A 56,916-nucleotide genomic window follows, 5' to 3' on the forward strand; every position below is an offset into this window, starting at 1 on the left:
CCGCTTTCTTTTGCCTACTTTTCTTTGCGGCGGCAAAGAAAAGTAGGTGCCGCCCCGCACAGGGGCAACGCTAATAGACCACTAACAAATCAAGGAAAGGCCAAAGCCCCAGGAACATGGCCAAAAAAGCGCCGCAAAGGCAAAAAAACCAAAATCACTTCCGTAAGGAATCCAGATCAACAACAAACCGATACTTAACATCACTCTTAAGCATCCGTTCAAAAGCGTCATTGATCCCATGCATAGGAATCACCTCAATATCCGAAGTAATCCCATGCTCGCCGCAAAAATCCAGCATTTCCTGCGTCTCAGCAATCCCACCAATCAACGACCCAGCCAGCCGGCGGCGCTTAAAGATCAGATTGAACACCTGCGGCGACGGATGGTCATGCTCCGGCGCTCCAACCAGCGTCATCGTCCCATCGCGCTTGAGCAGATTCAAAAACGGATTCAAATCATGCTGCGCAGCCACCGTATTCAGAATGAAATCGAAGCTATTGGCATGTGCGCCCATCTCCTCAGCATTCTTTGAAATGACAACCTCATGCGCACCAAGCCGCTTGGCATCTTCAATCTTCGACGGCGACGTCGTAAACAACACGACATGCGCACCCATCGCACGGGCCAACTTCACGCCCATGTGACCCAGGCCGCCAAGGCCGACAATCCCGACCTTCTTGCCAGGGCCGGCGCCCCACGTGCGCAGCGGCGAATACGTCGTGATACCCGCGCACAGCAACGGCGCCACACCCGCCGGGTCGAGGTTCTCCGGCACGCGCAGCGTAAATGCCTCATCCACCACCAGCTGCGTCGAATAACCGCCGTAAGTGATTTGACCGTCAACCCGGTCCACGCCGTTGTACGTGCCGACAAAACCGTTTTCGCAATACTGCTCGAGACCTTCCTCGCAACTCGCACACGTGCGGCACGAATCGACCAGGCATCCCACGCCCACCAGATCGCCTGCCTTGTACTTCGTCACGTCCGGACCAACTGCCGTTACACGGCCGACAATTTCGTGGCCCGGCACCACCGGGAAAACCGTGTTCTTCCATTCGTTGCGTGCCTGATGCAAGTCGGAATGGCACACACCGCAAAACAGGACTTCCATCTGCACGTCATGGGCGCGCAGTTCGCGGCGCTGGATTTCGAACGGAGCGAGCGGCGCGGTCGCGTCGGTCGCTGCATAGGCGTAAGTCGTGCTCATGGGTAACTCCAGCAAAGAGGATGACGTCGCAAGGCGCCGGCGATGGGCGACGCGCGTCGCCGATGCGGCCAAACCTTGTCATGGACCGGGATCAGGGCGCAGGCGGTGGTCGACGCTTTCACCGAAACGGTGAACGGGTAACCGAGCCCGGCGCAGCGTGGAAATAGATGATCCGGTAGGGTTCCCATAGTAGGGGCCGGGAGCAAACCGGGGAATACCTGAATATCTTGAAGATTTGCCTAAAACTCCTGGCGATGAGCGCAGTAGGTCGTTTGGTGCTAAATTTCAAGCATTATTCTCTTGCGCGTCACTATACCGTCATGTCAACCCGTTCCGTTGAACCCGCCTCGGTCACTCATGATCCGGCCGAGCGCGGCCAGTCCGCTGGCGGCCCGGCCGATTCCGCCCAGCAGCGTCTGGTCGACCTGTTCGATTTGCTCGCGCCCAAACCGGGCGTGACGCGTTCGAGCTTCGAAGGCGTCAACCTGTTGCGCGCCAATAGTCCGATGCCGCGTATGCCCGTGATGTACGAGCCGAGCATCGTGATCGTCTGTCAGGGCCGCAAGCGCGGTTTTCTCGGCGATCAGGTGTTCCAGTACGACGCACAGCAATACCTGGTGCTGTCGGTGCCGCTGCCGTTCGAATGCGAAACCGAGGCGAGTCCGGAAGAGCCGTTCCTCGCGATCTCGGTGCGCGTCGATCTGACCATGGTGGCTGAGTTGCTGATGGCGCTGAACGAAACGCAAGGCGCTACGCAGAACGAGCCGCTCGGCATTTATTCGACGCCGCTCGACCCGGCTCTCTCCAATGCCGTGCAGCGTTTGATGGACGCGTTGGCCTCACCGCTCGATGCGCGGATTCTGGCGCCAGGCGTAGTCCGCGAAATCTGTTATCGCGTGTTGACGGGCGAGCAGGGCGATGCGATTCGCGCGGCGCTCACGCATCAGAATCATTTCGGCCGCATCGCCAAGGCGCTAAGGCGTATCCACGCCGACTATCAGGGGCAACTCGACGTCGATACGCTCGCCTCTGAAGCCGGCATGAGCCTCGCCGTTTTTCATGCGCAATTCAAGGCCGTGACGGCGACCTCGCCGATGCAATACGTGAAGACCACGCGTTTGCATCACGCGCGTTTGCTGATGGCGCACGATGGTTTGAATGCAGGTGCGGCCGCGGCACGCGTCGGTTACGAAAGTGCGTCGCAATTCAGCCGCGAGTTCAAGCGTCTGTTCGGCCTGAGCCCGGTTGATGAAGTCAAGCGTATGCGCACCGTGTACGACGCACCGCCGCCGCCGCGCGTAGTCAAGCCGGTCCCGCGTTATGTGACCGCCGTATAAGCGCGCGTCCTCACGAAGCGTTATAGCCCGCTGAACCAGTTGTACCCCTGGTCTTCCCAATAGCCGCCAGGGTTCGTGTTGGTCACGAAAATCGCCGCGATGTGCTTCGGATTCTTGAAGCCCAGTTTGGTCGGTACGCGCAGCTTCAGCGGGTAGCCGTATTTGGCCGGCAGCGGCGCGTCGCGGAAATCGAGCGTGAGTTGGGTTTGCGGATGCAAGGCGGTCGCCATGTCGAGGCTCGAGTAATAACGGTCCGCACATTTGAAGCCGACATAGCGTGCGCTCAGATCGGCGCCGATGCGTTCGAGGAATGTGCGAAACGGTACGCCACGCCATTGCCCGATCGCGCTCCATCCTTCGATGCAGATGTGCCGCGTAATCTGCGAAGCCTGGGGCAAGGCGCGCAGTTGATCGAGATTCCACGTGCGCTTGTCCGACACCAGACCCGACACTTCCAGTTGATACGTCGAACCGTCGATATCCGGCGCGTCGAACTCAGGATAGAACGCGTTGAACGGGAACGGGTCGGTGATCTCTTTCGCCGAGTAGGTCGGCGCGAGCTTGTTGCGATCGAACAGCCACCCCTGCACGCGATCGTTCCAGCGTGACATGGCCCACAGCACCTTGTCGACCGAATCGCCGTCCTGCATGTTGCAACCCGAGAGCATCGCCAGCGCACCGATCGAAAGCGACGAGCGCAGGAACAGGCGCCGTTGCAATCGTTCGATTTGTGGTTTGTGGTCGGCGAGGACAATGCGCGTGCCGCGCGAGTCTTTGCGTTCTGCGTCGCTCATGCTTCGCTCCTTTCGTGCGTGGACAGTCGGGCGCGGCCGGTCAACATCGGCAGCAACGTGCGCGGCACCAATAGCACCAGCGCCAGATGCACGACGACGAAACCCACCACGCCCGCCATCGCGACAAAATGCACGCGACGCGCGAAATCGAAACCACCGAATAGTGCGGTAAGCCACGAGAATTGCACCGGCTTCCAGATCGAAAGCCCCGACGCCACCAGCAGCACGCCAAGGAACAATACGAAGAGATAGAGCGCACGCTGCACCGCGTTATATTTGCCGGTATCGTGCGGCAGCTTGAACTGCATCGCCAATGCGGCATCGTGTACGACGTCGCGCGGATAAACAGGCAATAGCTTGCGACGAAAATGCCCGCGCCCGATGCCATACGCCAGATACAGCAGGCCGTTCGCGCACAGCAGCCACATGGCCGCGAAGTGCCATGCAATCGAGCCGCCCAGCCAGCCGCCTACGGTCGCCCACACCGGAAACTTGAACGGAAAGAAGGGCGACGCGTTATAGATCGCCCAGCCGCTCATCACCATGCAGACCATGGCAAACGCGTTGATCCAGTGCGTAATTCGTACGACGAGTGGGTGAACGATGAAGCGCGCTTGCGGTTCGGGCATGGTCAGAGATGATGAAACAGGGAAAAATATGAAAGCCGCGTCATTGAGGCACGCGGCTGTTCGAATGGCTAAAAAGCGAACGGTCGAAGAAACGCCGTATTACATCGGCGGCGTTACACCGTGCTCGCCCGCGGAGATGAAATTAGCCGCCATCGAGCCATCAGCTTCCTTGTGGGCGAACAGCACGACCTTCGCACCTGGCACCAGCAGCGCGCGATCACCCGGTTCGAGCGCGACGATAGGCACGTCTTGCGGAATCACGATTTTCTTTTCGCCGTCCTTGTACTTGACCGTGATCGTGCGGCCGTTGCTAACCACGAGCGAGCCCACCGTGCCGTTGGTCATCGTGCTGTTCGTGCCGAGGTCCCACGGGCGATGACCTTCGCCGGAGCCACGCATGCTGGCGGGGAATACGTGCACTTCGAGCGCCTTCAACGAGCCGTCGGGCTGCGGGATCGCGGCGGTGCCAACATAGCTGTCCGGCTTGATGTCGTTCACGTCGGCAATCGTCACGCCGCGAATCGGCGTGTCTTTGGCGAGCTTCACGTCGACGTCCTTGCCGTCGCGCGTGTGGACCTTGAGCACATCGCCCGAGAGCGATGTCACGGTGCCACGTACGCCGGTGGGCGCCGCGGTCTGAGCTTGTGCGGCGGATCCTGCTGCGAACAATGAGGCGGCGACGAGCGCGGGGGCAACGAAGGCGCGCATCGCATTAGCGGAGACAATCTTCATGAGTCTGCTCTGGGTGGGTGAAAGATAGCGTCAGGTTAGGCGTGCGATCGGCTCCGCCAAGTGACAGATGGATGACAAAAACGTCATGAACGGCGCGCCGCAGCCACGTAGAATGGCCGCCATATCCACGTCCACATTCATGACCCACGCCCACGGCGGCGCTCGGGGTCGGAAACCAGGCAATGAGCATCCTCGTCATCGAAGACGACCCGAAAACCGGCGACTACCTGAAGAAAGGCCTGCGCGAAAGCGGCTATGCGGTCGACCTTGCGCGCACCGGCACCGATGGGCTGCACATGGCGCTCGAGCACGCGTATGACCTCGTGGTGCTGGACGTGATGCTGCCCGGCATCGACGGTTGGGAAATCATGCGTGCGTTACGGGCGCGGCGCGATCTGCCGGTCATTTTTCTGACCGCGCGCGATCACGTCAGCGACCGCATTCGCGGTCTCGAGCTCGGCGCCGACGATTACCTCGTCAAGCCTTTCTCGTTCACCGAGCTGGTGTTGCGCATCCGCACGCTGTTGCGCCGCGGCGTGATCCGCGAGAGCGATGTGTTCGAGATCGCCGACCTCAAGCTCGACGTGCTGCGCCGCAAGGTGACGCGTGAAGGCGTCGAGATTCCGCTGACCAATAAGGAATTCATGCTGTTGCATCTGCTGGTGCGCCGGCAGGGCGAGGCGTTGTCGCGTACGCAGATCGCCTCGGAAGTGTGGGATATGAACTTCGATAGCGACACCAATGTGGTCGACGTGGCGATCAAACGGTTGCGCGCGAAGATCGATCATCCGTTTGAAAAGAAGCTGATTCATACGGTGCGCAGCATCGGCTACACCTTCGGCGACGGCGCATGAAACTGTGGACCGAACGTTCGTTGACGGCTCGCACCACGGTGCTGTTCGCCTCGATCGCGTGCGTGGTGATCGGCACGTTGGGCATGTATTTCTACCACTCCGCCGAGTTGTCGTTGCAGCGCCGCGCGGACGTGGTGCTCACCGGCCGTGTCGAGCATTTCAGCCGCATCGTGCACGACCTCTATTCGGTCAGCGACTTGAAGAGCCGGCCGTTGCTGTTCGAGAGCATGCTTGGCGCGGAGCAGGACGTGCTGCTGTTTCGCCGTCCGGGCGAAGCGCCGTTTATCGACGTGAACCCCGGCAATGTCGCGGTGCCTGCGCTGCAGGCCGGCACCGCGGAGCACTTGCCGACGCTCTCGGACATTCGACAGACCATGCTGCCGGACGGCGTGCCGGTTCATTGGGCAATCGCTACCGTCAAAGCGCGTGAGGATGGCAGCGAAGTCGAAGTGATCGCCGCGCATCCGATGACCCAGGAAATGCGGATGCTGGCCGCCTACCGCAATCGAATCGTGCTGGCCACGCTGACCGGCATGCTGGCTGCCACGCTGCTTGCCTATTACGTGCTGCGCCGCGCGTTGCGGCCGGTGCGCGAGATCGCCACGCGGGCGGCGCAGATCAGTCCGGCAAGTTTGTCGGTGAGGCTCGACAGCGAGGCCGCGCCAGCCGAATTACGCCAGCTCACGCATGCCTTCAACGCCATGCTCGACCGTCTTGCCGATGGCTACCAGCGCCTCTCGCAGTTCTCCGCCGATCTGGCGCATGAAATTCGTACACCAGTGGGCGCCTTGATCGGCCAGACTCAGGTCACGCTCGCCAAACCGCGCGACGTCGATGAATATCAGCAACTGCTCGAATCGAATCTCGAGGAGCTGAGCCGCTTGAGCCACATCGCGGAGAACATTCTGTTTCTCGCGCACGCGGACCATGCGGCGCTTTCCATCGACCGTGAGCCGGTCGATCTGCGCGATGAACTCGTCAGGATCGCAGACTATTTCGAAGGCCCCGCCGATGAACGCGGCATGCGCTTTACCGTCGAGGCCCAGGGCGTGGTGTCGGCCAATCCGATGCTATGCCGGCGGGCGATCAACAATCTTGTCGTGAATGCGGTGCGATACGGCGCGGACGATACGGTAGTGCGGTTGAGGGGCACACAGGACGAGCAGGGCGCGACCGTGGTGGTGGAAAACGACGGTGCGCCAATTCCCGGTGAGCAACTGGACCGCCTGTTTGACCGTTTCTACCGCGGAGATGCAGCACGCAGCGAGTTCACCGAATCGAGCGGGCTGGGGCTCGCGATCGTCAAGGCAATCATGCATCTGCACGGCGGCACGGCGCGCGTGGTGTGTCCGGTGCCGGGCGTGGTGCGCTTCGAATTGCGCTTTCCGGGCGCTTAGCTTAGCGGGTTGTTTGCGTGGCTGACGTTGGGTCCGGCGCATGGCAGCACACGCAGAGCTTGTTGCCATCGGGATCGCGAAAGTAGGCGCCGTAATAGTCCGCGTGATACTGCGGTCGCAAACCCGGCGGACCTTCGCAGGCGCCGCCGTGAGCAAGCGCCGCAGCATGCGCGCGATCGACCGTGGCGCGGTCCGTGGCCAGCAGGGCCAACATCTGGCCGTTGCCGACGGTGGCAGGACGACCGTCATGGGGCCTGCTGATCACGAACAGCGGCCGCGGCGCGTCTGCTGGCATCCAGCCGGCCCAGCACGCATCCTCATCACGGAACTTGAGCCGCAGTCCTAGTGTTTCCATCAGCACGCCATAGAAGCCGAACGCGCGCTCGAAATCCGTAATGCCGACGAATACGTGGGAAAGCATCAGTGTCGCTCCTCGTTTGTTTTGCAGGCCGACCCAGGCCGGGCCGGATACCGTTACAGCGCAAACCGGTAATGCCGATACCGGGATGATCGCGCAACTGGTTGCGGCAGCGCGCGGCGGATACGATGAAACATCTCATCCTAATCGTCGGGAAAACCGCTATGAAACGCTTCCACATTGCTTTGGCCGTTACCAGCCTCGAGGCTTCCATCGACGATTACAGCGCCCGTCTTGGCCAGCCGCCCACGGCCGTGGTGCCGGGCCGTTACGCGATGTGGCGAACCGAACTGCTCAATTTTTCGATCAACGAGATGCCGGACAAAGGTGGGCAGCTTCGGCACGTCGGCTTCGAGGACGACTCTGTAGACGGTTACTCGAGCAGCAAGGACGTAAACGGCCTCGAATGGGAGCTGTTTTCGGCGGAAGAGCAGGATCGGCGAATCGTCAGCACTTACGGCGAGGCCGTGCGAACCGACAAAGGCTGACATGCTTTTCTGCGTGGATGCAACCTGAATGCCTGTGCCTGATGGTGCCTCGCGCGACCCGATGTGCCCCCATGCTCTTCGGCACAGCTTCACGACCGCCGCCCTATACTTGCTGAGGGGCTTGACGAGCCGATGCCTTTCACAGCGCTTTGCCGGCCCGGCAAAGCGGATCCATTGTCCTCACTTCACCCAGGGAGTCGCGCCATGGTCAAACTCGCTCTGTACGTTCGTCTTGAAGCCAAACCCGGCAAGGAACAGGATGTCGAGGCCTTTCTGCTGAGCGGCTTGCCGCTCGTCGAGGAGGAGCCTGCTACCAGCGCCTGGTTCGGTCTCAAGCTTGGACCGACCACCTATGCCATTTTCGACGCTTTCCCCGACGAAGCTGGCCGCGAGGCGCATCTGAACGGCAAGGTGGCCGCTGCGCTAATGGCGAAGGCCGGCGAGCTATTCGCCACGCCGCCCAGCATCCACAAACTCGATGTGCTGGCATCCAAATTGCCAGGCTGATTGAGCTGCCAATCCGCTGACACGGCGCGGCCTTTTCAACAATCGAATTACACCGTACCAACGTGCGAGGCCGTCGGGCGTTAGTCGCTCGACGCGTCCGCAGACGGACGGTTCGCATAGTGCGCGTGCTTTTCCTCATACATCAGCAGATCGGCGCGTTGCACACCGGCTTCGAGACGGTCGCCGCGCTGACATGTCGCCGCACCCATCGAAAGACTCAGCAGCGAGCCCGGATAAAACTGGTTGTTCAGATCGACCAACTGGCGGATTGCATCGACCATCGCGGCGCCGCCACGCTCGTCGGTGTCCGGCATCAGGATCGCAAACTCGTCGCCGCCGATGCGCGCGGCGTGAAACGGCGCGTCCGTCGCTTTGGCGAGGACTTCGCCGGCTCGCCGTAACAGCGCGTCACCGGCCGCGTGGCCGAGCTGGTCGTTCACGCGTTTGAGGCCATTCAGATCGGCCATGATGATCGTCACCGGCCACGGACCCTTGCGCTCCAGCCGGTTCAGTTCATCCACGTAAAAGGAACGGTTGCGCAGCTTGGTCAGCACGTCATGCTTGCCAAGGAACTCCAGATAAGCTTCGGCCTTCTTGCGCGCCGTGATGTCGGTGAGGGCCACCAGCACCAGGTCCCAATTCTTTTCATGACCCGGTAGTACGGAGAACTGCAGGTGCACATGCACCTCGTTGCCGTCGAGCGAATAGTTGAGCACTTCGCGCTGCTGGAACAGCTTGCCGTCCCATAGATCGATCAGCTGCTCGCGGAAATGCGGCCGCATATCGTCGCGGAAAACGTCCGGCAGGCGCGCCAGCAGCGTTTTCTTGTCTTTTGCCACGAACATGTCGAGCGTGTGCTGGTTCACGTCGAGTACGTGGATTTCCTGCATGCAGCGCTCGACAAACTCGGGATGCACGTCGGTAAACACGCGGAAATCGCTGATGCCGGCGGAGCGCGCGTCGTCGAGCAGACGCTTGACCGCGCTGAAATCTTCCACCCACAACGAGACCGGCGAATATTCGAACAGACCGCGCACATACTGTTCGGCGAGCGTCACGCGATGCCGCGCGCCTTCGAGTTCGGTAATGTCTTCGACCGATACGAGCACGCGGTCCCAGCGGTCTTCATGGCCGGGCAGCACGGCGCCCTTGAGCAGCACGTCGAGGCGGCGTCCGCCGAGCGTGTAGTTGACCGTCTGGCTCGTGAAATGCGCCTGGCCAGCCCACAGTTGACATAGCTCCTCGAGGTGAGTCTTGAGCATGTCGTCGCGGAACACGGAGGCGAGATTGCTGGTGAGCGCGTCGAAATCGGCGGCCTCGAATTGCGTCAGCGTTTTCTGGTTGACCTTGATGACGCCGATGCTATGTGCGCATTCGGCGACAAGGGCTGGATATTGGGCGAAATGGGCACGCAGATCGGTCACGCCTTCTGCCCGCCATTTGTCGAATAGCGCGCGCACGCCGCTGAAGTCTTCGAGCCAGAGCGAGACAGGCGCGAGTTCGAACATTTCGGAATCGTCGTTGGCGGGCGCTGAGCCGCTTCGGAGGGTGTCCTGCATGAGATTCCCGTGGTCGGAGTTCCGGCTATTCTAAAGCGGCTTGGATTCGGCTCAAAAGAAAGACGCATGGCGCATATTTTTCGCGCCGATCCATTCACGAAGATAACGGCGTGGTTCGCAGGGACTTTAAGCTGCGCGGCGGCAAGTTCGCAACCGGGTTTTTTACTTGCGAGCTCAACTGATCGCCCGCCAGCAGGGCCACGGGAGGCTTGTTACACTCACTCGTCGCATCCCCCGTCTCTCGTCGCCTTAAGAAAAAACACCCGTCATGAAGCCATCCCTGCTGGTTCTGATCCCCTTGAAAGACGCAAGCCGCGCCAGTGTCGAGACTGCTTTCGACGTCGTCTATGCCCCCGATGCCGGCCAACGAACCGCCGCGATCGCCGCGCACGGCGAGGCGATCCGCGCCGTGCTGACTAGCGGCACAGCGGGGCTAGCGGCTGCGGAAATCGACCGGATGCCGCAACTCGAGTTTGTCAGCGCACTCGGCGCCGGCTACGAAAACCTCGCCGTCGATCACGCTCGCTCGCGCGGCATCGTACTCGTCAACGGCGCGGGCACCAACGATCACTGCGTGGCCGATCACGCGTTCGCCTTGCTGCTTGCGGTGGTGCGCGACGTGCCGCAACTCGATCAGGCCACCCGCAAGGGCGCCTGGCGCGACACGTTGCCGATGCACCCCAACGTGTCCGGCAAGCGGCTCGGCATAGTCGGGCTCGGCAATATCGGCGAGAAGATCGCGCGGCGTGGCGCCGGGTTCGATATGGAAATCGGTTATCACAACCGCAAACCCCGCGAAGGCTCGCCGCTGCGCTATTTCGACAGCGTGCAGGGTTTGGCGCAATGGTGTGACTTTCTGGTGGTCGCGACGCCCGGTGGCGCCGGTACGCGTCATCTGATTGACAAGGCGGTGCTGGACGCACTCGGGCCGGACGGTTTCGTGGTCAACGTCTCGCGCGGCAGCGTGGTGGATACCGCTGCTTTAGCGGATGCGCTTGCCACCAGCGCGATCGCCGGCGCGGGTCTCGACGTCTATGAGAGCGAGCCGCATCCGCCTGAGGCCTTGCTGACGCTGCGCAACGTAGTTCTGACGCCGCATGTGGGCGGCCGCTCGCCGGAGGCGATCACGGCTTCGGTCGACAATTTCCTCGCCAACGCCAGACGGCACTTTGCCGGCGAGGCGGTATTGACGCCGATCTGACATTTGAAGGCAAACTGAAACCATCAGCCCAGCGGATAGTTTCTCTCACAAATCGCGATTTCCCTTGTAGGCTCGTGGCGAATAGGATGGTCGGTATCAAACCCACCTCGCTTCGACACAGCCGGAGCCGCGACGGAGATCCCGCATGGAACATCACGCCCGCACGCAGGACGAACGGCTCGAGATCAAGACGACTACCTGCTACATGTGCGCCTGCCGCTGCGGCATCCGCGTGCATCTGCGTGAAGGGGAAGTTCGCTATATCGACGGCAACCCCGAGCATCCGCTGAATCAGGGTGTGATCTGTGCGAAGGGCGCCTCGGGCATCATGAAGCAGTACTCGCCCGCGCGCCTGACCCAGCCGTTGATGCGCAAGGCCGGCGCGGAGCGGGGCAGTGCGCAGTTCGAGCCGGTGTCGTGGGAGGTCGCGTTCGACGTGCTCGAAAAGCGCCTCTCCGCGATTCGCGCCACCGATCCGAAGAAATTCGCGCTGTTCACCGGCCGCGACCAGATGCAGGCGCTGACCGGCCTCTTCGCCAAACAGTTCGGCACGCCTAATTACGCGGCGCATGGCGGCTTCTGCTCGGCCAATATGGCGGCCGGGATGATCTATACGATCGGCGGCTCGTTCTGGGAGTTCGGCGGCCCCGATCTCGACAGCGCCAAACTCTTCTTCATGATCGGCACGGCGGAAGATCATCACTCGAATCCGCTCAAGATCGCTATTTCGAAGTTCAAGCGCGCGGGTGGGCGCTTTATCGCAATCAATCCGATCCGTACCGGCTATGCGGCGATTGCCGACGAATGGGTGCCGATCAAACCCGGCACCGACGGTGCGCTGTTCATGGCGTTTCTGCACGAACTGATCGCGGCCGACGCCTGGGATCACGAGTTCGTGCAGCGTTATACGAACGCGGCGGAACTCGTGGATCTCGATGAGGCCAGCGAAAACTTCGGCCTGTTCGTGCGCGATCCGGATAGGCCGGTTGGCAATCCGCTGTTTCCGCAGAACCATCTCTGGTGGGATGCCGCAGCCGCGCGCGCCGTGCCGCACCATGCACCCGGTGTGACGCCCGCGCTCGACGGCCGCTATACGCTCGCGGACGGCACGCCGGTCACGCCGTCGTTCGCCTTGCTGCGCGAACGCGTGGCCGATTGCACGCCCGAGTGGGCCGCGGAGATTACGGGCATTGCCGCGGACACGATCCGGCGCCTCGCTGGCGAAATGATTCAGACGAGCCGCGATCACCGGATCACGCTGCCGATCCAATGGACCGACGCGTGGGGCAAGTCGCACGAGACCGTCACCGGCAATCCGGTCGCTTTTCACGCGATGCGCGGGCTAGCCGCGCATTCCAACGGCTTCCAGTCGATCCGCGCGCTGGCGGTGCTCATGTCACTGCTGGGCACGATCGACCGCCCTGGCGGCTTTCGTCACAAATCGCCGTTTCCTCGTGCGGTGCCGCCATCGGCGAAACCACCGAACAGCCCGGATGCCGTCAAGCCGAACACGCCGCTTGCCACCGGCCCGCTCGGCTGGCCTGCCGCGCCCGAGGATCTGTTCATCGACGAACACGGCGGTCCGGTTCGCATCGACAAGGCCTTCTCCTGGGAATATCCGCTTGCCGTGCACGGCGTGATGCATAGCGTGATCACCAATGCCTGGCGTGGTGACCCCTATCCCATCGACACGCTGCTGATTTTCATGGCCAACATGGCCTGGAATTCGTCGATGAACACGATGAAGGTGCGCGAGATGCTCGCCGACAAGCATGCGAACGGCGAGTACAAGATTCCGTTTCTCGTGGTGTGCGACGCATTCCAGTCAGAGATGACGGCTTTCGCCGATCTGATCCTGCCGGACACGACCTATCTTGAGCGGCACGACGCGATGTCGATGCTCGACCGGCCGATCTCCGAATTCGACGGTCCGGTGGATTCCGTGCGCGTGCCGGTCGTGCCGCCGACGGGTCAATGCAAACCGTTTCAGGAAGTGCTGATCGAACTCGCTTCGCGCCTCAAGTTTCCGGCCTTCACGACAGCCGAGGGCACGCGCCGCTTCCGGGACTATCCCGACTTCATCGTCAATCACACGACGACGCCTGATTCCGGCGTGGGCTTTCTGATCGGCTGGCGCGGCAAAGACGGCGACAAGGCGCTGGTCGGCGAGCCGAATCCGCAGCAGTGGGAACAATATGCAAAGAACAACTGCGTGTTCCATTACCGCTTGCCGGAGACGCTCCAATACATGCGCAACTGCAACGGGCCGTATCTCGACTGGGCAGTAAAAAACGGCTTCCGTAAATTCAACGAGCCGATCCTGATCCAGTTGTACTCCGACGTCATGCAGAAGTTCAGGCTTGCAGCGCAAGGCCGCAGGAGCGGCAGGCAGCCGCCTGAACACCTGCGGGCGCGGGTCGAAAAGTATTTCGATCCGCTGCCGTTCTGGTATGCGCCGCTCGAAAGCGATTCGACCGATCTCACGCGCTTTCCGCTGGCCGCGGTGACGCAGCGGCCCATGGCGATGTATCACTCGTGGGATTCGCAGAATGCGTGGCTGCGGCAGATTCATGGCGAGAACTATCTCTACATGAATCCGTTGATGGCAGCCGAAAACGGCATTGCCGACGGCAGCTGGATCTATGCCGAATCGCAATGGGGCCGCGTGCGCTGCATGGCGCGTTTTAGTGAGACCGTCGAGCCGGGGACGGTGTGGACCTGGAATGCGATCGGCAAGGCGTCGGGCGCATGGAACCTCGGCGCGGGGGCGAACGAATCGCAGCGCGGCTTCCTGCTCAATCACCTCATCACCGACGAGTTGCCCGGTCGCGACGAAGCCGCCGCGCGTCTCTCGAATTCGGACCCGGTGACAGGCCAGGCCGCGTGGTACGACGTGCGCGTGCGCATCTATCCGGCGGAAGCGGACGCGCGTCATACGCTGCCGCAGTTCGGTGCGATGCCCGCGTTGCCGGGATCGAACGGAGTGATATCGCGGGTCGTGCAGACCTATTTCGCGGGGCGCGGCGAATTCGCGGCACGGCTGCGCGGTGCGGTGGGGCGCAAGTGATGCAGGATTCGCACGCGAGCAAGGCGAAACCCGGGCACGGCAGAACGGCGGGCAGCGTGCGAATAACGCAGTAAAGCAGCAAGGAGCCTTTGATGACTCAGATGGCCTTAGTGATCGACCTGAACGTGTGCGTGGGATGCCAGGCTTGCGTGACGAGTTGCAAGGAGTGGAATACGTCGGGCGAGTCGGGCAGTCTCGCCGATCTCAATCCGTACGACGCCGATCCCTCCGGCACCTTCTTCAATCGCGTGCAGAGCTTCGAGGCAGGCAGCTACCCGAACGCCGACACGATCCACTTCCCGAAGTCGTGCCTGCACTGCGAGGACCCGCCGTGCGTGCCGGTGTGTCCGACCGGCGCCAGCTACAAGCGCAAGGAAGACGGTCTCGTGCTGGTTGATTTCGACAAGTGTATCGGCTGTAAATACTGCGCGTGGGCGTGTCCGTACGGTGCGCGCGAACTCGACGAAGCGCGCAAGGAGATGACCAAGTGCACGCTATGCGTCGATCGCATTCACGATGAAAACCTCTCCGAACGCGACCGGCAACCCGCGTGCGTGCTCGCGTGTCCGACTTCAGCGCGACTGTTCGGCGATATTCACGATCCGGAGTCGGTGGTGTCGAAGGCAATTGAGGAACGGGGTGGTTATCAGTTGATGCCTGAGTGGAACACCAAGCCGGCGAACCACTATTTGCCGCGCATTACGACGTCGGCATCGGGTTGCGGCAGCGATGCATGCTCGTGCAAGGGCGCGGGCACGGCGCTTGAGACGCCCGAATCGCTCGAATCACTTGATGCGCAACTCGAACACGGCCAACTGCATCTTGCGTCAATGGCGACGCGCATCTAAAGGACCTCGCGATGAATCCGGCTTTTTCAGTGGTTTTTCTCACTACATTGAGCGGCGCGGCGCAGGGCCTGCTGATCGCGCTCGTCGGCGTGGAGACGGCCGCGCATCTGGGACTCGTCACGGCGCCCGCGGATGTGTTCTATGTCACCGGCGCGGGCGTGTCGGTCGTGTTGGGTGTCCTCGGGCTGATCGCCTCGTTTTTCCATCTCGGGCATCCGGAGCGCGCATGGCGCGCGGTCGCAATGTGGCGGACGTCGTGGTTGTCGCGTGAATGTCTGTGCCTGCCGGCGTTTCTCGCCTGCGCGTTTTTCTACGGTATTGCGCACGGGTTCGGCGCGCCGTGGTCACTCGCGATAGGTTGGCTCGGCGTGCTGGCAAGCGCGGCGCTGTTCGTCTGCTCGGCGATGATCTACGCATGCCTGCGCTTCCTGCAGGAATGGGCCACGCCGCTTACGCTGGTCAACTTCGTGCTGCTCGGCTGCGCGTCCGGCTTCACACTGGCGACGGCGCTGACCGCGTGGTTCGCGTCCGCGCTGACAGTGGGGCTCGCGGTCTGTGCCTGCGTGTTGACGCTCGCGGGCTGCGCGAGCCGCTCGGCATCGCTCGTGCGCAATGCGCGCTTACGGCCGAAGTCCACTGTGCAAAGCGCGACGGGAATCCAGAACCCGAAGCTCGTGCAGATCTCGCGCGGCTTCACCGCCGGCGCGTTCAATCTGCGTGAGTTCTTTCACGGCAAATCGGCGGGGACGCTGCGTGGCGTCAAGTGGGGGTTCCTCGCGGCTGCGTTTGCCGTGCCAGTTGTGCTGACGGCGCTGGGCGCGGGCCTGCATCCGATCGGGGTCTCACTCGGCTTGCTGGCCGCCGCATGCCTGGTGCAATACGCCGGCCTCGTGGCGGAACGCTGGTTCTTCTTCGCCGAAGCGAAGCATCCGCAGAATCTGTATTACGCGCGAGTCGGTTGACGCGTGGGTTGCCGCGGCCGTCCGATATCGGCGGCCGCGTCTGCGTTGCGGCTAGCTGTCACTTACCCGCACGCGCCGACTTCACCACACGCGGTACAGAAGTCGCAGCCATCCTTGCGAATCACCGCATTCGCTCCACACGAGCCGCATTTGCGGCCGAGCATGGTATGCAAGCCTTGCATACCGCCGGGTTGCAGCAAGGCGGCTTCGTTAGCCTCGCCAGGCGGCGGACGGATGCCGAAATCCGCCGGTAACGCAGTCTCGGCCTTCATCTGCCCGCGCGGCAAACGCGCCAGCATCCGCGACGGCACCTGATTGCCTTCGGCATCGAGAAAGCCGCGACGATGCAGAATCTGCTGGATCGCAAAGGCGAGCGCCGCCACTTCGGAGTCATGCCAGCGCGGCGTGCGGTGACCGTCGAGACGTTGCACCTCGCCGAGCCGCACCTGCCCACGATCCCATGACACCTTGCGCATATCCTGCAGGTTGCGCGCGACAAAACCCCCGCGTGCCGCGAGCGACAGCGAACGCATCGTCGCCGTGATCCATTGCTGCGATTCGTCGCGCTGCCCGGTCGGAATGAAGAATTCGATGGGGCGTTCGATCGTGACTTCTTCACCGCCCAGCCGTCCCGTCACTTCGATGAACGACACCGCCACGTAAAGCGACTTCTTGCCGGCTTGTGTCAGGTACTCGACCTTTTCGATGATCGCCGGCAATTCACCCTTGGGCCGGTGATCGATCGCGATCCGCAGCGGATCCTGATCGGTCTCGGCCAGCGTATCGTCTGCCTGCGGCGGAGGGCTGACGCTCAGCACCGCGCCGAGCGTTTCATTCGGGCGGTAGGTGGCGAGGCCTTTGAGGCCGTTTTTCCACGCGTCGAAGTAGAGGCTTTCGAACGCTTCGAACGGATAATCCGCCGGCACGTTCACCGTCTTTGAGATTGACGTGTCCACGTACGGCTGCACCGCGGCCATCATGTCGAGGTGGTCGCGCGCCGACATTTCGAGTGCGCTGACGAAGTAGTCCGGCAGGTTTTTTACATCGCCGCCGAGCTCGCGATAAAGGCGATACGCGTAGTCTTCGACATCGAACGACTCGCGGCCCCCGTCGGCCATCACCTTCATGCGCGTGTAGGTCCACGAGAAGGCCGGCTCGATGCCGTTCGAGGCGTTGTCCGCGAATGCGAGACTGACGGTGCCCGTCGGCGCGATCGATAGCAAATGGCTGTTACGGATGCCGTCCTGGCGTATCGCGTCCTTGATGTCATCGGGTAGGCGCGAGGCGAAGGTGCCTGCTTCCAGATAGCGTGCGGCGTCGAACAACTCGAACGCGCCACGCTCGCGCGCCAGTTCCACCGACGCCCGATAGGCCTCGTCGCGCATCAACTGGGCGATGCGCACCGCGAAGTCGCGGCCTTCCTGCGAGTTGTAACGCAGGCCGAGCATCACCAGCGTATCGCCTAAGCCGGTGAAGCCCACGCCGATGCGCCGCTTGGCACGCGACTCGTCATATTGCTGTTGCAGCGGCCATAGCGTGACGTCGAGCACGTCGTCGAGAAAGCGCACCTGGATGCGGGTGCGCTTGGCGAGCCCGTCCCAGTCGAACGAAGGCTTGCGGCCTTTCATTTGCGCGAACGGATCGACCACGAAACGCGTGAGGTTCAACGGTCCGAGGTTGCAGCAGCCGTAGGCCGGCAGCGGTTGTTCGCCGCACGGATTGGTGGCGCGGATGGTTTCGACGGCCCGTAGATTGTTGTCCTCGTTCATGCGCGAGATGAATACGATGCCGGGCTCGGCGACGTCGTACGTGGAGCGCATGACGCGGTCCCAGATCTCGCGTGCCGGCCGTTCGCTATAGACCCACAGGCCGTCCTCGCGTTGCCGCACATCGCCTGCCGCGCGCAGCGCAGGCGAAGGCTCGGCACGGTGCACGAGGGGCCAGGGCTGATCTTCTTCGACAGCGCGCATGAATTCGTCGGTGACGCCCACCGACACGTTGAAGTTGTTCCAGCGGCCTTTCGAATGCTTCGCCTCGATGAACTCGATCAGATCGGGGTGATTGCAGTCGAGCACGGCCATTTGCGCACCGCGCCGCGAGCCGGCGCTTTCCACGGTCCGGCACGAGGCGTCGAACACGTCCATATAACTGCACGGTCCGGACGCCGACGAACTGGTGGTATGAACGCGGGCGCCCTTGGGCCGGATCGCGGAGAAGTTGTAGCCAACCCCGCCGCCGCGGCGCATCGTCTCGGCGGCTTGCAGCAGCGCCACGTAGATGCCGGGCAGGCCCTGTTCGTCGACCCCCTGAATCGCGTCGCCGACCGGTTGCACGAAGCAGTTGATGAGCGTGGCGGCGATGCCCGTGCCCGCTGCGCTCATGATGCGCCCGGCGCCGAGCGCGCCGTGCCGCAGATTGTCGGCAAAGAGCGCTTCCACCGACTCGCGCAGGGCTTCCGGTTCCGCCTGAGCGACGCCGCGGGCGACGCGTTTGAATACGTCGTCGGCCGACTGCTCGTCGCCTTTGGCGTATTTCTCGAGCAGGACGTCCAGAGAGAATTGTTGCGGTGCAACTAGCGGGGCGGGAGAAACCGCTGCGGCGCGGGGTTCGTGCGTGTCTTCTGCCATGGTGTCGCCTCTCGTTTGCCGCGAGACGGCTGCGGCGCGTTCGAATGGGATGCGGGGCATTCATTTAACGCTGCGCGTCTGACAGGCGTGGTGGCCTGGCGCATCGAGGGTCACCTTAACGCACGTGGCCCGGGGCCGCAATCGGGCTTTTGGGGGCGGGACTGCAGAGTGGCTGCCGGCCAATGCCAGCGGCCTTTCGCAGCAGCCGTTATGACATACAGGCAGTGAGTCGACGAGCGGCGCCGGGCGTGTTGGAGAGCGGCTGAAAAAGCAGATAGCGCGACGGTGAGCCTGCGCCAATAAATTTCGAAGGGGGCCTACGACGGCAGCGGCCGTAAGCTCACGTCAGCCACATGTCGTCGAGGCAAAGGCAGAAAAACTTCAGGCTTCAACCAGTTCGCCCAACACTTCAGCACAAATCATTGCAGAAGCATTCGAAGGCGCCGGCCGTTCAGCCGGTTTGAACACCGCGTCGCCGCGGCGAATCTTGCGGCGTGTCACCGCGCACGTTCCCGACGTATGCGCCGAGCGTCGCCGCCAACGCTGCTCGCCGTAATGACAGCGCCCCGGTTCGACCCAGCGGATCACCAGCGTCGTGTCGGAGCGCTCGAGAATTTCGATGCGTACGCCATTGGTTCCGTCAAGGGGGATGGACTCTAAGGTCATCATCGTCGGCTCCGTATTGTGGTGTGCCGAATGTAGTCCCGCGCGCGGCGGATAGCCATTGTGCCGCGGTTGAAACACTGTTCCCCAAATAGCAACAATGAAACTTGACATTCGCGCTTACCCGAAACGGCGGGGCTTTGCGGGCGATATGCGCGGTGAATTTGCGATAGCGTGGATTTTTGCAACGCAGTGTTGTACGCAGTGCGACGAGCATGCGGCCTGCGAAGGGCGCCGGTGCTTCCTTTAAGATGTGGTTATTGATGAGCAACCGTGCGACGCAAGTGTAGCGGGTTTGGATTTTTCTGGTCGGCACGCGCGCATATCCACAAGAACTCAAGAGCCCACATGATTTCACGCCCCCCCGTAGCGCCACCCGAATCGCCGACACCGCCTGATTGCCTGAAAAAGCAGAAAGCGGCTTCACTCGTCCTGTATATCGCACTCGTGTTGCTGGCGCTGTGGGTCGTGCGCGATTTCATTGCGGTGGCGGCCTGGGCCGGCGTCATTGCGATCGCGCTGTGGCCGCTTTTGCAAAAGGCGGAAGGCTGCCGCTGGCTTGCGGGCCGCACGACGCTGATCGCCGCGGCGCTAACCCTTGCGATCGCATTGCTGGTGGTCCTGCCAGTGGGTATCGGCATTGCCCAGGCGCTGCGCGAAGCCCATGACATGAATGAGTGGTTCAAGGCCGCGCAGGAAAACGGTATTCCGATGCCGGACGTCATCCAACGCTTGCCGTACGGCGTGCAACAGATCTCAGCCTGGTGGCAGGCCAATCTCGCCCAGCCGCTGCGCGATTCGGCGGCAATGAAGGGGCTGCACAGCACCACGGTGATGACGCTAGGCCGCCACTTCGGTGCGCGCGCGGCGCACGGCGTGATGGTGTTCGCGTTCATGCTGGTCACGCTGTTCGTGATCTTTCAGGCGGGGCCGCGTCTGTCCGGCTCGCTGATGAAGGGCGTGCGGCGCGGCTTCGGCGAGGACGGCGCGCAGTTGCTCGCGCGCATGGCCGCGGCAGTACGCGGCACGGTGTCGGGGCTGGTGGTGGTCGGGCTCGGCGAGGGCGTGCTGATGGGCGTCGCCTATTTCGTGACCGGCTTACCGCACGTCGCGCTGCTCGCGCTCGTCACGGCGATTGCCGCGATGCTGCCGTTTTGCGCGCCGCTCACGTTCGGCCTCGCGGCCCTGTGGCTGTTCTCGCAAGGCTCGGTGGCCGGGGCCATCGGGCTTGCGGTGTTCGGCTCGGTTGTAGTGTTCGTCGCCGAACATTTCGTGCGGCCGGTGCTGATCGGCAACTCGACGCGATTGCCTTTCCTGCTCGTGCTATTCGGCATTCTCGGCGGGGCGGAGACGTTCGGTTTGCTCGGCCTTTTCATCGGGCCCGCGCTTATGACCGTTCTGGTGGTGCTGTGGACCGACCTCGTGCAATAGTTGCACGCACTTGTTGCACGCACATTGCCGGCGCAATCAGGATTGCTGATTTGCCGGCTTATTTTTCCTGATTACTTGTCCTGATCGCGCGCCGACTGTTTGACGCAGCCCAGCGTGTATTTCAGCGCGGCAGGCAGTAGTGCGCTCCAGACATCCCAGGTGTGGCCGCCGTCGATGATGCGCAGCGCCGCCGGATTCCCCGCCAGCCGAAGATGCGTGTAAAGCGATGACGCATCGGCCTGGATCGCCAGGTCGTCGTCGCCGGCGGCGATGAACATCGGCAGGCGATACGGTTGGCTCATGTAGCGTTCCCATTGCGCCGGATAGTTGAGCGCATGCCAGACGTGCGGATCGAACTGCCGGTCGCCGAACACGCCAACGCGGCGCGCCGCCGAAGCAAGCGGCGGCTCGTTTGCGTAGATCGCGGGGCTTAGCAGGAGCGCACCGCAAAAGTGCTCGGGTTGGGTCATGGCGTAGCGCAACGCGCCGAAACCGCCCATCGAAACGCCGCCGATCATCCGCCCGCTTCGCTGCGTCGCGACCGCGTAGCGCGTTTCGATCTCAGGCAGCAGATCGCTGAAGAACGCCGTCTCCATCTTCTCCTTGCGATCAACGTACCAGTCCGTGCCGCCCTGCGGCATCACGATCGCGACCGGTGGTATCTCCTTGTGCTCGATCAGTGCGTCGGCCGTGGTTTGCAGGTGGCCTTGCGTGAGCCAGTCGTTGGCGTCGCCATTGTTGCCGTGCAGGAGGTAGAGCACGGGAATGCGTGCGGCGTCGTGACGATAGCCGGTGGGCAGATAGATCGTGTACGCCCAGTCGCGGCCGAGCGCTTCGGAATGGAAGCTTCGGCTGATGACGGTGCTGGCGCTCGCCGGCGCGCCGACAGTGGTGCATAGCGCCAGGAGCGCGGAATGTAGGAATAGACGCATGTCAGAGTAAGAGGCCGCCGCGCAGGTCGCGCGCGGCCGTCATGCTATCAGGATCGGCAGTGAAAAATTGGCAGGCGGCAACACAGCAAAAGCTCGCGCGCGCATGCGCACGCCGCTTACTCAGGGCGACGTTCTGAGACGCAAGCTCCAGAGGTGCGTCGCGAAGCGCTTGAGCGGCTCAGATGCTCTCGCAACGGCGAACAGCGCACCGACTGCACATGCATCCGCTATCAGCCCGAGGGGATAGTTCAGATAGCCGTCAGTCGCCGCATACAGCACCGAATCGACGACCAGCGAAATCACGGCGCCCGCGATAAAGCACAGCAACCCTTTACGCCCGATCATGCCGACCCACGGCATCCATTGAGCGAGCTTCCTTGCCCAGCCGAGCTGGATCAGGTTGGCGACGAGCCAGGCAATCGCCAGAAAATTGATCGCGCGCAGATAGGAGAGATTTTGCTTGAAGCTGGCGTCAAGCGGCTCGCGTTCGATAAAGAGTTTGTAGTAGGCCGCGGCGGCGACCACGGCGAACGCCAGCACGCTGACCAGCCAGCCGAGCCGGTGTGCGCTGATCCGCTGATAAACCGGCTGGCAACGTGCCAACACGCCGAGCACGAACAGAAACTGCCAGGCAAACGGGTTGAAGTCCCAGTGCATGTCCGGCGCGGCGGGCAGGTAGGCGTCGATCGCCGGTGCGCCTGCCCACAGCGCAACGCTGCCGGCCAGCAGCAGCCATGGCTTGCTGCGCGCGAGCGGCAGGATCATCGGCACCAGCAGCGCGAAGAACGCGTACATCGGCAGCACGGAAGCGAGGTACGGCTGACGGCGGAACAGCAGGATGTCGCGCAGGGCGGCCACGGGGGTATCCATCAGATCGTCGAGATCCGTGGTGGCGAGATTTGGGCCGTCGATACTGAACGCGGTCAGCACCGCGCTGACCAGCAGCATCAGGCCGGCCGTGATGAGGAAGGCGCGATAGATTTCGAGCGAGCGCCGCAGGAAGCGGCTGCGCGCCGTCGCCTCGTTACGCCGTTCGGCGAGTGCCGCGTAGGCCGTCGCCGTGGCGAAGCCTCCGAGGAACACAAAGACTTCGGCCGCATCGCACAGCGCATAGGCGTGCAGCGTAACGCGCGACAGAATGCTGCCGCCGATGTGATCGACGACGATGATCAGGAGGACCAGCCCGCGGAAAAAATCGAGCTCGATCAAGCGGGATTGCGACTTTTGCATTGTGTAGTGCCAAAAGCAGCCCCGTGCGACGGCGCGCTAGTTCAGCGCAGCAGGCGTCTCACGAAGCTTTTGAAATTGGATTAGGTGTTGCGGCGGGCGGCGGACTGATGGATGCGCGACCCGCGGGGCGGTCATCCGTGTCGCCGCTTGAACCGGCCATGCCAGGCGCGGCTGCAGAGGCCAGTAAAAATGACCCATTTGAGGGCGCAGAGTTCCGCTGCAGCGCCGCAAAAGCTTTCGATTATATTTCCTTCCATGACAAAACTGCTGCGAAACCCGCAAGGCCGACGCGCCTAATGCGACACCCAGCTTAAGTCCCGACGGCGCGGCGCCGTTTACCTGAATAAGCGTTGCGAAAAAAGGGGCTGCCCCACGCAGTGGAGATTTCGCAACGTTTTGAGATATGCGCGCGACACCTGATGGACGGCGACGTAACGGCGTGTGAGGATTTCTTCAAAGCGCGTCGGGGTCGCTAAACGCCTCGAGAAGCGTCAATAAGAAAGCGGTCGGATCGAGTTGTCCCATTACTCGAGCTCAGGGAGATCTTCATGAACAAGCAAGTGTTCGCGCTGGCTGTCTCCACTGCTTTGTCCGCCACTTCGTTAGCGATTTTCTCCCTGCCTGCTTTTGCCCAGACGAGCGTGACGCTGTACGGCGTGCTCGATGAAGGCATCAACTACACCAACAATGTCGGCCGCGGCCATGTCTATGAACTCGCGAGCGGCTATGCGCAAGGCAGCCGCTGGGGTTTGAAGGGCGCCGAGGAGCTGGGCGGCGGCCTGAAGGCGATCTTCCAGCTTGAAAACGGCTTCGACGTCAGTTCCGGGCGGCTCAACCAGGGCGGCCGGATGTTCGGCCGCCAGGCGTTCGTCGGTCTGAGTTCGGAGCCATACGGCACCTTGACGTTCGGCCGCCAGTACGACTCGGTGGTGGACTATCTGGCACAGACCACGGCCAACGGCAACTGGGCCGGTTCCCTGTTCTCGCACCCGTACGATAACGACAACACCGATAACTCGTTCCGTCTCGACAACAGCGTCAAGTACACCAGCCCGTCGATCTCGGGCTTCCAGTTCGGCGGCGTCTACAGCTTCAGCAACGACACCGGCTTCGCCAACAATCGCGCCTACAGTTTCGGCGGCCAGTACACCTATGGCGGACTGCTGGTTGCCGCGGCCTATCTGCAGGCCGACAATCCCGGCAACGGCTCAAACGGCGCGATCACCGCGAACGACGCCAGTTTCATCGCCGCCCGCATGCGCGTGTTCGGCGGCGGGATCACTTATACCTTCGGCCCGGCCACGGCGGGCTTCGTGTACACCAACTCGAACTATCTGGATCCGACCGGCAACGGCTATCTCGGCGTGACGCCGCTCGTGCAGCCGGGCGTGCTGTTGAACTCGCTGAAGTATCAGAACTTCGAGGTGAACGGCAAGTATCAGATTTCGCCAGTGCTGTTCGTCGGCGCGCAGTACGTCTACACGATGGAAACCTACGACGCCACGAGCGGCGGCGTGAAGCCGAAGATTCATTCGTTCGGCCTGATGGCGGACTACAACCTGTCTAAACGCACCGATGTGTACATTCAGGGCGAATACCAGCAGGTGACCGGCGACCCCACCTATTCGATTCTGGACGACGCCTTCACGCCCGGCACGCAGTCGCCGTCATCGACGTCGAAGCAGGTCGTGGTGCGCGCGGCGATACGGCATAAGTTCTAGGAGATGGCAGGGCTCGCCGGTGGTGGGCTGAATGATGACTGCTGAGCCCTGGCGCGATGGATATCGCTTCCCGTACGACGGGAGATCAATTCATCACGTAGTTCTGAATCAGAATCCCGACTGCCACGCCGGCGGGAATGCCGAACGTTCTACCGCGAATAGTCGCGGTTAGATCTTCATCGAGTACGAAACTGCAGCGGCGTTCACGCCAGACGGTCTTATAAGCCAATGGTTTTGCATCGACGATAACGAGCGAAATGAGCACGGTGAGGATGACCTGTTCCAAAGCATGCAGTTTCGAGATAAACGGCGAAAAATCACCAGCATTGCACAGCAATACCATTACGACTGCAGCGATCAGGGCGCCGAAAAAGAAGCCACCCATGAATCTGTTCGCTGAATTAAGAGAATCCACTTAAACCTCAAATCATTCGCCGGCTTTATGAAGCTGACGAAGTAAAAAATATACTGACGGAAATGGTTTGCCCGTTCAAAGACCTGCCTCGCAATGACCGGGAGGCAGGTAGGCTTTAAAAGGACCCGTAAGGATATTTTTTTGACGTTCGCCGACATATCGTCCTTTTCCCAAAGTCGCGTGGGATTAGTCTGAAATGCCGCGGCTTGTGGCGAGGCAACGCTTACGCGCAGAACAGATTCAACTTTGCGTACTGCAACAACATGATTGTCTTCCCGTCGACGATCTCGCCGCGCTCGACCATCGCCAGCGCTTCGTTCACCGGTAGCTCCAGCACCTCGATATCTTCGCCCTCGTCGGCAATGCCGCCGCCCGCGCTGACTTTCGCCACCGCATCATATTCAGCGACGAAAAAGTGCAGCTTTTCTGTCACCGAACCCGGGCTCATGAAGGCTTCGAACACCTTGCGCACTTCATGCACGCGGTAGCCGGTTTCCTCTTCGACTTCGGCGCGAATCCGTTCTTCGGGCGAGGCTGCTTCCAGCAGACCCGCCGGCGCCTCGATCAGCATGCCGTGATGACCGTTGACGAACGCCGGTAGTCGGAATTGCCGCGTCAGCACCACAGTGCGGCGGCGCGGGTCGTATAGCAACAGCGTCGCGCCGTTGCCGCGATCGTAGGTTTCGCGGCTCTGGCGCTGCCAACGGCCGTCCGCGCGTTGGTAGTCGAAGGTGGTTTTCTTCAGCACGTACCAGTCGTCCGATAGCACTTTCACGTCGACGATCCGCACCCGCCCGGCGATTTCGTTCATGGCTCGCATCCTGTTCCATTGGGAAACGCGGTCTGCACCGCATGCAATTTATGGTATCGTGCAATATCGTGCAAAAACAAGAATTTTCGTGCAAATTGCCAAAATGCTTCCGGGATGACCACCGTGCTCACGTCGCAAAGAAAACAGTTGATCCTTGACGCGCTCAAGCGTGACGGGCAGGTGATCGCCAGGACCTTGAGCGTCGAGTTCGACGTCTCGGAGGACACCATCCGCCGCGATCTGCGCGAGCTCGCCGCCGAGGGGCAGCTTCAGCGCGTGCATGGCGGCGCCTTGCCGGCGTCGCCGGCGGCGGTGGATTTTGCCGGGCGCGAGCGCATCGAATCGGCGTCGAAAGCGGCGATCGGCCGGGCGGCGGCGGGCATGATCGCGCGCGGGCAGATTGCGTTCATCGACGGCGGCACGACGGCCGTGCAACTGGCGCGTCACTTGCCGCGCGATTTGCGGGCGACGATCGTCACGCACAGCCCGAGCATCGCCGTCGAACTGGCCGAGCACGCCGAGCTCGAGGTCATCATGATCGGCGGGCGTCTGTTCCGGCATTCAATGGTCAACGTGGGCGCGGCGGCCATCGAATCGCTCAGCCACATTCGCGCCGACTTCTACTTCATGGGCGTCACGGGTGTGCATCCGCAAGCGGGCCTGAGCACCGGGGATATGGAGGAGGCCTACGTGAAGCGCGCGCTCGCGGAACATGCGGCGGAAACCGTGGTGCTGGCGTCGGCGGAAAAACTCAATGCGGCGTCGGCGTACAAGATCGCGGACGTGTCGGCGGCCAGCACGATCGTCGTCGAGCGGAACACGCCGGAGGTGCTGACCACGCCGTTCGAAGCATTGGGGATCACGATTCTGCGCGCTTAGTTAAGTACGTTTTAGTAAGTACGCTCGCGACAAAATAGCGGCCATCGTTGATCAGCGACAGATAACAGAAAGTGCAATAAACCCACTGTTATAACGATTCATACCCAATCCGTTATTTGCGAGATAGCTGACAAAAAATGACGCACCGTGCGTCTAAACAGCGAGATAATCCCGGCCCTTGGCCCTCTGTCGGGCAGGGAAAAGGCAACTCACGGTAGTTCAAGGTCAATCAGATCGACTGCGGCAGCCGAAGTGATGGCTACTGCACGTCGCCGGTACGCCCGGGCTCAAGCAAGCGCCCGCGGTTCGAACACCTCCCTCGTGGTTATCGCCGTCCAGCGCAGGTTCGCCACGCGCGAGCAAGCGTGTGGTCTCGCGCGAGACCTGACGTTTTCCACGATCGTCCTGCTCACGAGTTGCCGCTGTGTTCACTAAAGGAGAAGTCCATGGGGAAACTCGACCTTTCGCGTCGTAGTTTTCTGAAGGCCAGCGTGTTGGCGGGTGTGTCGGTGTGTATCGCGCCGATGGGCAGCCGCGCATTTGCTGCGTTGTTCGAAGACAAAATTCTGACGCCGGTTCAGTGGGACGCCGCCGATGGGCAGGCGAAATTCCGCATCGACGGTATCGCCAAAGTGACGGGCTCGAAAGTGTTCGCGCGCGACATCCGCGCCGCCGACATGCCGCACTGGCCGCAGCAGCAATCGCATGCCTTCATCCTGCGTACGACGCAAGCCGACCGCAGCTATGAAGGCTTTGACCTGTCGCTGCTCGGCGACGATCTGAAACCCGACCGCGTGGTGACGGCGGCCGATCTGGTGCGCGACGGCCTGATCTTCCCGGCCTTCTACGGCGACGACATGTTGCTGCCGCCGGGCAAGACGCCCGCGTATCTCGGCCAGGCGGTCGCGATCCTGATCTATCACGACTTCGCGCGCTTCCGCTTCGCAAAAGACAAGCTCAAGTTCCAGGATCAGATCATCCGTTACGGTGCGCAAACCGGGCCGCTCGAGCGCGATCCGTGGGGCACGTTCCGTTTCGTGCGCGTCGGCGGCAAGACGCCGTATGACGACGATATCTTCTCCAGTCTGAAAGACGCGCCGGTGTTCCCGAGCATGATGCGCAAGCACCAGCCGGTGTGGCCGGACGGCGTCGAACACGGCAAGCTCGACGAGCAGGGCATGTTCCACGCCGGTCAAATCCAGCAGGAACTGGATCATCCGTCGGCGGACTGGCTCGTCATGGAGCGCGAGTACAACACGCAGTCGATCGACACGGCCGCGCTCGAACCCGACAACGCGAACTGCTGGTACGACGCGGCGACGCAATCGCTGCACATGGTCGTGCCGACCCAGGCGCCGTCCGAAGTTGCCGACAGCGCGGCCGGCATGGTCGCGAAGTGCGCGTTTCCGGTGAAGAACCTGTTCATTCACCCGTGCTACACGGTGGGCTACGGTTCGAAGGATCACTTCAACGTGCCGTTTTACGGCCTCGTCTGCGCGATGTATGCGGACGGCCGCCCGGTGCGTCTTGCGAACGATCGCTACGAGCAGTTCCAGACGTCGTTGAAACGCCATGCGTTCAAGATGAACTACCGGATCGCCGTCGATAAGAACACCGGTCTGATGCAGTCGTTCAAGGCCGCGATGGAAGCGGACGGCGGCGGGCGGTGCAACTTCTCGCCGTCGGTGGCGATGGTCGGCGCGACGGCTGCGCAATCGATCTATTACTTCCCGAAGAACGATCTCTCGGCGGTGGCGATTGCTTCGCGCGCGATCGACGCTGGTTCGGCACGCGGTTACGGCACGCTGCAAAGCATGGCCGCGACCGAAATGATGGTCGACGAAATCGCCGCGCAGCTGAAACTCGATCCGATCGACTTCCGCCTGAAAAACGCGTTGCGTTCGGGCATGAAGAACACCCAGGGCGCGGTACCCGCAGGCGCGATTCGCGTCGACGACGTGTTGCAGAAGGCGAAGGTTCACCCGTTGTGGGTGAATCGCGTGAAGCGTAAGGCCGAGTTCGAAGCCGCGCATCCGGGCAAGCGCTATGGCGTCGGTTTTGCGTGCGTGCAAAAGGACTTCGGTACGGGCGCGGAAACCTCGTTCGCCAAGGTCGAGTTCAGCGCCGACGGCAAGATCGGTTTGCAACACACGGCAGCCGAAATCGGCACCGGCATGTCGACCTCGCAGGCGATCGCGGTCGCGAAGTGGCTCGGCAAGCCGGCCACCGACGTGCATGTCGCGATCACCGATTGGCCCGATCTGCCGGTCGTCACGAGTGGCGATCCGTACATGATGTCGCAAGCGGACCAGGACAAGCTGGCCGCGAATCCGCGCTGGTCGCCGGGTTATGCGTCGCCGTCGAGCGCGACGAATTCGGCGTTCTATTTCACGCACAGCACGCGCGAAGCGGCACGCGTCGTCTTCGCGCACGGTCTGTGGCCGGCGGCGATGGCGATCTGGAGCCAGGGTGGCGGCGGTGGTCAAGCCGCGCCGCTGGTGGTGCGCATGGAGGACGCGCGGTGGGTCGACGGCAAGCTGTCCGCAGCGGGGCTCGAAGCGTTGCCGTTCGAACAGCTCGCGAAGAAGGCACACGAGTTGGGTCTGGTCACCGGCGCGACGGTGCATGTGTTCAATCGCTGGCAATGGACCGAGTCGGACTTCGAGATCGACGGCAATGTCGAGCGCCTGCCGCTCGATGGGCTTGCGCTGAGATATGGCGACAACGCTTCGGCCGATAAAAAGAAACTGCAAACCACGCCGAACCATTACCGCGTGCTCGATCGTCAGCGCGTGTTCATACCGCCGGTTCAGCGCAACAACGCGGCCGTGACGTATTACAGCGCGGTCGGCACGCTGGTCGAGTTGTCGGTGCATGAAGCGAGCGGCAAGGTGGATCTACTCGCCCATCACTCGATCATGGAGTGCGGCAATCAGCTCTCGCCGCAACTTGTGTCGGGCCAGCTGCAAGGCGGCCTTGCGATGGGCATCGGTCACGCATTGCACGAGCATCTGCCGCTCTATGAAGACGGTCCTGGCAACGGCACCTGGAACTTCAATCGCTATCACTTGCCGCGCGCGACTGATGTCGCCGTCTGGACCCAGACCGGCGAAGTGCTGCCGCCGCTCACCGAGACCGACCCGCCGAAGGGCATCGCCGAAGTGGTGATGATCCCGGTGGTCGGCGCCATCGTGAACGGTATCGCGCACGCGATCGGACATCGATTTACCGACCTGCCGGTCACCCCGCAACGTATTCAGGAGGTGCTCGCATGACGGCCCCTACTCAAACTTCCGCTAGTGCTGCGAGCGCCGCTGTTGCCTCGAGCACCGTTTCTGGCGCTTCCGCTTCCGCCGCAGCTACCGTGGCCTCCGGTCCCGCGGGCGCTGTTTCTGGTGCTTCTGGTGCCACGGGCGTTGCTGCCGCCGCGCCGGCCGCAACCGTAGTCGAGCGTCCGTTGACGCATTTCCGCACGCTGCCGGTGTCGGTCAAGGTGAACGGCGAGATCGTCGGCCCGACCGACGTGCCTGCCGGTCTGATGATGATCGACTTCCTGCACGAGTATCTGCACCTGACCGGCTCGCGACTCGGCTGCGGCCAGGGCATCTGCCACGCGTGCGTCGTGATCGTCGACAAGCCGGACGGCACCAGCGAAGAAGTGCGCACCTGCATCACGGGCGCGAATTTCTTTCATGGCAAAACCATCCGCACGATCGAAGGCCACGCGAAGCGCAACGAGGCAGGCGAGGTCGTCGAACTGTCGCCGATCCAGCAGAAGTTTCTCGAACACTTCAGTTTTCAGTGCGGTTACTGTACGCCCGGTTTCGTCAATGCGGCGACCGTGCTGATCGAACGTCTGAAGCGTCAGCCGATTGCCAAAGACAAGGTCGAGCAAACCATCACCGAGGCGCTGAACGACCATATCTGCCGCTGCACGGGCTACGTGCGCTACTACGAAGCCGTGAAGGAGGTTGTGATGACCACGCCTGGCCTCGTAAAGGACGCGGCATGATGACTCCCGCGATGAATGTGCGTCGCGCGTTGCTGCTGCTCGGCACGGCCGCTTTGCTAAGCGCTTGCGGCAAACAGGACGACTCCGCCGCAGCGATGCAGGCCGCTGCCGCAATGGGTCCGCAATCCACCGCCGCCGATCCGCTCGCGCGCGGCCGTTACCTCGTAAAAGCCGCCGATTGCGCGGCCTGCCACACCACGTCGGATGGTGCGCCGTTCGCCGGCGGCGTGAAGCTGGCCTCGCCGTTCGGCACCTTCTACGGCACCAACATCACGCCGGACAAGGACCACGGCATCGGCAACTGGAGCGCGGACGATCTCTACAAGGCGCTGCACGACGGCGTCACACCGACGAAGCAGTTGTATCCGGCCATGCCGTACACGTCCTACCGCCAGTTGTCGCGCGCGGATAGCGATGCGATCTACGCATACCTGATGGCGCAGAAGCCGGCGGCCGTGGCGAACCACGAGCCCGAGTTGTCGTTCCCGTTCAACATGCGCTTTGGCGTGCGCTTCTGGAACTGGGTGTTCCTGAAGGACACGTTGCCGGATGCGTCGAAAGGGCAGTCCGCAGATTGGAATCGCGGACGCTATCTGGCGAGCGCACTCGGCCATTGCGCCGAATGTCATACGCCGCGCGGCAAGTTCGGCCAACTCGACGGCGCCAAATCGCTAACGGGCGCGGCGCTCGGCAGGATCGCCGCACCGGACATCACGCCGCATGGTTTGGCAGCACGTGGCTGGACCGCCGCGGACCTGCAGACATTCTTCGCCACGGGCATTGCGCCGCAAGGCTCGGCTTTCGGCGAGATGTATCCGGTGGTGCATCTGAGCAGTCAGTACATGACGCATGACGATCTGCGCGCGATGTCGACGTATCTGCTCGGCGATCAGGGGCCGGCGCCGCAACCATTGCAATCGGTCTCCGCCGATGCCGCGCAACTCGAGGCGGGGCGCAATGTGTATCTCGCGGTGTGTGCGGGCTGTCACGGACTGAGCGGCGAGGGCAAGCCGCACGTCGCGGTGCCGATGCACGGCAACTCGACAGTGCGTCAAAGCGATGCGCACAACCTGATCGTGGCGATGCTCGACGGCATCGGAGCGCAGGATTTCCCGGGCCTCGAGCGGATGCAGGAGATGCCGGGCTTCGCCACGCAACTCAGCGACACGGAACTCGCGCAGCTTGCTAACTATCTGCGTGCGACGTACGGCGGCCAACCCGCCGACGTGACGGCCGATGCGGTGAAGGCGTTGCGTTAAAGCATGCCATGCGTTGGGCGCTGGAAATGAAGCGCTAATCGTTATGTAAGAAAGAGCCGGTGCCGATATGGGCACCGGTTTTTTTATGTGCTGGCCACCAGGCCACCAAACCGCCAGGCTAACGATTGACGTCTTCTCACGCCAATCCTTGTGTCTCCCGCGAATGGCGCGCAATGAACTCGCGCCTAATGGTCTGCTCAAACGGTATCGCGTCGTTGCTGTCTGGCGGCGCGCAGTACGTTTCGCCGTAGACCGATTCGATGTCCTTCACGGAGACTTCATGAGCAATCTCGAAACGCAGGTTCTTCCTCATCATAGTGACCCTCATTCGGTGGGCGCGCCGCTGGCTTGCGTACAGGGTACGATCAGCAAGGTTTTCCTCAGCCCGGAATTTCACCACGCCGCCGAACATCAGCAATTCGTCATCAAGATCGACAGTGTCGTGAAGTTCGACGGCGGCACGCAGAACCTCGTCGGTACCGAAGTATTCGTTGCCGTGCGGTACGGCGACAGCGAAGGGCTCGCGCAGGAAATTCCTGGTTTGCAGGTCGGCCAGCCAATCGAGGCGCAAGGCGAATACATCGCCCAGGCCAGCGCCTATCCCACCGCCGATAACAACAACCCCGTTCTGCCGGTGCTGCATTTCACGCATCATCCGGTCGGTTTCGTGTTGTACCAAGGTCATACCTACAGCTAGGTCAGGCCAGTCGCTGCGGCCGGGCGGACGCACGTCTGTCCGGCCGCTCGCCTGCGCATTTCCCCATCTTCGCTTCCCGTCTCGCGTACCGGCAATTCAAGTTTTTGCAGCGTTCTGCCGATAAGCAAGCGTTATCGTCCGTTCGTCGGGTGGTGCGGCCGTTTACGGGTCTTCGCGATCATGCGCGTTGAGACGCGAGGCCGGCACCGCGCGTGAGGACTGGTTGTGGACGCAGCCGTGTCTGCATCACCGTACGTAAGGTTTGTATCTGTTTGTGTGGACCGGGACGTTTTTTGCAAAACGCACTTTACAATTCCGCGTGAATTTTAATCGGCAATCTGGCCCTTTTCGCGGAAGATCGGCTGTTTTCGGGCATCCGGCGTCTGGGCATTCAGCATCTGGGCATCCAGTAAGGCGAAAGGGATTGGGTTGGACGGCAGGGCACGGGTGGGCGCCGCACGAGGCGGCCTCGCTGTGTCGCGGCAGAAAGCAGCGCTTCGTCAGAATGCGCGCATCGCACGCGACAGGGCAGCATCCGGCTCGCCAATAAAAAGCAGGAGTCGAACATGTTGGGAAAGCGTTTCGACAGAACAATGATGGCCAGTCTGGCTGGCGTGTGGGTCGCGCTGGCGGTCAGCGGTTGTGCGAATGTGGGACAGCAGGACGCGCAAACTGGCGCGGCATCGGGCGCATCGGCTGCGTCCGGTGTGCCGGCAGCGGCTGCCGCGCCGGCCTCCGGTGCGCTTGCAGGTTCGTCGGTCCAGTCGGCCGCCGACGACGGCACGCCGCTTAAGAAGTCGCCGCCGTTGGTGTATCGCGTCAAGCGTGGCGACACGTTGGCGCGCATCGCGCAGCATCATCATTGCAGTGTCAGGCAGTTACAGGCGTGGAACGGGCTCAAGCCGTCCTCGCGATTGAAGCTTGGTCAGGTGCTACACGTCGCATCGCCGGAAACGGTGCGGGCAGCCAATGCGGCAGCCGCCGCTGCGAAGGCTGCGGCGGTGTCCGCGCCAGCTGCTCCGCTTGCCGCGCAGCAGGCGCCGGCGGCAACCACTTCGCAGACAACGGCGCAGTCCGCTACGCCATCAGCCGCGCCTAGCGCCGCCGAGGCACGCGAAGTCGCGCAGCAAACTTCGCGGCATGCGAACGGCGTGTCGCTGGCATGGCCTGCAGGTGGCCGTGTAGTCGAAGCATTCCAGCCGGGCGAAACACGCGGCATCGAAATCGGCGGCAAGCCCGGCGATCCGGTGCGGGCCGCGGCCGACGGCAAGGTGATGTACGCCGGCACCGGTTTGAACAGTTACGGCAGTCTGATCATCGTTCAGCACAACAAGGACTTTTTGACCGCGTACTCGCATAACCGCAAGCTACTGGTCAAAATCGGCGACATCGTGCGGCAAGGCCAGCAGATTGCCGAGATGGGCGATGAGAACAACTCGCGCGTCTCGGTCGGCTTCGAGTTGCGCCGCGACGGCAAGCCGGTTGATCCGATGCCGTATTTGCCGCAAGGGCGCGGTTAGGCGCGCCTAAGAATCAGCCGGCGATTTTTCGCCAACACCAAACAAGCAGCGATCCCGGCCAGTCATTTGCCGGGATCGCTGCTTCGTCACATCCTCGCATTCGGGTCCTCCGGGTCCTCCGGGTCCACTACCGGGCAGATCAGACCGGCCACCCATAACGCGCCTTCCTTCAATCGAACCAGCGCAGCGCCGCTGCAACGATCGCTTCGGGCGCATCTTCCTGCACCAGATGACCGGCCTTGGGCACCGCCTGAAAGCGTGCCTCGGGTATGACTGCCGCCAGTTGCCGGCCGCGTTCGAGCGGAATCCATTGGTCGTCTTCGCCCCACAGGATTTGCGTCGGGCAACGCATCTGCGAATAACGTGTTTCGACCGCATCGGTATAGCGCTGATCCATCTGGGCGATCTGGCGGTAGAACGCGGCTTGTCCCGTTGCGTCGAGCCACGGCGTCACATAAGGCGCGAGTTCTTCGTCCGGAATATCGCGAGCAATCGCGCCGCGCACGTACGCCTTCACGACCGCTTCGTGGATATACGGCGGTAGCCCGGCGAACGCCGCGCCGTGTTCGCGCACGTGCTGCACGAACGGCGAACCCCATGGCGCGACTGCCACCGGATCGATCAGCGTGAGGCTGCGATAGTCGCACCCATCAATGAGATGCGCGCGCAAGGAAGTTGCACCGCCGAAATCGTGCGCGATGATGTCCGGATTCGTCAGGTCCCAATGCGCGAGCAATTCCGCCAGCAGCACGTTCTGTACGCCGAGCGAGACGTCCTGAGCGTCGCGTTGCTCGGATTGGCCGTAGCCAAGCAGATCGTAGTAATACACTGTGCGTACTTGCGCGAGATGCGGGGCGATGCGATGCCACACATACGAAGAAAACGGTGTGCCATGAACCAGCACCAGCGGCGGGCCATTGCCGGTCACGCGAAAACGCACGGTTTGATCACGGAACGTATAGCTTTCAGGAAGCGGCCAGTTTTGCATGATGATGAGCGTCGCGAGAAAGTCTGCTTACCTTAGCAGGGTGCTCCGAAGCGCGCTGACCGGCTTTTCGTAGCATGCTCCGAGTGCCTCCCGCAAAAGCTCACCTTTGTTTTATTCAGCAAAGCCAGGCAAATTGAAAAGATTGTGACTCACGGCGTTGCTGGATTGAACGGTGGGTGACGCGGATATAGCGCACTGTTACGAAACGCGCATAAATCACCTTGAAACAAGGTATTTTTGTGTTGGCTGGATTCGGGAAGCCTGGTAATCGTCGAGGACGCGTCGATTCGGTATTCAACGAAACGACGCGTGATTGACCAGAATGTGCGCGCAGCAATGGTGAGCGAATTCGGGAGCCGAAGCCGCAATCAATACCGGATGGCGCGCTGCTGCGTTCCACCCCAGCGACAACCTTCGGCTAACACCAACGAAGCCCAACGAGCCCCAGACGAAGTAACGCGCCGCCGGCTACTTTGCTTCAGCGCCACGCAGCAATTGCGAAACCTGGCCGTGGTGATGCAGGATCGCCGGGTCGACTTGCAGGAGCGGCAAGTAGCGCGGCAGGAATGCGTTGTTGGGCTGGTCGGGAGAAAAGAGGCCGGAGACGGCTTCGGCTGCGGCGAGCCGATCGGCGGCGTCCGCTTCTTTGTCGTCGAGAATCTCGTCGACGTTGGCAATGACCGTGGAGAGCGGCGTGAGCCAGCGGAACGCCGAACCGTTAATGAGCACCTGCAGGAAGGCCGCCGGGGTCACAGGGCCGAATTCCTTTTCGTACGCCGCGCGCTCGTGATCGAGAATCGATTTATGCAGCGCCAGTAGCGGTTTGCGAATTTCCGAGAGGAATTGAATGCATTGCTGGTCGTTCATCTTGCCGCTCCTTCGGATAGTCAAACTAATGCCGCAATGGTAACGCATTGATTTGAATCTCGTTTCACTTCCGGCAAGCGCCGCCGCGAAGTCCTTTTCGCCGTGTGAATGCGCACGCGGACATGTCACGTTGTCGGCGAACTTCTTTATCCACGGCTACAATTTCCGGGTCCCTTCCAGTGCAAGCGTGCTGCGCATCATTTACTGTACTCATTAACCCGCAATTGAACAGTGGCCGCATGACGTATTAGCACGGCGTGTCGAATAAACACGGCAAGTCTTTGCGTTTTGGTTCGACGTCTCTGTCTAAACAGCCTGACAAACAATAAACCCCACCCGGAGCCGCCCATGACAACGTTCAACATTAACGGCCAGACTCATACCGTCGACGCACCCCCCGACATGCCCCTCCTGTGGGTCTTGCGCGACCTCGTCGGCTTGACCGGCACCAAGTTCGGTTGTGGTATCGCTCAATGCGGCGCGTGCACCGTGCATCTCGATGGCGTCGCGGTGCGCTCGTGCGTGCTGCCGGCAGCGGCCGTCGGCGATAAGAAAATCACCACCATCGAAGCGGTCGGCAGCACGCCGGCCGGGCAGAAGGTGCAGCAGGCGTGGCGTCAGCTGGACGTCGTGCAATGCGGCTACTGTCAGTCCGGGCAGGTGATGTCGGCGGCTTCGCTAATCGCGAGCAACTCCAATCCAAGCGATGCGGATATCGACGCTGCCATGGCCGGCAACATCTGCCGCTGTGGGACGTACAACCGCATCCGCGCGGCGATCAAGCAAGCCGCGAAGGGAGCCTGACATGTCCCAGGGATTGCTCGATTCACAAAACGACGCGCAACCGCCGAAAGGCGGCATCTCGCGCCGCACCTTCCTCAAATTCGGCGTCACGGTAAGCGCGGCAACCGGCGGCGGCTTGCTGCTCGGCTTCAGCATGCCGGCCGTCAGTCAGGACCAGAAGGCCGGCAAATCAGTAATCGGCGGCGATGGCGATGAAGCGCCACAAAGCGGCGTGTTCGCGCCGAACGCTTTCATCCAGATCGACACCGCGGGCAAGGTCACGCTGGTGATCCCGAAGGTCGAAATGGGGCAAGGCGTCTACACATCGATCCCGATGCTGATCGCCGAAGAGCTCGAAGTGCCGCTCGATTCGGTCACGCTCGACCACGCGCCGCCGAACGAAAAGCTCTTCATGGATCCGCTGCTCGGCGGCCAGCTCACCGGCGGCTCGACGTCGATCCGCTATGCCTGGGAGCCGATGCGCCGGGCTGGCGCGACTGCACGCACCGTCTTGATCAGCGCCGCCGCGCAGCAATGGCAAGTCGATCCGGCGAGCTGTCATGCAGAAGCCGGGCAGGTGATTCATGCGGCGAGCAATCGCAGCATCGGCTACGGCCAGCTGGTGACGGCCGCAGCCAAACTGCCCGTGCCGCAGAACGTCAAGTTGAAAGATCCGAAAGACTTCAAGGTGATCGGCACTGCGGTGAAGCGCCTCGATTCACCCGAGAAGGTCGACGGCACGGCGATGTTCGGACTGGACGTGCGCGTGCCGGACATGGTCTACGCGGCCATCGCGAACTGCCCGGTGTTCGGCGGCACGCTCGCGAGCGTCGACGATACCAACGCGAAGAAGATTCCCGGCGTGCGCCAGGTCGTCAAAGTGGATAACGCGGTCGCCGTGATCGGCGATCACACGTGGGCCGCCAAACGCGGTTTGCAGGCGCTCGATATCAAATGGAACGAAGGCGCGGGCGCGCAGATCGGGATGAGGCAGATCGTCGACGATCTCGCCAAGGCTGCGCAGCAAAACGGTGCGGTGGCGCGTAAAGACGGCGACGTAAACAACGCGTTTTCAAACGCGAAGACGCGCGTCGACGCCGTGTATCAGCAGCCGTTCCTCGCGCACGCCACGATGGAGCCGATCAACTGCACGGTGCACGTGCGGCCCGACGGCTGCGATGTCTGGCTCGGCTCGCAGGTGCCGACGCGGGTGGTGGACGCCGCGGTTGCCGTCACCGGTTTGCCGGCTGACAAGATCGTCGTGCACAACCATCTGATTGGCGGCGGCTTCGGCCGGCGGCTCGAGTTCGACATGGTCACGCAGGCGGTCAAGATCGGCAAGCAGGTGTCGACGCCGGTGAAGGTTGTCTGGACGCGCGAAGAAGACATCCAGCACGACATGTACCGGCCGTATTACTACGACAAGATCTCCGCCGGCCTCGACGCGAACGGCAAGCCGATCGCGTGGCAGCACCGGATTGTCGGCTCGTCGATCCTGGCGCGTTTCGCGCCGCCCGCGTTCAAGAATGGTATCGACCCGGATGCGGTGGAAGTCGCCTCGGATCTGCCGTACGACTTGCCGAATCAGCTGATCGACTATGTGCGCCAGGAACCGCATGCAGTACCGACGGCGTTCTGGCGCGGCGTGGGGCCGACGCGCGGCACCTTCGTGGTCGAGAGTTTCATCGACGAGCTCGCCACTCAGGCGAAAATCGATCCGGTGAAATATCGCCAGGATCTGCTGGGCAAAACGCCACGCGCGCTGAACGTGCTCAATACGGCCACGCAGGCGGCGAACTGGGGCAGCGCGGTGCCGAAGGGGCAGGGGCGCGGCGTGTCGGTGATGCATGCGTTCGGCAGCTTCTTTTCGATGGTGGTCGACGTTGCGGTCGATCAGGGCGAGGTGGCCGTCAAGCGGGTCGTGTGCGCGGTCGATTGCGGGATGGTGGTGAATCCGAACACGATCGAAGCGCAGGTACAGGGCGGCATCATCTTCGGCATCACGGCGGCGCTCTACAGCGAGATCACGATCAAGGACGGTCGCGTGGAGCAGAACAACTTCACCGACTACCGGATGCTGCGCATCGATCAGGCACCGCCGATCGAGGTGCATATCGTGAAGAGCAGCGAGGCGCCTGGCGGCATCGGCGAACCGGGTACGGCGGCGCTCGCGCCGGCTTTGACGAACGCGATTTTTGCGGCGACCGGCAAGCGGCTGCGGCAATTGCCGGTCGGCAGTCAACTACAAACCGCCTGAGAGCCCAACATGAAAAACACACTCAAGGGTTTCGGTGCAGCGCTGTGTGTGGCGTTGCCGTTCCTCACCCAAGCTCCGGTACAAGCGGCGGATCAGGCACTGGTGCAACGCGGCGCCTATCTTGCGAAGGTGGGCGATTGTGTCGCTTGCCATACGGCGCCGAAAGGCAAACCGTTTGCGGGCGGCCTGCCGATGACCACGCCGATGGGCCAGATCTACACCACCAACATCACGCCGGATCAGCAAACCGGCATCGGCAGTTACACGGAAGAGGACTTTGCGAAAGCGATGCGCGAAGGCGTCGCGAAAGACGGGCACAACCTGTATCCGGCGATGCCGTATCCGTCGTATGCGAAGGTCAACGACGACGACATGAAAGCGCTGTATGCGTACTTCATGAGCGGCGTCGCGCCGGTGTTGCAGGCGAATCGCGAGCCGGACATCAAATGGCCCTTGAACATGCGCTGGCCGTTGAAGTTCTGGAACATGGTGTTCCTGGAGAAGGGCGCCTATCAGGACAAGCCGGGCAAGGATGTCGCGTGGAATCGTGGCGCGTATCTGATTCAGGGCCTGGGGCATTGCGGCTCGTGTCATACGCCGCGCGGCATCGCGTTCCAGGAGAAGGCGCTGGACGAAAGCGGCAGCGCGTTCCTGACGGGCGGCGTGCTCGACGGCTGGTTCGCCGCGAACCTGACGGGCGAGCACAACGTCGGCCTCGGTCGCTGGAACGATCAGGATCTGCAGGCGTTCCTGAAGACCGGCGCCAATCGCCATGCGTCGGCATTCGGTTCGATGACCAGTGTGATCAACAACAGCACGCAGGGCATGAACGACACCGACATCGCCGCGATGTCCACCTACCTGAAATCGCTACCGCCGGCGGGCGGCAGTGGCTCGCCGCCTTATACGTACGATCCACAAGCGACGAAGGTATCGCTGAACCGTCCCGCGAACGATGCCGGTGCGCGTGTTTATACGGCGTATTGCATGCACTGCCATGGTGTCGACGGACGCGGCTTTGCGCCAATGCTCGCGCCGTTGGCTGGGAATCCGAACGTGCTGGAGAAGGACTCGTCCTCGCTGATCAATGTGACGCTGAACGGTACGGAGGATCTGGTGATCGGCGGCATTCCCGCGCCGTATCCGATGCCGAAGTACGCACCGGTGCTCAACGACCAGCAGATCGCCGATGTGCTGACCTTCGTGCGAGCCGGGTGGAATAACGGTGGGTCGCCTGTCACGGCGGGCGACGTGGCGAAGTTACGGAAGTCGACTCAAGCGGCTCGATAGAAGTATCAGGCTGACAACAAAAAAAACGGCAACCGTGTAAAACGGTTGCCGTTTTTTATAGACCCGCAGAAAAGATAGCGTTAGCGGTGCTGCCCCACCTTCTGCCGCTTCTCCAGCACCCGCGCGTACCAGGTCAACGGGAAACACATCGCGAAGTAAATCATCGCGACCATGCCGTAGATCGGGAACGGGCGGAATGCTGCGTTGGTGATCATCGTGCCGGTCTTGGTCAATTCCGTGAAGCCGATGATCGAGGCGAGCGCCGTGCTCTTCACCACCTGCACGAGGAAGCCGACCGTCGGCGCCACGGCGATCTTCAGCGCCTGCGGCCAGATGATGTAGCGCAGTTGCTGGCTGAACGTCATGCCCAGACTCGCGCCCGCGGCCCATTGACCACGCGGTACGGCTTCCACGCAGCCGCGCCAGATATCGACCAGATACGCGCTGGTATAAAGCGTCAGCGTGACGATTGCCGCGACCCAGGGCGAGACATCCACACCCAGCAAGGGCAGGCCGAAGAACGCCAGAAACAGCTGCATTAGCAGCGGCGTGCCTTGGAACACTTCCACATACACCACCACGATTCGCCGCAGCCACGGTAACGGCGACACGCGCATCGCGAGCAGGATCAGCCCGACAATGCCACCACCGACAAACGCGATCAGCGACAACAACACCGTCCAGCGGGCGGCGAGCAACAGATTGCGGGCGATGTCCCACAGCGTGAATTCGACCATGATCAGCGCTCCGTCGGCAAAGTGCGGGCGGCGGTGCGCCACATCAGGCGGGTGCGCCAGTTACGCGGCGCGCTGTCGCTGCTGCCGCCGCGAGCGACGCGGCCCGCGAAGAGGCCACGGCCGAGCCGGTTCATGAGTTGCCGCAATACGATCGACAACACCAGATACGTCGCGGTGATGATCACGTAGCTCTCGAACGAGCGGAAATTGCGCGACTGGATGAAGTTGGCCGCATAGGTCAGATCGGGCACCGAAATCTGCGAGACCACCGCCGAACCGAGCATCACGATCAACACCTGGCTCAGCAGCGCGGGAAACACGTTGGCGACCGCCTGCGGCAGCACGACGTAGCGAAATACTTGCCGTCCATGCAGGCCGAGCGCTTGCGCCGCCTGCACCTGACCGCGCGGAATCGAGTCAATACCGGCGCGCACGATTTCGATTGCGTACGCGCCGAGATTGACGGTCATCGCCAGAATCGCGGCCTGCACCTCGTCGATATGAATGCCGAGGCTCGGCAGGCCAAAAAAGATGAAGAACAACTGCACGATGAAGGGCGTATTGCGGATCAACTCGACGTAAGTCGCGACGACCCAGCGCGCCCACTTCGGCCCGGCCACGGCGATGCTCGCGCCGCCAATACCGACGAGACCGCCGAGGACGGTGGACACGGCGGTCAGCCCCAGCGTGACGGCGACGCCGCGCGCGAGCAGTCCCGCATAGAGGCCGAAGCCGCTGAAATCGAACGCATAAGTCATAGCGTGGCGCTCATCGTGTGGTCAAACTCCGGCGCGGGCCGGCCTTGCCGGTCCGCGCAATAAAGGTTCAGAGGTCGGCCGGCAGCGGCGCACGCAGCCATTTCTGCGAAATCGCGTTCATGGTGCCGTCCTTGCGGGCCTTGGCAATCGTTTCGTCGACTTTTTGCTTCAGACGCGGCTCATTCTTGTTCAAACCGACGTGATCCGGCGAGCTGAATAGCGAGAACTTCTGCTCGGGATCGTTCGCCGGATGACGCGCGAGAATGGTTGCGCCGACGTCGTTGCCGACTACCATCAACTGTACCTGACCAGAAAGAAACGCCGAAATTGCGCCGTTAGGATCGTCGAATCTTTTGATGTTCGCGCTGGGGGGCGCGATTTTGGTCACGCTCAGGTCTTCCAGCGTGCCGCGCGCAACCGAAATCGACTTGCCGGCGAGGTCGGCGGCGTTCTTCACGGGCAGCGTTTTCGGGCCGAAGACGGCGAGGTAGTAGGGCGCGTAAGGCTGCGAGAAGTCGATCACCTTTTCGCGCTCCGGCGTCTGGCCGACTGAAAGCAGCATGTCAGCCTTGTGGTCGGCGAGGTAGGCCATGCGGTTGTCGCCCGTCACCTGCACGAGTTCGACCTTTGCGTTGAGCGACTTGCCGATCAGGTTGGCGACGTCGATGTCGTAGCCCATCGGTTTCATGTCCGGGCCGATCGAACCGAACGGCGGGTAGTCTTCGAACACGCCGATGCGAACCGTGCCGGACTTGGCGATGTTGTCGAGCGCGTCCGCATGCGCGGCCGACGAAAAGGCGCACAGCGCGCCGAGGCCGGTGAAAGCGAGCGTCGCGGCGAGGGTGGCGAAGACACGGCGCGTGTTCGATTGAGCAACTTGGGGCTGATTCATGGTCTTTCCTCTGTCGAAAACTCGGTATTGGAATGGGTTTCAGTGAACGCTTCAGCGACGCGTTTCGGTGCCTTGCCTTAGCGACACGTTTCAGTGCGCCGCACGGGCGGCGATCAGTTTGCACGCATGCGGTGGCAATTCCGCGAACACCGGCATGCCGAGCGTGAGGCCCGGCGTTTCGCGCGGTGTGGTCGCGGCAGTCAGCGTGAATCCTGCGCAATCGATCGTGGCTTCCAGCGACGCCCCCACGTCACGGATAAAAGTCACCGTGCCGGCGAGCCGGTTCTGCCCGGCGTCACTGGACGCTGTTTTGACGCACACGTCTTCCGGTCGGATCAGCAGACGGATATCGCTGCTGGACTCCGGCATCCGCGCCGGTTGCGCAACCGCAATGCGCGTTCCGCCCGGCAGACTGACGCTGCCTGCGCCGTCGTAGCTGACCGGCAGGATGTTGCCGAGGCCGATGAAGTCAGCGACGAATTCGCTGACCGGATCGCGATAAATATCGAGTGGTTTGCCGACCTGGGCAATCCGGCCTTTCTCCATCACCACGATTTCGTCGGCCATCGTCATCGCTTCGCGCTGGTCGTGCGTCACCATGATCGTCGTGATGCCGAGGCGCTGTTGCAGCAGGCGGATCTCGACCTGCATCGCTTCGCGCAGTTTGGCGTCGAGTGCGGAGAGCGGTTCGTCGAGCAGCAGCAGTTTCGGTTGCGAGGCGATCGCACGGGCAATCGCCACGCGTTGCCGCTGGCCGCCGGAGAGTTGCGTGACCGGCCGGTTCGCCATATGCGGCAACTGGATCAGCTCCAGCAATTCTGTAACACGGCGCGCTTGCGCGTCTTTCGCCGTCTTGCGCAACTTGAGCGGATACGCGACGTTCTGCGCCACTGTCATATGCGGGAACAGTGCGAGCGACTGGAACACCATGCCGAAGTCGCGCTGGTTCGCAGGCAGATGCGTGATGTCGCGGCCGGCAAAATTGATGCTGCCCGAGCTCGGCGTTTCCAGCCCCGCGATCATCCGCAAGAGCGTGGTCTTGCCGCAGCCGGACGGCCCGAGAAAGCACACCAGCTTGCCGTCGGGCACGCTCAGATCGACGCTGTCGACGGCATAGGCCGCGTTGAAGCGCTTGGTCACGGCCTGCAAGGTCAGATGGGTCATCGAATGCTCCAGCAAAAAGGCGTCAGCGCAGCGCGAATCGAAAGGGCGGTCAAAGCGCCACCCCTTCGTCGCCGATCAGCTTTTCGAGCAGCCAGATCAGCGCGAAGTCGATCGCGACGATGAATACGGCAAAACAGAATACGGTCGGATCGAGCGACGACACCGTGCGGCTGTAGAGCCACACCGGCAGCGTCATCGTGTCGATGCCGTACAGGAAGAAGGTCACCGTGAATTCGTTGAACGAGACGATGAACGCGAACAGCATGCCGGCGAGAATGCCGGGGCGCATCAGCGGCAGGATCACGTCGATCAGCGCGCGGCTCGGGCTCGCGCCCATCACGCAGGCCGCTTCCTCGAACTCCGGGCCGATCGAAGCCACCGATGCCGCGCAATTTTTTACGGTGAACGGCAGCGCCAGAATCACGTGCGCGATGATCAGGCGGAATACGCCGAGTTCGATCGGCAGCACGTTGAACACCAGCAACAGCGACAAGCCGAGCATCACCAGCGGATAGACGAGCGGCAACGCCACCAGTTGTTCGACCGCGGGTTTGCCGCGAAAACGGTAGCGGCTCAGTGCGTAAGCGGCGGGCACCGAGACGAGCGTGGCGATGACCATCGTCGAGAGCGCGACGATCAGGCTCGTGCTGAGCGCGGCGCCCATTGAGAGGGAGTCGCTTGCGTCTGGCGAGACGAAGCTGTGCCACGCCGCGCGGTACCAGTGCAGGCCGTAGGCGTGCGGCGGGAATTCGAGCGTGTCGGCCGCGCTGAACGACATGGTGATCATCGTCAGGATCGGCAGTGCGGCGAGGAACAGCACGATGGCGGCGAGCAGCGCGGTGGCTTTGCCGAGCTGGCCGGGCATGGTCATCGGCAAACGCGGCAGGCGCAGGGATTGAAGTGGCGTGCTCATGCGTGAGGCTCCTCGGCGAGACGTTGTGTGCGGCGCACGAGGCGCTGCGACAGTGCCATCACGGTAAGTGTCGCGACCATCAATACGACGCCCGATGCGGAAGCGGCAGGCCAGTTCAGCAGGGGCGCCACCTGGTCGTGGACCAGCACGGCGAGCATCGGCACGCGGCGTCCACCGAGCAGCAAGGGCACGGCGAAGGCGCTGGCGTTATACGCGAACACGAGCAACGCGCCGGACACGAGTCCCGGCATGGCGAGCGGCAGCAACACATGACGCAGCGTTTGCCAGCGTGTCGCGCCAAGCGTGGCGGCGGCTTCTTCATACGAACTCGAAACCGCCCGCATCGCGCTCGACAGCGGCAGCACGGCCAGCGGAAACGCCGTCTGAATCAGGCCCAGCAACACGCCGTGTTCGCGATACAGCCACATCACCGGGCGGTCGACGAGGCCGCCGCCAAGCAGCGCGTGATTGAGCAGACCGGCCGGGCCGAGAATGATCAGCCAGCCATAACCTTGCAGCAGCAGATTGACGAGCAAGGGCAGCAGCACGCCTGCGAGCAACAGCCGCCGCGCGAGCCGCGACTTGGTGCGCGCCATCGCGAGGGCGACGGGAATCGCCAGCAGCACGGCGCAGACCATACTTTGAAAAGCGAGCCGCAACGTGAGCCACAGCGACTTCAGGAAATAACCGTCGATGAGATCGGCATAGTTCTGCAGCGTGAAGCCGCGCCATTCGTTGCCTTGCGTACCAAAGCTCATGCGCAGCACGACGAGCGCTGCCGCGCCGAGAATGGCGAGAAACAGCAGGATCGGCGCGAGCAGAATCCAGGGGCGCGCTTTCGCGAGCGCCGAGGATGCCTGCTCGTCCGGTGCGCGGGAAGCGGCGCCGGGCGAGCCGGAAGCCGCGCCCGACGCATCACCCGACGCAGCGTCAGACGCCGATGAGGCACGCCGCGAAAAACGCGCGAGCATCGCGGTCATGCCGAGAAAATTTCGGTGTAGCGTTTGATCCACGCAGGCTGCACGACGGCGAGCGCCTTGTCGTCATGCAGGATTGCTTTCTCGGCGATCTGTTTCGGGCTCGGCACGAATGCGCGGCTCTCGGCCGGAATCACCGCTTTCGAGTTGACCGGTCCGTTCAGCACGTCGGCAGCCATGCGGCCTTGCACGCCGGCATCGAGCGAATGGTTGATGAACGCGTGAATCAGATCGCTGTCGGCGGGGTGCGACTTCGGGATCACCGTGAACATCAGTTGCGTGGCGAAGCCTTCCTTCATGCCGTAGGTCACGCCCATCTTGTACTCGGGCTTGCGGATCTGTTCAGGGAAGAAGGCCGGCGAATAGATGCCGCCGATATCGAGCGAGCCGGTGCGGAACAGATCGGCTACCTGATTCGGGTTCTCGCCGAGCGTCATCACGTGATCTTTCAGTTCCATCAGCTTCTTGAAGCCCGGCTCGATGTTCTGTTGCGAGCCGCCGTTCATTTTCGCGGCGATGATCGCGAGGTCCACTGCTTCGGCCCACTCGGGCGGCGGCAGGAACAGGCGTCCGGCGTACTTTGGGTCCCACAGTGCTTCGTACGAAGACGGCGCCGTCTTGACCGTCGACGTGTTGTAGATCAAGCCATCCGACCACAGCAGATAACCCACGCCGAAGCCGTTCGCGCCCGTGCGGTATTGCGGCGCGACCTCCTTCAGGTTCGGCAGCTTGTCGAGATCGGGCTTCATCAAGAGACCCGCGTCGCCGAGACCCGCCGCGCCGACGCCGGCCAGCGTGATGACGTCGTAAGTGGGACGATCGCCCGCGGCCTTGACCTTGGCGACCATGCCGGAGGTGCCGTCGGCGCGGTCGGCGATCACCTTGGCGCCGGTCTTCGCCGTGAACGTGGCGGCGATGTTGCGCAAGGCGGCGGCGCCGGTGTCGTCCGACCAGGTCAGCAAGCGCAGTGTCTTGCCGGCGAAGTTGTGCTCCTGTGCCCGCAGATTGACGAACGGCATCGGCAAACTGGACGCCGCGAGTGCTGCGCCGATTGCCTTGATGGCCTGCCTTCTACCCCGTTTGATCTCTTGCATGGCGGTCTCCTGTGTTGAACGCCTGTTGCCTGGTGATATTCGCTCTGACCGCTGCCGCTGCATCGCCCATTTGCGCTGCCTGCCTTACTCAACCCCACGTACCCAACCTCACTCGCTACCGGCTGCGTTGCGTGTTGATGCACTCTAGGTTTGTCAAAATCCCTCAACAAACGAAATATGCGCATGGAGCGCATGACGGAATCTCATGGGCTGGCGCTTGTGCGACGCTAGCGGCGGCTTGGCTGCGATCCGTGGGAACGCCAATCCAGTGGCGTATCGGGGTTAACGTCCATGATTTTTTCGCGCGGGCGGCCCGCTGGGAGGTATGAGGAAAGCTCGGTTCTGGTGCGGTGTCTGGCGGCATCTGCCCTGAGTCGGTGCAAGCGGGCGCGCTCAGGCCGGAATTGACAGCCCTGTCATGAGCGAAATGCATGCATATTTGCTCGCGCGCAACGCGTGAAAAATATTCTTATCGCGTATCCTGTTGGTTCAAGGGGCGTGACGGCACGTAACGCCGCCTGCCCGCGCAATGACTTTTCCTGATCCCTGACCGGACTCATCCAGATGCGACGTCTCCCGCCGCTCAATGCGCTGCAGATTTTCGAAACCGTGGCGCGGCATCGCAGCTTCACACGCGCCGCTGACCACTTATGCCTGACACAGGGCGCGGTGAGCCGGCAGATCATCGCGCTCGAGGACTACTACAAGTTTCCGCTCTTCAAGCGCCATGCGAAAGGCCTGACGCTGACCGCCGAAGGCGAATTGTTGCTGCCTGCGGTAAAGGAGAGCTTCGCGCGTATCGAAGAGATATCGCTGCGGCTCACGCGTCAGCGTACCGATCTCGCGCTGAAGGTGCCGACCTGCGTAATGCGCTGGATGTTGCCGAAGATCATGCGCTTCCAGGCCGAGTATCCCGAGCTGCATGTTCAGATCACCACCACCTGGCAGCACGACGTCGACTTCCAGCTCGAGCCGTTCGACGCGGCGATCATCTATGGCTCGTCACCGGGCGCGGACGTGCAGGCGGTGCCCTTATTCGAGGAGCGTCTGACGCCGGTGTGCGCGCCGGATCTGTTGAAAGACAAACCGTTGAACGCGGTGGCGGATCTGGCGCGCCACACGCTGTTGCATCCAACGCGCGACCATCGCGACTGGAAGATGTGGCTCGCCAGGGTGACCGAGGTGGATGCCGCGAATGCGCCGGCGATTGACGCTGAGCATGGCCCGAGCTTCGATACGCTCGACATGGCGACCAACGCCGCTTTGCAGGGATTCGGTGTCGCCATTAGCGATCTTGCCCTGATCGACGAAGACGTCGCGGCCAAGCGTCTCGTGCGGCCGTTCGATACGGTGCTCAAGACCGGCTGGCGGTACTACTTCGTGTATCCGGATTCAGTCGCGCATCAGCAGAAGCTGAATCTGTTCCGCGACTGGATTGCGGAACATTGGGAGGAGTAAGGCAAGGGGCCGCTCGTTTGCGTAGAGCGTGGCCCCGAGCTTTATCGTCACGGCGCGAAGGACAGAAACAGATACGCCGCGAACAGCGACAGATGCACGGCGCCTTGCAGGATCGTCGTGCGTCCGGAACTGAGCGTCAGGGTGCCGACGATCAACGTGAGCATCAGCAGTACGGTTTCCTTGCCGTCGATGCCGAGTATGAGCGGCTGAGCGGTCCAAAGGAACACGGCAGCGACCGTCGGAATAGTCAGCCCGATACTGGCCAGCGCCGAGCCGAGCGCGAGATTCAGGCTGTTCTGCAAGCGATCGGCGCGCGCCGCGCGCACGGCGGCGAGCCCTTCCGGCAGCAGCACCAGCGCCGCGATGATAATGCCGACCACCGCCGGCGGCGCACCCGCGTTCTTGACCGCGGTTTCAACCACCGGCGAGAGCACTTTCGCGAGCAATACGACGGCGACGAGGCACACCACCAGCAAGCCGCCCGCTGCCAGCGCGACACCGATGCTCGGCGGGGCGGCGTGGACGTCCTCGTCGGGAACGTCGGCAAGAAAGTAGTCGCGATGCCTCACGGTCTGAACGAACACGAACACCCCATACAGCACCAGCGACGACACCCCCGCGAACGCCAGTTGCGACGATGACAGAACCGGGCCGGCGCTAGTCGTCGTGTAGTTCGGCATCACCAGAGTCAATACGGACAAGGACGCGAGTACCGCCAGCGCGGCCGCCGCGCCACGACTTTGAAAATCCTGCTCGCGATGCCGGATGCCGCCCACCAGCAGGCAGATGCCCACGATCCCATTACAGACGATCATCACCGCGGCGAACACCGTGTCGCGCGCAAGCCCGGCCTTTTCCGGGCCGGAGGTCAGCATCACCGAAACGATCAGCGCGACCTCGATCACCGTGACGGCCACCGCCAGCACCAGGGTACCGAACGGCTCGCCGACGCGATGCGCGACCACTTCCGCGTGGTGCACCGCTGTGAACACGGCGGCGCACAGTGCGACTCCGATCAGCGCGAGCAGCAGCCCGTTGCCCGGCACGGCATACGCGATGCCCAGCACGATCCAGGCAACGAAGGGCGCGGCGATGGTCCAGCGGGGCAAAGCGGTCGCGGGCGTAGTCATTCAGGACTTCCTTTAGATGCGTGTTCTTGTTGCTTGTACGGGACTGATGCGGCGTGCACGCACGGTGTCGACGAGACCTGGGAGCGAGCGAATATGCTAAACCAACTTGTCAACAACGTGCTCTAACGCGTTAAATTATAAAGGATAATTCTAGGCGGTCCGGATTTCGTCATCCGGCACTACAGACGATTGTGCCGACGCACTGGCGAAGGTGACAAGGCAATCGGCGGCTGTTCCGCATCTGAAGGATTGAGTGACGCAGGATTGCGCGGCCAATGCGGCGCGGTTTTGATGAGTGAAACACCATCGGCAGACTAAAACTGCCGGGTTGGCAGCGTCAGGCGTCAGGGAAAGAAACCGGATGTTTCGGTCCGGACACACCGCCTCGTGATGAAGCGGTGCGTCCGGGTATAGCGTTACGACTGACCGACGCGGTTTATTGGCCGACCGGACGGATCGAGAGGGCGTTCTTGACCGACGTCACGCCCGGCACGGCTTGCGCGGCCTGGGTTGCCAGGTCGACTTGCGGCTGCTCAGGCACTGTGCCGGCCAGCGTCACTGCGCCGCCACGTGCGCGCACGGTGATGTTGGTCACGCTCAGGCCCTTGGTCTTCGACAGCGCGCTGCGCACTTTACGACCCAGTGCGCGGTTGGCCGCCTTGTCCGCCTTGGCGCTAGGGGCGGACGAAGCCGCGGGAGCCGCCGGAGCTGCAGCGTCGCTGCTTTGCGCGTACGCATTGATGGACGCCAGAACGATCAGCGCACCGCCGACCATCTTGATTGCCTGGAATGCTTTCATTCAACTCTCTCCTATTGTCATGAATACGACGGCCCCGGGATGGGCCGGTGTACTGCACCAGCGGGTACTTCGGGATCAAATCTGAATGGAACGTTGCTGCGGTCGAGCGACTTCTTGCAATCTATAAGCGGATCAGGCGCGCCTAAGCACACGCATGCCGGCAAAGGCTGTCCTGCAAGCCGGAAACACACGATACTCCAATTAGTGCCATGGTGAATGCGTCGGTGCCTGGAAATGAGGTTTTGGTACAACGAATGGTCCGATGAAGGCAGGCCGATGGCGCTTCGCCGCTTGATGCGGCGCGGGTTGCACGCCCGTTGGCGTGTCCGCTGCGCGGATAGGCCACGCATCTATCGAATCCAGTGCATTGCGCTTAACGACTCGTCCGGATTGCATGCTGAATCAGCCTCTACCCATCCTCCCATTGCTTCGTGACGATTTACCGCTCGATACCGTCGCGCTGGCGCGTTTCATGATTGGCAAATATCTGGTGCACGACCTTCCCGAAGGCCGTATCAGCGGCCGCATTGTCGAAACCGAGGCGTACCCGCTCGGCGATTCGACCAGCCACGCATTTGCAGGCCGGCGCCCGTATAACGGTTCGATGTTTCTCGCTCCCGGCCACGCTTATATCCGGCTCACGTATGGGCTTTCGTACATGCTGAACATGTCTGCGGAAGCGGAAGAGGTTGGCGCGGGTATTCTGATTCGCGCGATCGAGCCGCTGGAAGGTTTGCCGCTGATGGAGGCGCGGCGGCCTGGCGTGCCGCTGCGCGATCTCGCGCGCGGACCCGGCCGGCTCACCATGGCCTTGGGAATCGATCAGTCGTTTGACGGCCGCGATCTTTGCAGCGGACATGGCCTGTGGATCGGTGTGATCGAGACGGGCGATGTGCCGATCGGCGTGACGACCCGCATCGGCTTGTCGCGCGAGATGCATCGGCCGTTGCGGTTTTTCGAACCCGGCAGCGCGTTCGTTAGCGGACCGCGAAAATTGCTGCTGCCACCGCATGCCGAGGCGTTGACGAGTCCGTCAATCTGACCATTAGCGTCAGGCAGCAATGCGGCAAAACACGTTCTGTGGGGACGCATTTTCGAACCATCAGACAGAAAGGTTACGATCCCGACAATTATTACGGTAAAACGAAGCCTTCAATCGTCTTTGGCGGTAAGTTTCGCCACACTCTTGCGTTTTGAACAATTATCTATCTCACAATTAAGGGTTTTCCCGCGATGATTGGGTGACTAGACTGAAATCACTCGCTTCTCACATGGTGTGGCAAGCGAAGCTAAAAAACAGATCTGGAGGTAAGTCATGAAATCGCTCATCAAGGCAATCGCCGTTGCAGCCGTTCTCGCCGTCCCAGTAGCTTCGTTCGCTCAATCGGGCGACCAGCCCGCGACCCGCGCAGAAGTCCGCAGTCAGTTGATTCAGCTTGAACAAGCGGGCTATAACCCGGCCGCCAGCAACGACACGAACTATCCGAGCGACGCTCAAGCCGCCGAAAGCCGTGTGCAGGCGCAAAATCCGGCAGTCGCGCAAACGCAGGAACCCGTCGCGGATACCAGCGGTTATGGTGGCGCGGTGAGCGGTTCGTCACAAGCGGGTGGCGTCTTGCAACCGACGTCCGGCCCGAAGTCGGTTTATTTTGGTAACTAAGTTTGGTAACTGAGTTTGGCAACCAAGTTTGGAGGCCGGCTGGTCCGGCCGGCAGTTGATGTGACCGAAGCGGGGCGTGCGTAAATTAGCTGAGCGCACGTTCCGCCGTTCCGCGAGCAGTCAGCAGTGTAATGCGGCGAGCCACATGCGCGCTTTATGCGGCGCGCATTCTCGCGGTCCACAATTCAGGAACCTCCGCTGCCGAAAGGTAGCTTCGCCCAACCTTTTTCAAGGATTGGGCTTTTTTTGCGCCCCGTTCAGCAGTGCGCGAAGCCCGCCGTGTGGCGCGACCTGCGATATGCCGCGAACCTCAGGGGCGTTCGCCGTGGATATAGAACTCGAGTTGCTGAATGGTGAATTGCTGTTCGGCGATGATGTTCTTCACCAGATCGCCGATCGACACCATGCCGACCAGGCGGTCGTTTTCGATGACCGGCAAGTGGCGCATGCGCCGTTCGGTCATCAGAGCCATGCAATCATCGGTGGTCTGGTCAGGGCGGACAAAGCGCACGGCTTTGCTCATGATGTCGCGCACCGGCGTAGCCTTCGACGAACGATCCATCAGGACGACCTTCCGCGCATAGTCCCGCTCCGTAACGATCCCGGCGATGCTGTCGCCGTCCGTCACGACCAGTGCGCCGATGCCTTTTTCAGCCATCAGCTTGATCGCGTCGTAGACGGAATCGTCGGCCCCGACGGTAAAGACGGTGGTGTTGTTCGGTTTAGTTTTAAGAAGCTGTGCAACGCTTGTCATGGAGCAACTCCGTTTCGCAGTGCAGCACGCCGATGCGGCGCGCTGTCGTGAGGGACAGGCTATTCCAGTATAGGCGCGGCGCGCGGCGGAAGGACCTCGGGAATACCTGTGGCGCGCAATGCGTTTAACTCAGATAGCCATGTGATGCGCGTTGGTTTGGCGCGCGGCACGCGGGCATCCGGGCGCGGTGTGCCGATTAGCGGTAAACTGCCGGTCCATACCGCATCCCAATTTTGCGGGTTCATGTCAGCACCATTGTCCAACGCCATGCTCACGTCTCACGATCCGTCGCAAGCAACAGACGGCGCACCCAGCGGCGAGTGCGTCGTCCTCGACGCTACCGCCACGCTCCCTACGCGCTACGGCACGTTTACCTCCTACGTGTTTCGCGTGGCCGATAGCGGCGCCGAACATCTCGCGCTCGTGATGGGCGACGTCGCAAACCAGTCGTCCGTGTTGACGCGCCTGCACTCCGAGTGCCTGACGGGCGACGTGCTCGGCTCGTACCGCTGCGATTGCGGCGAACAACTTGATCTGGCGCTGCGTTATATCGCGGCTGAAGGCTGCGGCGTGCTGCTATATCTGCGCGGCCACGAAGGGCGCGGCATTGGCCTGTCGAACAAGATTCGCGCATATGCGTTGCAGGAGCAGGGCCGCGATACTGTCGAGGCCAATCTCGATCTCGGCTTGCCCGACGATTCGCGTGAATACGATTCCGCGGCGGGCATTCTGCGCACGCTCAAGGTCACTTCGGTGCGCCTGATGAGCAACAATCCGGAAAAATTCGACACGCTGTCGAAGCATGGCATTCCGGTATGCGAGCGGGTGGCGCTGGCGATTCCGATGCGCGAGGAAAACGAGCGCTATATCCGCACCAAACAATTGAAGTTTGGGCACTACTTCGACGAAAACGAATAATCGAGACATGCACGCCGGCCACCGTTTGTTTGCAAACGGTGGCCGGCGTTGTGGCGTCGGTTTCGTCAATGTAGTGCGGCCTTGACGCGGTGATGACATCTCTGCGGCGTGTCTATGGCGTATCGAGCCGCGAGCCGCCGCGAATCAGAACAAGCCAAAGTCGTCGTTGCTATCCGGGATTGCGTTCAGCACGTCCCGAAGCGCTCGCCAGCCTGTCAGTCCCGCAAGACTTGCCCGGATCGCCATCCAGTGGCGGACGCTCATGGTCGCGCGCGTTCGCGAGATTCGACGCTCCACGATCTTCCGCGATTCCATCGATGCGCGCAGCAAAGGGCAGGTATGCATGTCATTCCTCCTGATACGAGTGCCGTTTAGCGCGCAGTGGCGTTTGCATTTGCAGCTGAAGTTTCAGCGACACGCGCCAGGATCGACGCAAACACGCCCTCTAGCGCAGTCGCGCCGAAGCGCCGCTCGCTGATCTCCGTTTCGACGTCGATGCGGCCCGCGTTATGCGCGTCGTACAGATCCGTGATGAGACGCGCGTGGTTCTCGCCGAGTCCCGCACCATGAAGCATGGCGGCCCATTCGCTGCGTGGCACTTCGTAGGCCGTGATCTGGCGATGCGCCAATGCACCGAGTGTGCGTGCGACATCTAACGCGCTGATGCGCGTTTCACCTTCGATACTCACCACTCGTGGTGACACCTTCGCCGGCCTGTCGTCGAGCAATAGTTCAGCGGCCAGCAGTCCGACATCCTCTGCAGCAACCGTCGGAAACATCTTGCTCAACGGATGATGCAGACTCGGCAGCACGCCTCTCGCGAGCGCGATCGGCAGCACGCGCGCCCAGTTGTGTATGTGTTCGGCTGCGCGCAGAAACGTCAACTGCGAGTCAATGGGCGCGAGTTGCGTTTCGAGGGCGTGAAAGAGCGTCGTGATGCCGGTGCCGTCAGGGTGTTCCGCGCCGTAGTCGGACAGCGCGAGCACCCGTTGCGGCGGGTTGGCGCGTAATGCGTCCGCGCTCACGTCGATCATGCGCCGCATCGTGGTTGCGGGATCGGCGTCTGCGTGCGGCACTGGACACAGTATCTGTACCGCGTATGCGCCCTCGATAGCGCGCGCGACCGAAGCCGGATCGAGCAGATCGGCGATGGCGATTTCACAGCCGATTTCCGCTAACGCCTTGCCTTGCCTCGCGTGGCGCACGACCGCGCGCACTTCGCGGCCCGCCCGGCGCAACGCCGCCGCACTCACTCTGCCTACATTGCCTGCTGCTCCAAAGATCACGTACACGTTGAGCTCCTTCCTGGGTCGGTATGCGGCCATCTTAGGGAGACGGCGACGGCGAAACGCGCGGGCACGGATCGTCGTGCGCAGATTCGGATGATTGTTTTTCTTTGTGGCGGCGCAGCACGTGCGTTGAAGCGGTGCGCGCCAAGCGAAAGAGCAAAAAACGCAGCACAATGCACACACATTGGCCGCCATCCACGAGGGAAAGCAATGAACGCCGTGACACCGATACCGCAGCCGCACAGTGGCTCCCGCATCGCGCTGCTCTCGAGCAAGACGCTCGGCTGGCAGGGCTTCGGCGCGGAACTGGTCAACGTGTCGGCCGGGCTGCACCGGATTCCGGCGCTCAAGCATCATCGCGTGGGTGTGCATGTCGGTGCGCCGGTCAAGGCGCGTTGCGTGTGCAATGAGCGCCGCTATTCGCGGATTCAGGCGCATGGCGATGCGGATGTGATTCCCGCGGGCGTCGACGGGCAGTGGACCGATGAAGCCGACTGCACGATTTTCAGTGTGTGGATCGGCGAAGACTTCGCGCAGCGGACCGTGGAACAGCTGGAATTGAAGACGAGCGAAGCGCGGCTTCGTCCGCAGTTCCAGATGCGTGACCCGCGTTTTCAGCATCTGGCCTGGGCGTTACGCGCGGAACTCGAAGCGGACGATGCGTCTGATCCGCTCTACGCCGAAAGCCTGTGTACAGCAATGGTGGTGCGGCTGATCGGCAACGCGCCGGCGCTCGACAAACTCGAAAACAAACGTCGCACGCTTGCGCCGAAAACTGCAGCTCGCGTGATCGAGTTTATCGAAGCGAACCTCGATCAGCGCCTCACGCTTGGCGAACTGGCAGTGCATGCTGAGTTGAGTGTCCCGCATTTCAAGGCGCTGTTTCGCGAAACGCTCGGTATGCCGGTGCATCAGTATGTCGTCCAGCGGCGCGTGGAGCGGGCGAGAGCGCTATTGCTTCAAGGCAGGTTGAGCGCGAGTCAGATCGCGCTGGAAACGGGCTTTGCGCATCAGAGTCATATGGCGCATTGGATGGGGCGGTTGTTGGGCGTTACGCCGCGCGAGTTGGTCAAGTCAAGCGCGAATCCAGGCAGCATTGTGGAGCTCGACGCCTTCAATGCCCGTCGCATTGCAACACCGCGATAGACCTTAAAAACGCACTGCAGCATAAGCAGTTTGGAGGACCGGCTCTATTGCCCTCGATCGATTTGTATAGCTAAATACGCGGACTTCGCAACCGGAGGCCGTCACATGTCGAAATCGAAGGGTTCTCGCATCGTCGCCTGGGCGATCGCGGCCGCTCTCGCCAATGCGCCGCTCGCTGTGCTTCTCACCATCGCCACTCCGGTTGCCATCGAGCGCGCAGTCGCCGCGACGTCGACCACCAGCGCCGATGATTATGCGGCAACCCGCTATCCCATCGTCCTCGTCCACGGCCTCACTGGGACCGACAAATATCTCGGCGTGCTCGACTACTGGTACGGCATTCAGTCCGACCTCCAGCAGCACGGCGCAAGCGTGTATGTGGCGAACCTGTCGGGCTTTCAGAGCGATGACGGTCCGAACGGCCGCGGCGAACAGTTACTCGCTTACGTGAAGCAGGTGCTGGCCGCGACCGGCGCGCAGAAGGTGAATCTGATCGGCCACAGCCAGGGCGGATTGACCTCGCGCTATGTTGCGGCAGTAGCGCCGGAACTCGTCGCTTCGGTCACCACGATCGGTACACCGCATCGCGGTTCGGAGTTCGCCGACTTCGTGCAGGACGCGTTGCAAAAAGATCCGACCGGTCTTTCGACACCGATCATCGGCGCGTTTGCGAATATATTCGGCATCCTGACGAGTAGTAATCACAATACCAATCAGAATGCGGTAGCCGCGCTGCAGACGCTGACCACGGCTAACGCCGCGGCCTACAATTTGCGCTATCCCAGCGCCGGCCTCGGCGCGCCCGGTTCATGCCAAACGGGCGCCGCGACTGAAACCGTCAACGG

Annotated in this window: 52 protein-coding genes and 1 pseudogene (1 of these 53 only partly in view); 27 read left to right on the forward strand and 26 right to left on the reverse strand. The window is 62.1% G+C overall.

Annotated elements, in window-relative coordinates; all coding sequences use genetic code 11:
- Positions 1-198, forward strand: a pseudogene (locus KHO30_RS35835) (hypothetical protein); the annotation flags it as partial.
- Here KHO30_RS35835 and KHO30_RS35840 read toward each other — a convergent pair.
- The gene (locus KHO30_RS35840; RefSeq protein WP_211703752.1) at positions 155-1,207 is read right to left on the reverse strand and encodes an NAD(P)-dependent alcohol dehydrogenase; all 1,053 of its coding nucleotides are present in this window, start codon (positions 1,205-1,207) and stop codon (positions 155-157) included. The pseudogene KHO30_RS35835 and the gene KHO30_RS35840 overlap by 44 nt on opposite strands.
- A 320-nt stretch (positions 1,208-1,527) precedes the next feature.
- Between KHO30_RS35840 and KHO30_RS35845 the strand changes: the two genes are divergently transcribed.
- Entirely contained in the window at positions 1,528-2,544 is a 1,017-nt protein-coding gene (locus tag KHO30_RS35845) for an AraC family transcriptional regulator (RefSeq protein WP_200619198.1), read from the forward strand.
- 20 nt (positions 2,545-2,564) lie between these two features.
- Here the strand turns inward: KHO30_RS35845 and KHO30_RS35850 are convergent, their stop codons facing one another.
- The 3 genes from KHO30_RS35850 to KHO30_RS35860 form a co-directional block, all read right to left on the reverse strand.
- The gene (locus KHO30_RS35850; protein WP_054036452.1) at positions 2,565-3,338 is read right to left on the reverse strand and encodes a molybdopterin-dependent oxidoreductase; all 774 of its coding nucleotides are present in this window, start codon (positions 3,336-3,338) and stop codon (positions 2,565-2,567) included.
- The gene (locus KHO30_RS35855) at positions 3,335-3,967 is read right to left on the reverse strand and encodes a cytochrome b/b6 domain-containing protein (protein WP_211703753.1); all 633 of its coding nucleotides are present in this window, start codon (positions 3,965-3,967) and stop codon (positions 3,335-3,337) included. Before KHO30_RS35855 ends, KHO30_RS35850 begins: the two co-directional genes overlap by 4 nt.
- A 99-nt stretch (positions 3,968-4,066) precedes the next feature.
- Positions 4,067-4,699 carry a hypothetical protein gene (locus KHO30_RS35860; protein WP_054036450.1) on the reverse strand — a complete coding sequence of 211 codons (633 nt, stop codon included), beginning with the start codon at positions 4,697-4,699 and terminating at the stop codon, positions 4,067-4,069.
- Positions 4,700-4,881: 182 nt separating this feature from the next.
- On the opposite strand from KHO30_RS35860, the gene KHO30_RS35865 reads away from it, so the two are divergent.
- Both KHO30_RS35865 and KHO30_RS35870 read left to right on the forward strand, forming a co-directional pair.
- Complete coding sequence (locus KHO30_RS35865) at positions 4,882-5,553, forward strand: heavy metal response regulator transcription factor (protein ID WP_093638501.1); 672 nt, start codon at positions 4,882-4,884, stop codon at positions 5,551-5,553.
- On the forward strand, positions 5,550-6,950 hold the full coding sequence (locus KHO30_RS35870) for a heavy metal sensor histidine kinase (RefSeq protein ID WP_211703754.1): 1,401 nt from the start codon (positions 5,550-5,552) through the stop codon (positions 6,948-6,950). The genes KHO30_RS35865 and KHO30_RS35870 overlap by 4 nt, the downstream gene beginning before the upstream one ends.
- 1 nt (position 6,951) lies before the next feature.
- On the opposite strand, the gene KHO30_RS35875 is transcribed toward KHO30_RS35870, so the two are convergent.
- On the reverse strand, positions 6,952-7,371 hold the full coding sequence (locus tag KHO30_RS35875; protein ID WP_200619202.1) for a VOC family protein: 420 nt from the start codon (positions 7,369-7,371) through the stop codon (positions 6,952-6,954).
- Positions 7,372-7,532: 161 nt separating this feature from the next.
- On the opposite strand from KHO30_RS35875, the gene KHO30_RS35880 reads away from it, so the two are divergent.
- Both KHO30_RS35880 and KHO30_RS35885 read left to right on the forward strand, forming a co-directional pair.
- Positions 7,533-7,856, forward strand: a complete 324-nt coding sequence (locus KHO30_RS35880; protein ID WP_093638833.1) for a VOC family protein — start codon at positions 7,533-7,535, stop codon at positions 7,854-7,856.
- Positions 7,857-8,060: 204 nt separating this feature from the next.
- A complete protein-coding gene (locus KHO30_RS35885; protein WP_093638511.1) occupies positions 8,061-8,363 on the forward strand; it encodes a putative quinol monooxygenase in 303 nt (100 codons plus the stop codon).
- 80 nt (positions 8,364-8,443) lie between these two features.
- Here the strand turns inward: KHO30_RS35885 and KHO30_RS35890 are convergent, their stop codons facing one another.
- Positions 8,444-9,922, reverse strand: a complete 1,479-nt coding sequence (locus tag KHO30_RS35890; RefSeq protein ID WP_093638515.1) for a sensor domain-containing diguanylate cyclase — start codon at positions 9,920-9,922, stop codon at positions 8,444-8,446.
- Positions 9,923-10,190: 268 nt separating this feature from the next.
- Here KHO30_RS35890 and KHO30_RS35895 point away from each other — a divergent pair, with 268 nt between their 5' ends.
- The 4 genes from KHO30_RS35895 (at position 10,191) to KHO30_RS35910 (ending at position 16,000) form a co-directional block, all read left to right on the forward strand.
- Positions 10,191-11,123 (forward strand): 2-hydroxyacid dehydrogenase, encoded by a 933-nt coding sequence (locus KHO30_RS35895; RefSeq protein WP_211703755.1) that lies wholly within the window; start codon positions 10,191-10,193, stop codon positions 11,121-11,123.
- 145 nt (positions 11,124-11,268) lie between these two features.
- Entirely contained in the window at positions 11,269-14,190 is a 2,922-nt protein-coding gene (locus KHO30_RS35900) for a molybdopterin-dependent oxidoreductase (protein ID WP_211703756.1), read from the forward strand.
- A 92-nt stretch (positions 14,191-14,282) separates the two neighbouring features.
- Complete coding sequence (locus tag KHO30_RS35905; RefSeq protein ID WP_200619206.1) at positions 14,283-15,038, forward strand: 4Fe-4S dicluster domain-containing protein; 756 nt, start codon at positions 14,283-14,285, stop codon at positions 15,036-15,038.
- Positions 15,039-15,049: 11 nt separating this feature from the next.
- Positions 15,050-16,000, forward strand: a complete 951-nt coding sequence (locus tag KHO30_RS35910) for a dimethyl sulfoxide reductase anchor subunit family protein (protein ID WP_211703757.1) — start codon at positions 15,050-15,052, stop codon at positions 15,998-16,000.
- Positions 16,001-16,062: 62 nt separating this feature from the next.
- On the opposite strand, the gene KHO30_RS35915 is transcribed toward KHO30_RS35910, so the two are convergent.
- Positions 16,063-18,627, reverse strand: a complete 2,565-nt coding sequence (locus tag KHO30_RS35915; RefSeq protein ID WP_211703758.1) for an adenosylcobalamin-dependent ribonucleoside-diphosphate reductase — start codon at positions 18,625-18,627, stop codon at positions 16,063-16,065.
- A 381-nt stretch (positions 18,628-19,008) separates the two neighbouring features.
- Entirely contained in the window at positions 19,009-19,293 is a 285-nt protein-coding gene (locus KHO30_RS35920) for a DUF3331 domain-containing protein (RefSeq protein ID WP_028197253.1), read from the reverse strand.
- A 345-nt stretch (positions 19,294-19,638) separates the two neighbouring features.
- Here KHO30_RS35920 and KHO30_RS35925 point away from each other — a divergent pair, with 345 nt between their 5' ends.
- Positions 19,639-20,721 carry an AI-2E family transporter gene (locus tag KHO30_RS35925; RefSeq protein ID WP_093638538.1) on the forward strand — a complete coding sequence of 361 codons (1,083 nt, stop codon included), beginning with the start codon at positions 19,639-19,641 and terminating at the stop codon, positions 20,719-20,721.
- A gap of 71 nt (positions 20,722-20,792) precedes the next feature.
- Here the strand turns inward: KHO30_RS35925 and KHO30_RS35930 are convergent, their stop codons facing one another.
- Both KHO30_RS35930 and KHO30_RS35935 read right to left on the reverse strand, forming a co-directional pair.
- Positions 20,793-21,653, reverse strand: a complete 861-nt coding sequence (locus KHO30_RS35930; RefSeq protein WP_211703759.1) for an alpha/beta hydrolase — start codon at positions 21,651-21,653, stop codon at positions 20,793-20,795.
- Between the two features lie 120 nt (positions 21,654-21,773).
- The gene (locus tag KHO30_RS35935; protein WP_211703760.1) at positions 21,774-22,883 is read right to left on the reverse strand and encodes an OpgC domain-containing protein; all 1,110 of its coding nucleotides are present in this window, start codon (positions 22,881-22,883) and stop codon (positions 21,774-21,776) included.
- A 548-nt stretch (positions 22,884-23,431) separates the two neighbouring features.
- On the opposite strand from KHO30_RS35935, the gene KHO30_RS35940 reads away from it, so the two are divergent.
- A complete protein-coding gene (locus KHO30_RS35940) occupies positions 23,432-24,604 on the forward strand; it encodes a porin (protein WP_211703761.1) in 1,173 nt (390 codons plus the stop codon).
- An 85-nt stretch (positions 24,605-24,689) separates the two neighbouring features.
- On the opposite strand, the gene KHO30_RS35945 is transcribed toward KHO30_RS35940, so the two are convergent.
- Positions 24,690-24,989, reverse strand: coding sequence for a hypothetical protein (locus KHO30_RS35945; RefSeq protein WP_244864221.1), 300 nt, complete (start codon positions 24,987-24,989; stop codon positions 24,690-24,692).
- Positions 24,990-25,242: 253 nt separating this feature from the next.
- Positions 25,243-25,830, reverse strand: coding sequence for an NUDIX domain-containing protein (locus tag KHO30_RS35950; RefSeq protein ID WP_200619213.1), 588 nt, complete (start codon positions 25,828-25,830; stop codon positions 25,243-25,245).
- A 123-nt stretch (positions 25,831-25,953) separates the two neighbouring features.
- Between KHO30_RS35950 and KHO30_RS35955 the strand changes: the two genes are divergently transcribed.
- The 6 genes from KHO30_RS35955 to KHO30_RS35980 all read left to right on the forward strand — a co-directional run bounded on the left by KHO30_RS35955 (position 25,954) and on the right by KHO30_RS35980 (position 34,197).
- On the forward strand, positions 25,954-26,709 hold the full coding sequence (locus tag KHO30_RS35955) for a DeoR/GlpR family DNA-binding transcription regulator (protein ID WP_093638836.1): 756 nt from the start codon (positions 25,954-25,956) through the stop codon (positions 26,707-26,709).
- Positions 26,710-27,155: 446 nt separating this feature from the next.
- Positions 27,156-29,984, forward strand: coding sequence for a xanthine dehydrogenase family protein molybdopterin-binding subunit (locus tag KHO30_RS35960; protein ID WP_211703763.1), 2,829 nt, complete (start codon positions 27,156-27,158; stop codon positions 29,982-29,984).
- Positions 29,981-30,721, forward strand: coding sequence for a (2Fe-2S)-binding protein (locus KHO30_RS35965; RefSeq protein ID WP_211703764.1), 741 nt, complete (start codon positions 29,981-29,983; stop codon positions 30,719-30,721). Before KHO30_RS35960 ends, KHO30_RS35965 begins: the two co-directional genes overlap by 4 nt.
- Complete coding sequence (locus KHO30_RS35970; protein WP_244864222.1) at positions 30,718-31,980, forward strand: c-type cytochrome; 1,263 nt, start codon at positions 30,718-30,720, stop codon at positions 31,978-31,980. Before KHO30_RS35965 ends, KHO30_RS35970 begins: the two co-directional genes overlap by 4 nt.
- A 280-nt stretch (positions 31,981-32,260) precedes the next feature.
- The gene (locus tag KHO30_RS35975) at positions 32,261-32,677 is read left to right on the forward strand and encodes a hypothetical protein (protein WP_211703765.1); all 417 of its coding nucleotides are present in this window, start codon (positions 32,261-32,263) and stop codon (positions 32,675-32,677) included.
- 566 nt (positions 32,678-33,243) lie between these two features.
- Complete coding sequence (locus tag KHO30_RS35980) at positions 33,244-34,197, forward strand: peptidoglycan DD-metalloendopeptidase family protein (protein WP_200619217.1); 954 nt, start codon at positions 33,244-33,246, stop codon at positions 34,195-34,197.
- Between the two features lie 169 nt (positions 34,198-34,366).
- On the opposite strand, the gene KHO30_RS35985 is transcribed toward KHO30_RS35980, so the two are convergent.
- Positions 34,367-35,185, reverse strand: coding sequence for an alpha/beta fold hydrolase (locus tag KHO30_RS35985; protein ID WP_211703766.1), 819 nt, complete (start codon positions 35,183-35,185; stop codon positions 34,367-34,369).
- 468 nt (positions 35,186-35,653) lie between these two features.
- Positions 35,654-36,052 (reverse strand): hypothetical protein, encoded by a 399-nt coding sequence (locus KHO30_RS35990; protein ID WP_175051691.1) that lies wholly within the window; start codon positions 36,050-36,052, stop codon positions 35,654-35,656.
- 348 nt (positions 36,053-36,400) lie between these two features.
- Here KHO30_RS35990 and KHO30_RS35995 point away from each other — a divergent pair, with 348 nt between their 5' ends.
- From KHO30_RS35995 to KHO30_RS36005, 3 genes are read left to right on the forward strand one after another with little or no spacing between them, the layout of a single operon-like run.
- Positions 36,401-36,856 carry a (2Fe-2S)-binding protein gene (locus KHO30_RS35995; RefSeq protein ID WP_211703767.1) on the forward strand — a complete coding sequence of 152 codons (456 nt, stop codon included), beginning with the start codon at positions 36,401-36,403 and terminating at the stop codon, positions 36,854-36,856.
- A gap of 1 nt (position 36,857) precedes the next feature.
- On the forward strand, positions 36,858-39,092 hold the full coding sequence (locus KHO30_RS36000) for a xanthine dehydrogenase family protein molybdopterin-binding subunit (RefSeq protein ID WP_211703768.1): 2,235 nt from the start codon (positions 36,858-36,860) through the stop codon (positions 39,090-39,092).
- 9 nt (positions 39,093-39,101) lie between these two features.
- Entirely contained in the window at positions 39,102-40,382 is a 1,281-nt protein-coding gene (locus KHO30_RS36005) for a c-type cytochrome (RefSeq protein ID WP_093638596.1), read from the forward strand.
- 80 nt (positions 40,383-40,462) lie between these two features.
- Here the strand turns inward: KHO30_RS36005 and KHO30_RS36010 are convergent, their stop codons facing one another.
- The 7 genes from KHO30_RS36010 to KHO30_RS36040 form a co-directional block, all read right to left on the reverse strand.
- Positions 40,463-41,119, reverse strand: coding sequence for an amino acid ABC transporter permease (locus tag KHO30_RS36010; RefSeq protein ID WP_211703769.1), 657 nt, complete (start codon positions 41,117-41,119; stop codon positions 40,463-40,465).
- A 2-nt stretch (positions 41,120-41,121) separates the two neighbouring features.
- On the reverse strand, positions 41,122-41,877 hold the full coding sequence (locus KHO30_RS36015; protein WP_093638605.1) for an amino acid ABC transporter permease: 756 nt from the start codon (positions 41,875-41,877) through the stop codon (positions 41,122-41,124).
- Positions 41,878-41,944: 67 nt separating this feature from the next.
- Entirely contained in the window at positions 41,945-42,769 is an 825-nt protein-coding gene (locus KHO30_RS36020; protein ID WP_093638610.1) for a transporter substrate-binding domain-containing protein, read from the reverse strand.
- 90 nt (positions 42,770-42,859) lie between these two features.
- Complete coding sequence (locus KHO30_RS36025) at positions 42,860-43,933, reverse strand: ABC transporter ATP-binding protein (RefSeq protein ID WP_211703770.1); 1,074 nt, start codon at positions 43,931-43,933, stop codon at positions 42,860-42,862.
- Between the two features lie 49 nt (positions 43,934-43,982).
- Entirely contained in the window at positions 43,983-44,846 is an 864-nt protein-coding gene (locus KHO30_RS36030; protein ID WP_093638616.1) for an ABC transporter permease, read from the reverse strand.
- On the reverse strand, positions 44,843-45,826 hold the full coding sequence (locus KHO30_RS36035) for an ABC transporter permease (RefSeq protein WP_200619222.1): 984 nt from the start codon (positions 45,824-45,826) through the stop codon (positions 44,843-44,845). Before KHO30_RS36035 ends, KHO30_RS36030 begins: the two co-directional genes overlap by 4 nt.
- Entirely contained in the window at positions 45,823-46,917 is a 1,095-nt protein-coding gene (locus KHO30_RS36040; RefSeq protein ID WP_211703771.1) for an ABC transporter substrate-binding protein, read from the reverse strand. Before KHO30_RS36040 ends, KHO30_RS36035 begins: the two co-directional genes overlap by 4 nt.
- Before the next feature lie 564 nt (positions 46,918-47,481).
- Here KHO30_RS36040 and KHO30_RS36045 point away from each other — a divergent pair.
- Positions 47,482-48,375, forward strand: a complete 894-nt coding sequence (locus KHO30_RS36045; protein WP_200619223.1) for a LysR substrate-binding domain-containing protein — start codon at positions 47,482-47,484, stop codon at positions 48,373-48,375.
- A gap of 47 nt (positions 48,376-48,422) precedes the next feature.
- Here the strand turns inward: KHO30_RS36045 and KHO30_RS36050 are convergent, their stop codons facing one another.
- Together KHO30_RS36050 and KHO30_RS36055 are read right to left on the reverse strand one after the other, a co-directional pair.
- Positions 48,423-49,505, reverse strand: coding sequence for a calcium:cation antiporter (locus KHO30_RS36050; protein ID WP_211703772.1), 1,083 nt, complete (start codon positions 49,503-49,505; stop codon positions 48,423-48,425).
- Positions 49,506-49,941: 436 nt separating this feature from the next.
- A complete protein-coding gene (locus KHO30_RS36055; protein WP_093638639.1) occupies positions 49,942-50,304 on the reverse strand; it encodes a BON domain-containing protein in 363 nt (120 codons plus the stop codon).
- A gap of 394 nt (positions 50,305-50,698) precedes the next feature.
- Here KHO30_RS36055 and KHO30_RS36060 point away from each other — a divergent pair, with 394 nt between their 5' ends.
- Together KHO30_RS36060 and KHO30_RS36065 are read left to right on the forward strand one after the other, a co-directional pair.
- On the forward strand, positions 50,699-51,346 hold the full coding sequence (locus tag KHO30_RS36060; protein ID WP_211703773.1) for a DNA-3-methyladenine glycosylase: 648 nt from the start codon (positions 50,699-50,701) through the stop codon (positions 51,344-51,346).
- Between the two features lie 273 nt (positions 51,347-51,619).
- Complete coding sequence (locus KHO30_RS36065; protein WP_093638649.1) at positions 51,620-51,964, forward strand: DUF4148 domain-containing protein; 345 nt, start codon at positions 51,620-51,622, stop codon at positions 51,962-51,964.
- Between the two features lie 310 nt (positions 51,965-52,274).
- On the opposite strand, the gene KHO30_RS36070 is transcribed toward KHO30_RS36065, so the two are convergent.
- A complete protein-coding gene (locus KHO30_RS36070; RefSeq protein WP_054036399.1) occupies positions 52,275-52,718 on the reverse strand; it encodes a CBS domain-containing protein in 444 nt (147 codons plus the stop codon).
- Positions 52,719-52,985: 267 nt separating this feature from the next.
- Here KHO30_RS36070 and ribA point away from each other — a divergent pair, with 267 nt between their 5' ends.
- Complete coding sequence (gene ribA, locus KHO30_RS36075; protein ID WP_054036395.1) at positions 52,986-53,636, forward strand: GTP cyclohydrolase II; 651 nt, start codon at positions 52,986-52,988, stop codon at positions 53,634-53,636.
- A 144-nt stretch (positions 53,637-53,780) separates the two neighbouring features.
- Here ribA and KHO30_RS36080 read toward each other — a convergent pair whose 3' ends face one another.
- Together KHO30_RS36080 and KHO30_RS36085 are read right to left on the reverse strand one after the other, a co-directional pair.
- Positions 53,781-53,981, reverse strand: a complete 201-nt coding sequence (locus tag KHO30_RS36080; protein WP_200619226.1) for a hypothetical protein — start codon at positions 53,979-53,981, stop codon at positions 53,781-53,783.
- A 26-nt stretch (positions 53,982-54,007) separates the two neighbouring features.
- Entirely contained in the window at positions 54,008-54,928 is a 921-nt protein-coding gene (locus KHO30_RS36085; protein ID WP_211703774.1) for an NAD(P)H-binding protein, read from the reverse strand.
- Positions 54,929-55,135: 207 nt separating this feature from the next.
- Between KHO30_RS36085 and KHO30_RS36090 the strand changes: the two genes are divergently transcribed.
- Positions 55,136-56,071, forward strand: coding sequence for an AraC family transcriptional regulator (locus KHO30_RS36090; RefSeq protein ID WP_211703775.1), 936 nt, complete (start codon positions 55,136-55,138; stop codon positions 56,069-56,071).
- 105 nt (positions 56,072-56,176) lie between these two features.
- Positions 56,177-56,916: the 5' portion of a triacylglycerol lipase gene (locus tag KHO30_RS36095; protein WP_211703776.1), read on the forward strand. The gene runs 355 nt beyond the window's last position; the window shows 740 of its 1,095 coding nt (coding positions 1-740); the start codon lies at positions 56,177-56,179; the stop codon falls past the right edge of the window.

The sequence above is a fragment of the Paraburkholderia aspalathi genome, assembly GCF_905220735.1.
In the GTDB taxonomy this organism is placed as follows: domain Bacteria; phylum Pseudomonadota; class Gammaproteobacteria; order Burkholderiales; family Burkholderiaceae; genus Paraburkholderia; species Paraburkholderia aspalathi.

Coding starts and splice junctions, on each gene's coding strand:
- KHO30_RS35885 (WP_093638511.1), top strand. CDS start 8,061: ATGGTCAAACTCGCTCTGTACGTTCGTCTTGAAGCCAAACCCGGCAAG.
- KHO30_RS36030 (WP_093638616.1), bottom strand. CDS start 44,846: ATGAGCACGCCACTTCAATCCCTGCGCCTGCCGCGTTTGCCGATGACC.
- KHO30_RS35970 (WP_244864222.1), top strand. CDS start 30,718: ATGATGACTCCCGCGATGAATGTGCGTCGCGCGTTGCTGCTGCTCGGC.
- KHO30_RS36000 (WP_211703768.1), top strand. CDS start 36,858: ATGTCCCAGGGATTGCTCGATTCACAAAACGACGCGCAACCGCCGAAA.
- KHO30_RS36080 (WP_200619226.1), bottom strand. CDS start 53,981: ATGCATACCTGCCCTTTGCTGCGCGCATCGATGGAATCGCGGAAGATC.
- KHO30_RS36015 (WP_093638605.1), bottom strand. CDS start 41,877: ATGACTTATGCGTTCGATTTCAGCGGCTTCGGCCTCTATGCGGGACTG.
- KHO30_RS36050 (WP_211703772.1), bottom strand. CDS start 49,505: ATGACTACGCCCGCGACCGCTTTGCCCCGCTGGACCATCGCCGCGCCC.
- KHO30_RS35870 (WP_211703754.1), top strand. CDS start 5,550: ATGAAACTGTGGACCGAACGTTCGTTGACGGCTCGCACCACGGTGCTG.
- KHO30_RS35900 (WP_211703756.1), top strand. CDS start 11,269: ATGGAACATCACGCCCGCACGCAGGACGAACGGCTCGAGATCAAGACG.
- KHO30_RS36020 (WP_093638610.1), bottom strand. CDS start 42,769: ATGAATCAGCCCCAAGTTGCTCAATCGAACACGCGCCGTGTCTTCGCC.
- KHO30_RS35850 (WP_054036452.1), bottom strand. CDS start 3,338: ATGAGCGACGCAGAACGCAAAGACTCGCGCGGCACGCGCATTGTCCTC.
- KHO30_RS35875 (WP_200619202.1), bottom strand. CDS start 7,371: ATGCTTTCCCACGTATTCGTCGGCATTACGGATTTCGAGCGCGCGTTC.
- KHO30_RS35880 (WP_093638833.1), top strand. CDS start 7,533: ATGAAACGCTTCCACATTGCTTTGGCCGTTACCAGCCTCGAGGCTTCC.
- KHO30_RS35845 (WP_200619198.1), top strand. CDS start 1,528: ATGTCAACCCGTTCCGTTGAACCCGCCTCGGTCACTCATGATCCGGCC.
- KHO30_RS36040 (WP_211703771.1), bottom strand. CDS start 46,917: ATGCAAGAGATCAAACGGGGTAGAAGGCAGGCCATCAAGGCAATCGGC.
- KHO30_RS35920 (WP_028197253.1), bottom strand. CDS start 19,293: ATGACCTTAGAGTCCATCCCCCTTGACGGAACCAATGGCGTACGCATC.
- KHO30_RS36065 (WP_093638649.1), top strand. CDS start 51,620: ATGAAATCGCTCATCAAGGCAATCGCCGTTGCAGCCGTTCTCGCCGTC.
- KHO30_RS35930 (WP_211703759.1), bottom strand. CDS start 21,653: ATGCGTCTATTCCTACATTCCGCGCTCCTGGCGCTATGCACCACTGTC.
- KHO30_RS36005 (WP_093638596.1), top strand. CDS start 39,102: ATGAAAAACACACTCAAGGGTTTCGGTGCAGCGCTGTGTGTGGCGTTG.
- KHO30_RS35975 (WP_211703765.1), top strand. CDS start 32,261: ATGAGCAATCTCGAAACGCAGGTTCTTCCTCATCATAGTGACCCTCAT.
- KHO30_RS36045 (WP_200619223.1), top strand. CDS start 47,482: ATGCGACGTCTCCCGCCGCTCAATGCGCTGCAGATTTTCGAAACCGTG.
- KHO30_RS36035 (WP_200619222.1), bottom strand. CDS start 45,826: ATGACCGCGATGCTCGCGCGTTTTTCGCGGCGTGCCTCATCGGCGTCT.
- KHO30_RS35910 (WP_211703757.1), top strand. CDS start 15,050: ATGAATCCGGCTTTTTCAGTGGTTTTTCTCACTACATTGAGCGGCGCG.
- KHO30_RS35890 (WP_093638515.1), bottom strand. CDS start 9,922: ATGCAGGACACCCTCCGAAGCGGCTCAGCGCCCGCCAACGACGATTCC.
- KHO30_RS36090 (WP_211703775.1), top strand. CDS start 55,136: ATGAACGCCGTGACACCGATACCGCAGCCGCACAGTGGCTCCCGCATC.
- KHO30_RS35980 (WP_200619217.1), top strand. CDS start 33,244: ATGTTGGGAAAGCGTTTCGACAGAACAATGATGGCCAGTCTGGCTGGC.
- KHO30_RS35940 (WP_211703761.1), top strand. CDS start 23,432: ATGAACAAGCAAGTGTTCGCGCTGGCTGTCTCCACTGCTTTGTCCGCC.
- KHO30_RS35995 (WP_211703767.1), top strand. CDS start 36,401: ATGACAACGTTCAACATTAACGGCCAGACTCATACCGTCGACGCACCC.
- KHO30_RS35915 (WP_211703758.1), bottom strand. CDS start 18,627: ATGGCAGAAGACACGCACGAACCCCGCGCCGCAGCGGTTTCTCCCGCC.
- KHO30_RS36010 (WP_211703769.1), bottom strand. CDS start 41,119: ATGGTCGAATTCACGCTGTGGGACATCGCCCGCAATCTGTTGCTCGCC.
- KHO30_RS35905 (WP_200619206.1), top strand. CDS start 14,283: ATGACTCAGATGGCCTTAGTGATCGACCTGAACGTGTGCGTGGGATGC.
- KHO30_RS35950 (WP_200619213.1), bottom strand. CDS start 25,830: ATGAACGAAATCGCCGGGCGGGTGCGGATCGTCGACGTGAAAGTGCTA.
- KHO30_RS35985 (WP_211703766.1), bottom strand. CDS start 35,185: ATGCAAAACTGGCCGCTTCCTGAAAGCTATACGTTCCGTGATCAAACC.
- ribA (WP_054036395.1), top strand. CDS start 52,986: ATGCTCACGTCTCACGATCCGTCGCAAGCAACAGACGGCGCACCCAGC.
- KHO30_RS36070 (WP_054036399.1), bottom strand. CDS start 52,718: ATGACAAGCGTTGCACAGCTTCTTAAAACTAAACCGAACAACACCACC.
- KHO30_RS35865 (WP_093638501.1), top strand. CDS start 4,882: ATGAGCATCCTCGTCATCGAAGACGACCCGAAAACCGGCGACTACCTG.
- KHO30_RS35935 (WP_211703760.1), bottom strand. CDS start 22,883: ATGCAAAAGTCGCAATCCCGCTTGATCGAGCTCGATTTTTTCCGCGGG.
- KHO30_RS35965 (WP_211703764.1), top strand. CDS start 29,981: ATGACGGCCCCTACTCAAACTTCCGCTAGTGCTGCGAGCGCCGCTGTT.
- KHO30_RS35990 (WP_175051691.1), bottom strand. CDS start 36,052: ATGAACGACCAGCAATGCATTCAATTCCTCTCGGAAATTCGCAAACCG.
- KHO30_RS36025 (WP_211703770.1), bottom strand. CDS start 43,933: ATGACCCATCTGACCTTGCAGGCCGTGACCAAGCGCTTCAACGCGGCC.
- KHO30_RS35840 (WP_211703752.1), bottom strand. CDS start 1,207: ATGAGCACGACTTACGCCTATGCAGCGACCGACGCGACCGCGCCGCTC.
- KHO30_RS35855 (WP_211703753.1), bottom strand. CDS start 3,967: ATGCCCGAACCGCAAGCGCGCTTCATCGTTCACCCACTCGTCGTACGA.
- KHO30_RS35945 (WP_244864221.1), bottom strand. CDS start 24,989: ATGGGTGGCTTCTTTTTCGGCGCCCTGATCGCTGCAGTCGTAATGGTA.
- KHO30_RS35895 (WP_211703755.1), top strand. CDS start 10,191: ATGAAGCCATCCCTGCTGGTTCTGATCCCCTTGAAAGACGCAAGCCGC.
- KHO30_RS36055 (WP_093638639.1), bottom strand. CDS start 50,304: ATGAAAGCATTCCAGGCAATCAAGATGGTCGGCGGTGCGCTGATCGTT.
- KHO30_RS35960 (WP_211703763.1), top strand. CDS start 27,156: ATGGGGAAACTCGACCTTTCGCGTCGTAGTTTTCTGAAGGCCAGCGTG.
- KHO30_RS36060 (WP_211703773.1), top strand. CDS start 50,699: ATGCTGAATCAGCCTCTACCCATCCTCCCATTGCTTCGTGACGATTTA.
- KHO30_RS35860 (WP_054036450.1), bottom strand. CDS start 4,699: ATGAAGATTGTCTCCGCTAATGCGATGCGCGCCTTCGTTGCCCCCGCG.
- KHO30_RS35925 (WP_093638538.1), top strand. CDS start 19,639: ATGATTTCACGCCCCCCCGTAGCGCCACCCGAATCGCCGACACCGCCT.